This window comes from Lysobacter sp. TAF61, assembly GCF_052113485.1.
Classification (GTDB): domain Bacteria; phylum Pseudomonadota; class Gammaproteobacteria; order Xanthomonadales; family Xanthomonadaceae; genus Lysobacter_J.
Genome location: NZ_JBFRDH010000002.1, coordinates 565,753 through 623,206 on the forward strand (window position 1 = coordinate 565,753; position 57,454 = coordinate 623,206).

48 protein-coding genes (2 of these 48 running past the window's edge) are annotated in these 57,454 nt (G+C 68.3%); 33 read left to right on the forward strand and 15 right to left on the reverse strand.

What is annotated here, in order from left to right; translation table 11 throughout:
• The 4 genes from AB4Y64_RS06975 to AB4Y64_RS06990 all read right to left on the reverse strand — a co-directional run.
• Positions 1–1,231, reverse strand: partial view of an indolepyruvate ferredoxin oxidoreductase family protein gene (locus tag AB4Y64_RS06975; protein WP_441815706.1) — the 5' portion only. It extends 2,453 nt beyond the left edge of the window; only the first 1,231 of its 3,684 coding nucleotides appear in the window; the start codon lies at positions 1,229–1,231; its stop codon lies off the left edge, out of view.
• A gap of 210 nt (positions 1,232–1,441) precedes the next feature.
• A complete protein-coding gene (gene nagA / locus AB4Y64_RS06980) occupies positions 1,442–2,578 on the reverse strand; it encodes an N-acetylglucosamine-6-phosphate deacetylase (RefSeq protein ID WP_441815707.1) in 1,137 nt (378 codons plus the stop codon).
• Between the two features lie 4 nt (positions 2,579–2,582).
• Positions 2,583–3,617, reverse strand: coding sequence for an SIS domain-containing protein (locus AB4Y64_RS06985; RefSeq protein ID WP_441815708.1), 1,035 nt, complete (start codon positions 3,615–3,617; stop codon positions 2,583–2,585).
• Positions 3,618–3,666: 49 nt separating this feature from the next.
• On the reverse strand, positions 3,667–4,410 hold the full coding sequence (locus AB4Y64_RS06990) for a GntR family transcriptional regulator (protein WP_441815709.1): 744 nt from the start codon (positions 4,408–4,410) through the stop codon (positions 3,667–3,669).
• A 173-nt stretch (positions 4,411–4,583) separates the two neighbouring features.
• Between AB4Y64_RS06990 and zwf the strand changes: the two genes are divergently transcribed.
• The 4 genes from zwf (at position 4,584) to eda (ending at position 9,438) form a co-directional block, all read left to right on the forward strand.
• The gene (gene zwf / locus AB4Y64_RS06995; protein ID WP_441815710.1) at positions 4,584–6,059 is read left to right on the forward strand and encodes a glucose-6-phosphate dehydrogenase; all 1,476 of its coding nucleotides are present in this window, start codon (positions 4,584–4,586) and stop codon (positions 6,057–6,059) included.
• Entirely contained in the window at positions 6,043–6,837 is a 795-nt protein-coding gene (gene pgl, locus AB4Y64_RS07000; RefSeq protein ID WP_441815711.1) for a 6-phosphogluconolactonase, read from the forward strand. Before zwf ends, pgl begins: the two co-directional genes overlap by 17 nt.
• A gap of 14 nt (positions 6,838–6,851) precedes the next feature.
• Positions 6,852–8,675 carry a phosphogluconate dehydratase gene (gene edd, locus AB4Y64_RS07005; RefSeq protein WP_441815712.1) on the forward strand — a complete coding sequence of 608 codons (1,824 nt, stop codon included), beginning with the start codon at positions 6,852–6,854 and terminating at the stop codon, positions 8,673–8,675.
• A gap of 136 nt (positions 8,676–8,811) precedes the next feature.
• The gene (eda, locus tag AB4Y64_RS07010; RefSeq protein ID WP_441815713.1) at positions 8,812–9,438 is read left to right on the forward strand and encodes a bifunctional 4-hydroxy-2-oxoglutarate aldolase/2-dehydro-3-deoxy-phosphogluconate aldolase; all 627 of its coding nucleotides are present in this window, start codon (positions 8,812–8,814) and stop codon (positions 9,436–9,438) included.
• A 114-nt stretch (positions 9,439–9,552) separates the two neighbouring features.
• On the opposite strand, the gene AB4Y64_RS07015 is transcribed toward eda, so the two are convergent.
• The 4 genes from AB4Y64_RS07015 to AB4Y64_RS07030 form a co-directional block, all read right to left on the reverse strand.
• Positions 9,553–9,912: a hypothetical protein gene (locus AB4Y64_RS07015; protein ID WP_441815714.1), complete on the reverse strand. Its 360-nt coding sequence runs from the start codon at positions 9,910–9,912 to the stop codon at positions 9,553–9,555.
• Between the two features lie 272 nt (positions 9,913–10,184).
• Entirely contained in the window at positions 10,185–11,516 is a 1,332-nt protein-coding gene (locus tag AB4Y64_RS07020) for a flavohemoglobin expression-modulating QEGLA motif protein (RefSeq protein WP_441815715.1), read from the reverse strand.
• Positions 11,517–11,597: 81 nt separating this feature from the next.
• The gene (locus tag AB4Y64_RS07025; RefSeq protein WP_441815716.1) at positions 11,598–12,632 is read right to left on the reverse strand and encodes a LacI family DNA-binding transcriptional regulator; all 1,035 of its coding nucleotides are present in this window, start codon (positions 12,630–12,632) and stop codon (positions 11,598–11,600) included.
• 115 nt (positions 12,633–12,747) lie between these two features.
• Entirely contained in the window at positions 12,748–14,052 is a 1,305-nt protein-coding gene (locus AB4Y64_RS07030) for a sugar MFS transporter (RefSeq protein WP_441815717.1), read from the reverse strand.
• Between the two features lie 374 nt (positions 14,053–14,426).
• On the opposite strand from AB4Y64_RS07030, the gene AB4Y64_RS07035 reads away from it, so the two are divergent.
• The 6 genes from AB4Y64_RS07035 (at position 14,427) to AB4Y64_RS07060 (ending at position 25,062) form a co-directional block, all read left to right on the forward strand.
• Positions 14,427–15,452 carry a glucokinase gene (locus AB4Y64_RS07035; protein ID WP_441815718.1) on the forward strand — a complete coding sequence of 342 codons (1,026 nt, stop codon included), beginning with the start codon at positions 14,427–14,429 and terminating at the stop codon, positions 15,450–15,452.
• Positions 15,453–15,599: 147 nt separating this feature from the next.
• Positions 15,600–18,278 (forward strand): TonB-dependent receptor, encoded by a 2,679-nt coding sequence (locus AB4Y64_RS07040; RefSeq protein WP_441815719.1) that lies wholly within the window; start codon positions 15,600–15,602, stop codon positions 18,276–18,278.
• Between the two features lie 123 nt (positions 18,279–18,401).
• The gene (locus AB4Y64_RS07045; RefSeq protein WP_441815720.1) at positions 18,402–20,765 is read left to right on the forward strand and encodes a family 20 glycosylhydrolase; all 2,364 of its coding nucleotides are present in this window, start codon (positions 18,402–18,404) and stop codon (positions 20,763–20,765) included.
• Positions 20,766–21,000: 235 nt separating this feature from the next.
• Positions 21,001–21,609 (forward strand): tetratricopeptide repeat protein, encoded by a 609-nt coding sequence (locus AB4Y64_RS07050; RefSeq protein ID WP_441815721.1) that lies wholly within the window; start codon positions 21,001–21,003, stop codon positions 21,607–21,609.
• A 110-nt stretch (positions 21,610–21,719) separates the two neighbouring features.
• The gene (ggt, locus tag AB4Y64_RS07055) at positions 21,720–23,420 is read left to right on the forward strand and encodes a gamma-glutamyltransferase (protein WP_441815722.1); all 1,701 of its coding nucleotides are present in this window, start codon (positions 21,720–21,722) and stop codon (positions 23,418–23,420) included.
• A gap of 1 nt (position 23,421) precedes the next feature.
• Positions 23,422–25,062 carry a putative 2OG-Fe(II) oxygenase gene (locus AB4Y64_RS07060; RefSeq protein ID WP_441815723.1) on the forward strand — a complete coding sequence of 547 codons (1,641 nt, stop codon included), beginning with the start codon at positions 23,422–23,424 and terminating at the stop codon, positions 25,060–25,062.
• 26 nt (positions 25,063–25,088) lie between these two features.
• Here the strand turns inward: AB4Y64_RS07060 and AB4Y64_RS07065 are convergent, their stop codons facing one another.
• Positions 25,089–26,576: an AAA family ATPase gene (locus tag AB4Y64_RS07065; RefSeq protein ID WP_441815724.1), complete on the reverse strand. Its 1,488-nt coding sequence runs from the start codon at positions 26,574–26,576 to the stop codon at positions 25,089–25,091.
• 194 nt (positions 26,577–26,770) lie between these two features.
• Here AB4Y64_RS07065 and AB4Y64_RS07070 point away from each other — a divergent pair, with 194 nt between their 5' ends.
• The 13 genes from AB4Y64_RS07070 (at position 26,771) to AB4Y64_RS07130 (ending at position 40,863) form a co-directional block, all read left to right on the forward strand.
• Positions 26,771–27,403, forward strand: a complete 633-nt coding sequence (locus AB4Y64_RS07070) for a nucleotide-binding protein (RefSeq protein ID WP_441815725.1) — start codon at positions 26,771–26,773, stop codon at positions 27,401–27,403.
• 115 nt (positions 27,404–27,518) lie between these two features.
• Positions 27,519–27,995: a SixA phosphatase family protein gene (locus AB4Y64_RS07075; RefSeq protein ID WP_441815726.1), complete on the forward strand. Its 477-nt coding sequence runs from the start codon at positions 27,519–27,521 to the stop codon at positions 27,993–27,995.
• Positions 27,996–28,018: 23 nt separating this feature from the next.
• Positions 28,019–28,606, forward strand: a complete 588-nt coding sequence (locus tag AB4Y64_RS07080; RefSeq protein WP_441815727.1) for a YceI family protein — start codon at positions 28,019–28,021, stop codon at positions 28,604–28,606.
• Positions 28,606–30,654 (forward strand): phospholipase D family protein, encoded by a 2,049-nt coding sequence (locus AB4Y64_RS07085; RefSeq protein WP_441815728.1) that lies wholly within the window; start codon positions 28,606–28,608, stop codon positions 30,652–30,654. Before AB4Y64_RS07080 ends, AB4Y64_RS07085 begins: the two co-directional genes overlap by 1 nt.
• Positions 30,655–31,006: 352 nt before the next feature.
• The gene (locus tag AB4Y64_RS07090) at positions 31,007–31,204 is read left to right on the forward strand and encodes a hypothetical protein (RefSeq protein ID WP_441815729.1); all 198 of its coding nucleotides are present in this window, start codon (positions 31,007–31,009) and stop codon (positions 31,202–31,204) included.
• A 44-nt stretch (positions 31,205–31,248) separates the two neighbouring features.
• Positions 31,249–31,434, forward strand: coding sequence for a hypothetical protein (locus AB4Y64_RS07095; protein WP_441815730.1), 186 nt, complete (start codon positions 31,249–31,251; stop codon positions 31,432–31,434).
• A 350-nt stretch (positions 31,435–31,784) separates the two neighbouring features.
• Positions 31,785–32,144 (forward strand): hotdog fold thioesterase, encoded by a 360-nt coding sequence (locus AB4Y64_RS07100; protein ID WP_441815858.1) that lies wholly within the window; start codon positions 31,785–31,787, stop codon positions 32,142–32,144.
• Between the two features lie 295 nt (positions 32,145–32,439).
• Positions 32,440–34,827: a glycoside hydrolase family 3 N-terminal domain-containing protein gene (locus AB4Y64_RS07105; protein ID WP_441815859.1), complete on the forward strand. Its 2,388-nt coding sequence runs from the start codon at positions 32,440–32,442 to the stop codon at positions 34,825–34,827.
• Positions 34,828–35,007: 180 nt separating this feature from the next.
• Positions 35,008–35,814 (forward strand): lysophospholipid acyltransferase family protein, encoded by an 807-nt coding sequence (locus tag AB4Y64_RS07110; RefSeq protein WP_441815731.1) that lies wholly within the window; start codon positions 35,008–35,010, stop codon positions 35,812–35,814.
• A gap of 55 nt (positions 35,815–35,869) precedes the next feature.
• Entirely contained in the window at positions 35,870–36,862 is a 993-nt protein-coding gene (locus tag AB4Y64_RS07115; protein ID WP_441815732.1) for a YheT family hydrolase, read from the forward strand.
• A gap of 160 nt (positions 36,863–37,022) precedes the next feature.
• Positions 37,023–39,089: a tetratricopeptide repeat protein gene (locus AB4Y64_RS07120; RefSeq protein ID WP_441815733.1), complete on the forward strand. Its 2,067-nt coding sequence runs from the start codon at positions 37,023–37,025 to the stop codon at positions 39,087–39,089.
• Positions 39,090–39,111: 22 nt separating this feature from the next.
• The gene (locus AB4Y64_RS07125) at positions 39,112–39,738 is read left to right on the forward strand and encodes a YbhB/YbcL family Raf kinase inhibitor-like protein (RefSeq protein WP_441815734.1); all 627 of its coding nucleotides are present in this window, start codon (positions 39,112–39,114) and stop codon (positions 39,736–39,738) included.
• A 48-nt stretch (positions 39,739–39,786) separates the two neighbouring features.
• The gene (locus tag AB4Y64_RS07130) at positions 39,787–40,863 is read left to right on the forward strand and encodes a diguanylate cyclase (RefSeq protein WP_441815735.1); all 1,077 of its coding nucleotides are present in this window, start codon (positions 39,787–39,789) and stop codon (positions 40,861–40,863) included.
• Positions 40,864–40,875: 12 nt separating this feature from the next.
• Here the strand turns inward: AB4Y64_RS07130 and AB4Y64_RS07135 are convergent, their stop codons facing one another.
• Positions 40,876–41,715: a DUF4377 domain-containing protein gene (locus AB4Y64_RS07135; RefSeq protein ID WP_441815736.1), complete on the reverse strand. Its 840-nt coding sequence runs from the start codon at positions 41,713–41,715 to the stop codon at positions 40,876–40,878.
• A gap of 83 nt (positions 41,716–41,798) precedes the next feature.
• Positions 41,799–42,653: an undecaprenyl-diphosphate phosphatase gene (locus AB4Y64_RS07140; RefSeq protein WP_441815737.1), complete on the reverse strand. Its 855-nt coding sequence runs from the start codon at positions 42,651–42,653 to the stop codon at positions 41,799–41,801.
• 265 nt (positions 42,654–42,918) lie between these two features.
• Between AB4Y64_RS07140 and glnA the strand changes: the two genes are divergently transcribed.
• From glnA to AB4Y64_RS07160, 4 genes are all read left to right on the forward strand, one after another.
• Entirely contained in the window at positions 42,919–44,328 is a 1,410-nt protein-coding gene (gene glnA / locus AB4Y64_RS07145) for a type I glutamate--ammonia ligase (RefSeq protein ID WP_441815738.1), read from the forward strand.
• 236 nt (positions 44,329–44,564) lie between these two features.
• Positions 44,565–45,323, forward strand: a complete 759-nt coding sequence (locus AB4Y64_RS07150; RefSeq protein WP_441815739.1) for a TorF family putative porin — start codon at positions 44,565–44,567, stop codon at positions 45,321–45,323.
• Between the two features lie 60 nt (positions 45,324–45,383).
• Positions 45,384–45,722, forward strand: a complete 339-nt coding sequence (locus AB4Y64_RS07155; protein ID WP_441815740.1) for a P-II family nitrogen regulator — start codon at positions 45,384–45,386, stop codon at positions 45,720–45,722.
• 250 nt (positions 45,723–45,972) lie between these two features.
• Positions 45,973–47,337 (forward strand): ammonium transporter, encoded by a 1,365-nt coding sequence (locus AB4Y64_RS07160; RefSeq protein ID WP_441815860.1) that lies wholly within the window; start codon positions 45,973–45,975, stop codon positions 47,335–47,337.
• 169 nt (positions 47,338–47,506) lie between these two features.
• On the opposite strand, the gene AB4Y64_RS07165 is transcribed toward AB4Y64_RS07160, so the two are convergent.
• Positions 47,507–48,874 carry an amino acid permease gene (locus AB4Y64_RS07165; RefSeq protein WP_441815741.1) on the reverse strand — a complete coding sequence of 456 codons (1,368 nt, stop codon included), beginning with the start codon at positions 48,872–48,874 and terminating at the stop codon, positions 47,507–47,509.
• 177 nt (positions 48,875–49,051) lie between these two features.
• On the opposite strand from AB4Y64_RS07165, the gene AB4Y64_RS07170 reads away from it, so the two are divergent.
• Positions 49,052–49,933, forward strand: a complete 882-nt coding sequence (locus AB4Y64_RS07170) for an acid phosphatase (RefSeq protein ID WP_441815742.1) — start codon at positions 49,052–49,054, stop codon at positions 49,931–49,933.
• 9 nt (positions 49,934–49,942) lie between these two features.
• Complete coding sequence (locus AB4Y64_RS07175) at positions 49,943–50,947, forward strand: PIG-L family deacetylase (protein WP_441815743.1); 1,005 nt, start codon at positions 49,943–49,945, stop codon at positions 50,945–50,947.
• 24 nt (positions 50,948–50,971) lie between these two features.
• Here AB4Y64_RS07175 and AB4Y64_RS07180 read toward each other — a convergent pair whose 3' ends face one another.
• The 3 genes from AB4Y64_RS07180 to AB4Y64_RS07190 are packed head-to-tail and all read right to left on the reverse strand — an operon-like array spanning position 50,972 to position 52,927.
• Positions 50,972–51,367: a hypothetical protein gene (locus AB4Y64_RS07180; protein ID WP_441815744.1), complete on the reverse strand. Its 396-nt coding sequence runs from the start codon at positions 51,365–51,367 to the stop codon at positions 50,972–50,974.
• A complete protein-coding gene (locus AB4Y64_RS07185; RefSeq protein WP_441815745.1) occupies positions 51,357–51,983 on the reverse strand; it encodes a histidine phosphatase family protein in 627 nt (208 codons plus the stop codon). Before AB4Y64_RS07185 ends, AB4Y64_RS07180 begins: the two co-directional genes overlap by 11 nt.
• Positions 51,959–52,927 carry an ATP-grasp domain-containing protein gene (locus AB4Y64_RS07190; RefSeq protein ID WP_441815746.1) on the reverse strand — a complete coding sequence of 323 codons (969 nt, stop codon included), beginning with the start codon at positions 52,925–52,927 and terminating at the stop codon, positions 51,959–51,961. Before AB4Y64_RS07190 ends, AB4Y64_RS07185 begins: the two co-directional genes overlap by 25 nt.
• A 162-nt stretch (positions 52,928–53,089) precedes the next feature.
• Between AB4Y64_RS07190 and AB4Y64_RS07195 the strand changes: the two genes are divergently transcribed.
• The 4 genes in view from AB4Y64_RS07195 to AB4Y64_RS07210 are tightly spaced (at most 1 nt apart) and all read left to right on the forward strand, a layout consistent with a single transcriptional unit that may run on beyond the window.
• Complete coding sequence (locus AB4Y64_RS07195) at positions 53,090–54,568, forward strand: glycosyltransferase family 2 protein (RefSeq protein WP_441815747.1); 1,479 nt, start codon at positions 53,090–53,092, stop codon at positions 54,566–54,568.
• Positions 54,565–54,717, forward strand: coding sequence for a hypothetical protein (locus AB4Y64_RS07200; RefSeq protein WP_441815748.1), 153 nt, complete (start codon positions 54,565–54,567; stop codon positions 54,715–54,717). The genes AB4Y64_RS07195 and AB4Y64_RS07200 overlap by 4 nt, the downstream gene beginning before the upstream one ends.
• Positions 54,714–56,024 carry a tetratricopeptide repeat protein gene (locus tag AB4Y64_RS07205; RefSeq protein WP_441815749.1) on the forward strand — a complete coding sequence of 437 codons (1,311 nt, stop codon included), beginning with the start codon at positions 54,714–54,716 and terminating at the stop codon, positions 56,022–56,024. The genes AB4Y64_RS07200 and AB4Y64_RS07205 overlap by 4 nt, the downstream gene beginning before the upstream one ends.
• Position 56,025: 1 nt before the next feature.
• Positions 56,026–57,454: the 5' portion of a sensor histidine kinase gene (locus AB4Y64_RS07210; protein WP_441815750.1), read on the forward strand. Its footprint extends 362 nt past the window's final position; 1,429 of the gene's 1,791 nt are visible here — the first part of the coding sequence; it begins with the start codon at positions 56,026–56,028; its stop codon lies beyond the right edge, outside the window.

Here is a 57,454-nt window from a genome sequence, read left to right on the forward strand (position 1 = left end):
CGATCACGCCGGCGATGGTGGCCGGGGTCAGCTCGCCGGTCGACGGCAGGATCCACTCGCCCTGCTCGTCGTACTTGCCGACGATCGACGGACGCTGGCCGCTCCAGTTGTACATGTACTCCTTCATCTGGCGCTCGATGAAGGCGCGCTTTTCCTCGACGACGACGATGTCTTCAAGTCCTTGCGCGAAGCGGGTGATGCCGACCGGTTCCAGCGGCCAGGTCATGCCGACCTTGTAGACGCGGATGCCGAGGTCGGCGCAGGCGTTCTCGTCCAGGCCCAGGTATTCCAGCGCCTGCAGCACGTCGAGGTAGGACTTGCCGGTGGTGACGATGCCCAGGCGCGCGCGCGGCGAATCGATGACCGTGCGGTCGATGCCGTTGGCGCGGGCGAAGGCCTGCGCGGCCTTGACCGCATAGCGGTGCAGGCGCATTTCCTGGTCCATCGGCGGATCGGGCCAGCGGATGTTGAGGCCGCCGACCGGCATCTCGAAATCATCCGGGGTCACGATCTGGATCGACAGCGGGTTGACGTCGATCGACGCCGACGACTCCACCGTCTCGGCGATCGTCTTGAAGCCGACCCAGCGACCGGTGTAGCGCGACATCGCCCAGCCGATGACGCCCATGTCGAGGATGTCCTGGACGCCGGCCGGGTTGAGGATCGGCATCATCGCGCTGACGAACTCGTCTTCCGAGCCGTGCGGCAGCGTCGACGAGCGGCAGGCATGGTCGTCGGCGGCCAGCGCGAGCACGCCACCGAACTTCGAGGTGCCAGCGGCATTGGCGTGCTTGAACACGTCACCGGTGCGGTCCACGCCCGGGCCCTTGCCGTACCACATGCCATACACGCCCTCGACCTTTGCGCCGGGGAACAGGTTGGTCTGCTGCGTGCCCCAGACCATGGTCGCGCCGAGGTCCTCGTTGAGGCCCGGGGTGAACTTCACGCCGGCCGCTTCGAGGTGCTTGCGGGCGCGCCACAGCTCCAGGTCGAAGCCGCCCAGCGGGCTGCCGCGGTAGCCGGAGATGAAACCGGCGGTGTTGAGCCCGGCGGCCTGGTCGCGCAGGCGCTGCATGAGCGGCAGGCGCACCAGCGCCTGCACGCCGCTCAGATAGATGCGGCCCTGTTCGCGGCTGTACTTGTGCTCGAGCGAGTAGTCGGTATCGAGCACCGAATTGGTAAGCGCGGTGTTCGCCGAGGACGGCGAGCTGAGTTCGGCAGTGCTGGTCATGCGTGGCTCCGGCGCGCCGGGGGGCGCGGGGGTGGCTGCGGACGCCCGTAACCATGCCTCGCGACGGGTGGTCGCGACGCAAAAGTCCGAGCAAAGACTCGGAATTGTAGCAGTCAGTCCACTCTGGGCCGGGTGCCGGGCATGGCGACGCCGCGCGGGCCGCGCCGCGCCCCATTCAGGCGGTGCCGAAAGCAGAGCAAGCGGCGGGCGTCAGGCCCGGCCGTTGATCCAGGTGCCCTGCACCTGCAGGTCGTGGTCCAGCATGACCAGGTCGGCGCGGAAGCCCGGCGCGATGCGCCCCAGTTCGCCGCCCAGACCGAGGAATTCGGCCGGGTAGGTCGAGGCCATGCGGCAGGCTTCTGGTAGCGGCAGGCCCAGTCGCTCGACCGTATTGCGGACCGCAGCGGCCATGTCCAGCGCCGAGCCGGCGAGGGTGCCGTCGGCCGTGGTGCACTGGCCGTCGCGACAGGTCATGGTCACCCCGTAGAGCGCGAAGTCCTCGCGCTCGCCGCCGACGGGCGGCATCGCGTCGGTGACCAGCATCATCTTGCCGATCGGGCGCGCGGCGATCGCCACGCGCAGGGCGGCGTCGTGGACGTGGTAGCCGTCGACGATCAGGCCGCACCAGACGTCCGGGTTTTCGAGCGCGGCACCGACCGCGCCGGGCTCGCGACTGTTCAACGGCGTCATCGCATTGAACAGGTGGGTAACGCCGCGGATGCCGGCCGCGAAGCCGTCGCGCAATTGTTCGTAGGTGGCCGCGGTGTGGCCGGCGCAGACGAGCACGCGGCGGGCGGCGAGCTCGCGCAGGGTGTCGGTGCTGAAGCGCTCCGGCGCCAGGGTCAGCATCGTGCGGCCCTTGCCGAGCGAGGCGACCAGGTCGAGTTCGTCCTTGCCCGGCGTGTGGAACTTGGCCGGGTCGTGCACGCCCTTGCGCGCGGCGTTGAGATACGGGCCTTCGAGGTGGATGCCGAGGATGCCCGGCACGCCCTGGTCGATCGCGTCGCCGGTGGCGGCAATCGCGCGCGCCATCACGGCGGTGTCGTCGCTGATCAGCGTCGGCATCAGGCCGGTGGTGCCGAACTTGCGGTGCGCAGCGGCAATCGTGCGCAGGCCGTCCACCGTCGGCTCGTCGTTGAACAGCACATCGCCGCCGCCGTTGACCTGGGTGTCGATGAAGCCCGGCACCAGGTAGCCGCCAGCGAGGTCGACGATCCTGGTGTCTTTCGGCGCGGCGCCGGGCAGCACGGCGACGATGTGGCCGTCTTCCACCAGCGCGCAGACATCGGATTCGAAGCCGTGGTCGGTGAGGATGTGGCCGTTGTGGAAGGCGGTCGTGGTGGTCATGGCATCAAACCGTCTCGGTGACCTTGTTCAGATGCGGCGGCACGTCGGGGTTGTGACCGCGCGCGACCGCCAGTGCATTGACCGCCTTGTAGAAGCTCTGCACCGCCAGCAGCGGCGTGCAGGCCGGATGCGGCGAAGCCGGCATCGGCAGGGCGTCGTCGCGGTGCTCGCCCGGACGCGCCAGCCAGACCGGGGCGCCGCGCTTGTGGAATTCCTCGACCACCGCGACCGTGCCGGCGCCGGTGTCGTCGTCCTGGGCAAACGCGAGCACCGGGAAGCCGGGGCCGACGATGGCCATCGGGCCGTGCTTGACCTCGGCCGAGGAGAACGCCTCGGCGTGCAGGCCGCAGGTTTCCTTGAACTTCAGTGCGGCTTCCTGCGCGGCGCCCAGGCCAAGGCCGCGGCCGACCACGAACAGGTTGTGCGCGTCCTTGAGGCCTTCGACCAGCGGCGTCCAGTCCTGCGCCCAGGCGGCGCGCAGTGCGGCGGGCAGTTCATCGGTGGCCTTGAGCAGGGCGGCGTCGCCGCTCCAGCGGGCGGTCAGCTGCAGCAATGCGGCGAGCGAACACAGGTAGCTCTTGGTCGCCGCGACGCTGGTCTCGGGGCCGGCGCGCAGCGGGATCACGGTGTCGGCGAGCTTCGCCAGCGGCGAGTCCTCGACGTTGACGAGGGCGACGACCAGCGCCCCGGCGGCCTTGGCGATCTCGGCATTGCGGACCAGGTCCGGGCTCTTGCCCGACTGCGAGATGGCGACGAACAGGGCGCCCTCCATGTGCGGCTGGACGGCATAGACCGAACCCACCGACGGCGAGGCTGAGGCCGTGACCAGGCCGAGCGTGGTCTCGAACAGATACTTGCCGTAGGTCGCCGCGTGGTCGGAGCTGCCGCGCGCGCAGGTGACGATGAAGCGCGGCCGGTCCTGCTTCAGGCGGGCGACAAGTGCATCGATGATGCCGGCATTTGCGGCGAACTGGCCGGCAACGACGTCGGCCGTCTGCTCGGCTTCGGCGTACATCCGGGTCGCGGTGGGGGCGATCATGCGGTGGTCCTGGAAAGACGGGTAGAAGGGGGTTGAGAGCGGCCCGCGCTCATTCGCTCTGCAGCTCGGCAACGAAATCGTAAGCATCGCCGCGGTAGAACGAACGCGTGTATTCGACGACGCGGCCGTCGTCGAGGAAGGTGCGGCGCTCGATGAAGAGGCCGGGACTGCCCTCGGCCAGATTCATCAGCCGGGCCTGCTCGGCGTCGAAGGCGATCGCGCGCAGGCGCTGCAGGGCCCGGGTCGGGCGCAGGCCGAGCTTGGTGAAGGCCTCGTACAAGGAGTTCTCGACCAGGCCCGGATCGGCCAGCACGGACTGAGGAACCACCGTGCGCTCCAGCGCCAGCACCATCTCGTCGGCGATGCGCAGGCGGTAATAGCGCACGACCTGGGCGCCGGGCGACAGGTTCAGCGCCATCGCCTCGTCGGGCGTGACCTCGCCGACGCTGCGCTCGAGGAAGCGCGACTTCGGGTCGAGGCCGCGCGCGCGCAGGTCGTCGGTGAAGCTGGTGAGCTTGGAGAAGGATTTGACGATGCGCTCGGCGACGAACGTGCCCGCGCCCTGGCGCTGCATCAGCAGGCCGTCGCCGACCAGGCCGGCAATGGCCTTGCGCACCGTCACCCGCGACAGGTCGAGCAACTTGCTCAGCTCGCGTTCGCTCGGCAGCGCCTGGCCGGCCGTCAGCTCGCCGTTCTCGATTGCGTGCTGGAGGGTCCGGCGCAGGTGCTGGTAGGCCGGCGCGCGTCGCGCATCGGCCTGGCGGCTGAACTCGTTGACTAGATACTCCTGCATACGGCAAAAGATACCAGTGAGATACCAATGACGGCAACCAGCCCGGGAATACGTATTCAGTACTCGACTAAAGTCGGGGGTTTGCGGGCCTGGTATTTGACTGGTATCGTCACTGGTATGGTTCTGGTCTTGTTCTTGGTAGCAGCCCCCAATCCCTCCGCGCGGAGCGTCCCGTGAGCCCCTCCATCGCGCCGATGGCGCCTTTCGATCTGATCATCTTCGGCGGCACGGGCGACCTGGCCCTGCGCAAGCTGCTGCCGGCCCTGTTCCACCGCTATGTCGACGGCCAGATCGTCAGCGGGACCCGGATCTTCGGTCTGGCCCGCGACACCCTGGGCGACGGCGACTACCGCGACCGCGTCCGCGAGGCGCTGCAGAAGGGCCTCGCCGACGACCCGCGGTCGCCGGCCGCGCTCGAACCGTTCCTGGAGATGCTCTCCTACCGCCGCATCGACCTCAGCGCCGACACCGGCTGGCCCGAGCTGGCCAGCGAGCTGCCGGACGAATCGCGGGTGCGCGTGTTCTACCTCGCGGTCGGTCCGGACCTGTTCGGCAGCGTCGGCGCGCGCCTGCAGGCGCACGGCCTGACCGGCGAGAACACCCGCGTCGTCGTGGAAAAGCCGATCGGCCACGACCGCGCCAGCGCGGTCGCCATCAACGACGCCCTCGGCGCGGTCTTCCACGAATCGCAGATCTACCGCATCGACCATTACCTCGGTAAGGAGACGGTGCAGAACCTGATCGCGCTGCGATTCGGCAATGCCCTGTTCGAACCGCTGTGGAAGGCCGAGCACATCGACCACGTGCAGATCACCGTGGCCGAGACCGTCGGCCTGGAGCGTCGCGCCAGCTACTACGACAAGTCCGGCGCGCTGCGCGACATGGTCCAGAACCATATGTTGCAGCTGCTGTGCCTGGTGGCGATGGAACCGCCGTCGTCGCTGGCGGCCGATGCCATCCGCGACGAGAAGCTCAAGGTGCTGCGCGCGCTGCGCCCGATCGAGAACGGTGCGACCGCGCAACAGACCGTGCGCGGCCAGTACCGCGCCGGCGCGGTCGAAGGCCGGCCGGTGCCGGGCTACCTGGAAGAACTCGGCCGCAACGATTCGCGCACCGAAACCTTCGTCGCGCTCAAGGCCGAAGTGCGCAACTGGCGCTGGGCCGGCGTGCCGTTCTACCTGCGCACCGGCAAGCGCCTGTCCGACCGCATGTCGGAGATCGTGGTCACCTTCCGCCAGGTGCCGCATTCGATCTTCGGCGAGCTGGCCGAACCGATCTATCCGAACCAGCTGGTCATCCGCCTGCAGCCCGACGAGGGCGTGAAGTTGTGGCTGATGAACAAGGTGCCCGGCCCCGGTGGCCTGCGCCTGCGTCGCGTGCCGATGGACCTGAGCTTCGCCGAGACCTTCGGCGGTCGCCAGCCGGAAGCCTACGAGCGCCTGCTGATGGACGTGGTGCGCGGCAATCCGATGCTGTTCATGCGTCGCGATGAAGTCGAAGCGGCGTGGGGCTGGATCGACCCGATCCGTGCCGCCTGGGAAGCCAGCGCCGAAGCGCCCAAACCCTATACCGCCGGCAGCTGGGGCCCCAGCGCCGCAGTGGCGCTGATCGAACGCGACGGCAGGACCTGGCATGAAGATGCTGTCTGACCCGCTGTCCAGCCCGCGGCAAGCGGGCATGCAGGCCGAACGAATCCATGCGGAGCGACTGACCGTGCTGACACCGGATCCACTGCCACTGCGCGAGCACCTCTTCGATGATCGCAACCAACTGGCGCTGGCGCTGGCCAAAGCGGTCGCCGCGGATCTGCGCGGCGCCATCGCCCGACGCGGCTACGCACGCCTGGCCGTGTCCGGCGGCACCACGCCGCGCGAATTCCTGAGCGAACTGTCGAAGCAGACGCTGGACTGGGCCCACGTCACCGTGGTCCCAGTCGATGATCGCTGGGTCGCGCCCGACCACCCGCGTTCGAACGAACGCCTGTTGCGCGAGACGCTGTTCCAGGGCGCGGCCGCGCAGGCCCAGCTGTTGCCGCTGCGGCGCCCGACCGCAACGCCGGAAAGCGCCTTGCTGCCGGTGCTGACCCAGGTCGCCAACGAGGCGTTGCCGCTCGACGTGGTGGTGCTGGGCATGGGCGAAGACGGCCACGTCGCATCGCTCTTCCCGGATCTGCAGCGTCGCGACATCGGCCTGCAACCCAGCGGCCGCGCGCCGGTGCTGGCCGTGCGCAGCGCTGCCGCACCGGAGCCGCGGATCACCCTTACGTTGAGCGCGATCTTCACCGCGCCGTCGTTGTACCTGCATATCGAAGGCGCGAAGAAGCGCAACGTGCTCGACGCTGCCGCACGCGACCCACGTTCCAAGCTGCCGATCCGTTCGGTGCTGTCGGGCGCGCCGGTGGTGCCGATGTTGTTCTGGAGCCCATGAAACCGGAAACCGCAATGAGCCTGCACCCTGTAGTCGCCGAAGTAACCCAACGCATCCGCGAGCGCAGTCGCGACCGTCGAGCCGCGTACCTGGCGCGCATCGACGCCGCTGCCGGGCGCGGGCCGCATCGCGCGACGCTGTCGTGCGGCAATCTCGCCCATGGCTTCGCCGCCTGCTCGCCCAGCGACAAGGCGGCCCTGCGCAGTGGCCAGGCGCCCAACCTGGGCATCGTCAACGCCTACAACGACATGCTCTCGGCGCACCAGCCGCTGGAGCGCTTCCCGTTCCTGCTCAAGCAGGCCGCGCGCAGCGTCGGCGCCACCGCGCAGGTCGCCGGCGGCGTGCCGGCGATGTGCGATGGCGTCACCCAGGGCCGCGCCGGCATGGAGCTGTCGCTGTTCTCGCGCGAAGTGATCGCACTGTCGACCGCGGTGTCGCTGTCGCACGACATGTTCGACGCCGCGCTGTACCTGGGCGTGTGCGACAAGATCGTGCCGGGCCTGCTGATCGGTGCGCTGAGTTTCGGCCACCTGCCGGCGATCTTCGTGCCGGCCGGTCCGATGACCTCGGGCCTGCCCAACGACGAGAAGTCGCGCGTGCGCCAGCGCTACGCGGTCGGCGAAGCCACCCGCGAGGAACTGCTCGAAGCCGAAGCGCAGAGCTACCACGGTGTCGGCACCTGCACCTTCTACGGCACCGCCAACTCCAACCAGATGCTGATGGAGCTGATGGGCCTGCACCTGCCGGGTGCGAGCTTCATCAACCCCGACAATCCGCTGCGCGACGCGCTGACCGCGCAGGCCGGCCGCCGCGCGGCGGAGATCACCGCGCTTGGCGACGACTACCGTCCGGTCGGGCGCATCATCGACGAGCGAGCGATCGTCAACGGTGTCGTCGGCCTGCATGCGACCGGTGGCTCGACCAACCACCTGCTGCACCTGATCGCGATCGCTGCGGCGGCCGGCATCGAACTGCGCCTGGAAGACTTCGACGCGCTGTCGTCGGTGGTGCCATTGCTGGCGCGCGTGTATCCCAACGGCAGCGCCGACGTGAACCATTTCCACGCTGCCGGCGGCCTCGCTTTCCTGATTGGCGAACTGCTCGATGCCGGCCTCGTGCACGGCGACGTCGAGACCATCGCCGGCCCCGGCCTGGCGCGCTATCGCGTCGAGGCGAGGCTGGCGCCGGAACAGCAGGTCGAATACGTGCCGGCGACCGGACGCAGCGGCGATCCCACGGTCCTGCGTCCGGTCGCCGACCCGTTCCGCGCCGACGGCGGCCTGCGGGTGCTGCATGGCCCGCTCGGCACGGCCGCGATCAAGGTGTCGGCAGTGCCGGAAGATCGCTGGGTCATCGAAGCGCCTTGCCGGGTGTTCTCCGAGCAGGGCGAGGTCAAGCACGCCTTCGAGCGTGGCGAACTCGATCGCGACGTCGTTGTAGTCGTGCGCTTCCAGGGCCCGCGCGCGAACGGCATGCCGGAGCTGCACCAGCTCACGCCGACGCTCGCGGTGCTGCAGAAGCGCGGCCACCGTGTCGCGCTGGTGACCGACGGTCGCATGTCCGGCGCGTCCGGCCAGGTGCCGGCAGCGATCCATGTCAGTCCGGAAGCGGCCTGCGGCGGCGACATCGCGCGCCTGCGCGACGGCGACGTGGTCCGGGTCGATGCGCGCGGCGGAAAGCTTGACGTGCTGGTGCCGGCGGACGAGTGGAGGCTGCGCGAACACGCCAGCGCCGATCTGTCGTCGAGCCATGTCGGCATGGGGCGCGAGCTGTTTGCGGTGTTCCGCAATGCAGCGGCGACGGCCGATCTGGGCGGCGGCATTTTCGGCGTCGCGTGAGTACATCCGAAGTCGTCGTCCCCGCGGGGGCGGGGACCCGGCGAATTCACCGCGCGAACTCACTGCGCGACTTCAAAGACACTGGGTTCCCGCCTTCGCGGGAATGACGATGACCTTGCATCTGGAGAGATGACTGATGGGCCTGCTTGAATCCGTACTGCACGTCGCCCCGGTGATGCCGGTGGTGGTGATCGAAGACGCGCGTCATGCCGTGTCGATGGCGCGCGCGCTGGTCGCCGGTGGCATTCCCGCCATCGAGATCACGCTGCGCACGCGCGCCGCGCTCGATGCAGTGCGTGCGATCGCCAATGAAGTCGAGGGCGCCATCGTCGGCGTGGGTACCGTGCGCAAGCCGCAGGACCTGGTCGACGCACAGCAGGCCGGTGCGCGCTTCGCCGTTTCGCCGGGCTCCACGCCGGACCTGATCGCCGCGGCCAAGGACTCGCCGCTTCCGTGGCTGCCGGGCGCGGCCACCGCCAGCGAAGCGATGACGTTGTCCGAGCACGGTTTCATCTTCCAGAAATTCTTCCCGGCCGAAGCCGCCGGCGGCGCGGCGGCATTGCGCTCGCTGCACGGCCCGCTGCCCGAGATCCGCTTCTGCGCAACCGGTGGCATCGGCGCGCACAACGCCCGCGACTACCTGGCCACCCCCAACGTCGCCTGCGTAGGCGGTTCGTGGATCACGCCCTCGCGCCTGGTCGCGGCCGAGGAATGGGGTGCGATCGAAGCGCTCGCACGCGCGGCGACGCTGCTGCGCGCGTAGTACGTGCTGTAGAACCGGCGGCTGCGTGGGACAAGGAAGCCAACTGGTTGCCATCGCAGAACGGAGAAGGGAGCCCTCGGGCTCCCTTCCTGCCTCCGGCAATGGCGAACGCAGTTACTTGAGTTCGATCACCACCGTCTTGACCGCGGTCTTGCCGGAGTTGGTGGTGTCGTGCGTGACCGGCCCGCTCCATACCGCTTCACCGGGCTTGCGGGTCATCGTCTTGGTGACGCCATCGGTGACCTGCGTGGCGGTGCCGCCCGTGACGAAATAGACGACGTTGTCGCCGTGCGAATGCACCCCGGTGCTTGCGCCCGGTGGCATGTTCAGTTCGAGCACCCGCACCTTCTCGTTGTCGAGCAGGACCTTCACGTTCTTGCCGGCGGTCTTGGCCATGTCCTGGGCAGACGCCGGTGCGAACGCCAGGCACGCGAAAGCGAGCAGGCACGCGGCCGGCACGATGGTTGGTTTCATGGTGGATTCTCCGTGGCTCACGGCGAGCGCGAAGATCCGATGTCAGGGCATGTCTGCAGGCATGGACGAAACCGGAGCGGGCACTCGCAGTTCGGAATCCCGACCTCATTCGCCCTTCCGCCCCGGGGCCGGGGAGCCGGGCGGACCTTCATGTGGCGCGGCACCGTCCGTCGGTGCCTGGCCGCTGGGGTCCTCCGCATCGGGGGAGTTGCAGATCCAGCCGGCCCAGACGTTAACGCCGGGCCGTCCCGGCGCAGGCCACCGGCCGGCCACTAGACCCCGATGCCGGATGCCTCGACCGTCTCGGCCTCGACATCGACGAAGCGCTGCACGGTCAGATCGTCCAGGCGCAGGCGCTGGACCACCGACGAGAACGCCATCACCGACAGCACCCGCTGCGGGTCGCGCGCCCACGGCGGGACGTAGCGCGGCGGCACGATCAGGCCGTTGTTGCGGTAGGGCTCCAGTACCACGGTGTCGGCCACGGTCACGCGGCCGCAGAACAGCAAGGGCAGCAGTTCGCCCCGGCCTTCCTGCAGCGCCTTGCAGATGAAGGCATAGATCCGCAGCACGCCTTCCAGGTAGGCGCCGTCCTTGGTGAAGCACACCAGGCCGCGGACGTTGCCGCCGCGGAAGATGCGCGCGGTGCTGCGGTAACTCTCCACCTCGGACTGTCCGGCATCCAGGAAGCCGCGGAACACTTCGATGAAATCGGCGCCCTTGAGCGCCTGTTCCACCATGACCACGCGCAGTGCGACGCGACGCAGGCGGGCGATGTCGATCGCGCCGGTGATGATCTCGGAGAACGTCGCCAGCCCCTCCTGCGCGCGGGTGGTGCGCGGCGCCCCGCAACCCAGCGAGGTCAGGTAGGGCTGGTGCTTGCCGTTGAGCGCGGTCAGTGTGTGGATGAACGCCTCGTGCTGGATCAGCTGCTCCAGGTCGCGCTCGGAGAACATCGCCGTCGCCCGCAGGGTCACCCGCTTGCTGCCGGCCGTGGCCTTGGAGGCCAGGTTCGGATCGAGCACAACCTCGACCTTGTCGTGATTGAAGAACGGGTCGATGCGCTCGCGCAGCCGCCGCGCGAACTCCGGCGCGTCGATGTCGACCGGCACGTCGGGCAGCAGGCGGTCGTTGATCAGCTCGTCAGTGACACGCAGCAGTTCGCGCGCCATGTCGGCATTGGTCGAGTCCTGGCTGGGATACAGATAGTCCGGCCGGCCGTACAACAGCGCCGAGCAACGGGTGTACTCCGGCGTGCCGATGGCGCCGAGCATCTGCGCGGCGACGCGGTAACTCCACGCGGATTTGTACAGCCACATGCCCAGGGGATGGCCGCGGTCGATGCGCGAGAGCAGGCCATCGAGCCCCTCGATCTGCGCGTCCATCGGGTGCGGCTGCGTCGGCGGGAGCGGCAGTTCCGGGCGGCCGACCTTCCAGCCCGCCAGGAATTGCTGCTCGAGCTCCATCGGCCAGTCGATGGCCTTGAGCACGCGGATGTCGCGGCCGAGCTTGACCAGGGTGCGGTCCTGTTCGAACAGCGGAACGAGCGCCGGATCCTTCAGGGCGTCGGGTGCGGGTGGGGCAATGGGCAGGGCGGCCGACATCGAAGCTCCCCTCGCGCGAGAAACGTGGGCCGCAGCAGACTGCGCGAAGGCGCGATAAAGGCAGGTGACGGTGCCGCCCGGTCAGGCCTTCGGGCGCGGCGGCGCGGTCGAGCCGCGAACCACCAGCTCGGGGCTGAAGCCCTCGTTGGGCAGCGGCCGCGTCGGCGCGTGCTCGCGGATCTCCTGCAGCAGGCGGTGGGCGGCGTGGCGGGCGATTTCCTGCGTGGCCTGCTTGGCCGTGGTCAGTGCCGGCCAGCTCTGCTTGGAGAACGGGCTGTCCTCGAAGCCGGCGATCGACAGGTCGTAGGGCACGTTCATGCCGCTGGACTTGGCGGCCGCCAGCACGCCGGCGGCGATCTCGTCGTTGCTGCCGAAGATCGCGGTCGGCCGGTCGGCCAGTGCGAACAGGCGGCGGGCACCGCGGAAGCCATCGTCGAACGAGTAATCGCCTTCGACCACCAGTTCCGGGTCGAGGGTGATGCCGTACTCGTGCAGCGCGTCCTCGTAACCCTTGTAACGCTCCCACGAGGACCCGTGCGACTTGCCGCCCCACAGGAAACCGATCCGGCTGTGGCCCAGCTGGATCAGGTGCTCGGTGATCTCGTAGGCGGCATCGCGGTCATCGACGTAGATGCAGGCGCTGCCGTCCTGCGGGTCGGCCGCGGCGGACACGATCCGCACCAGGCGGATGCCGTGCGCGACCAGCTCGGTCACCAGCTCGTTGCGCTCCGACATCGGCGGCGCCAGCACCAGCCCGGCCAGGCGCGAGTGCTGGACCAGGTCGATCAGCTCGCCAGCGAGATTGGGCGAGGACGAGTCGCACGGATGGATCTGCAGGCCGTAGCCGGTCTCGCGGCAGACCGACAGCACGCCGTTCTGCACCGCGATCACGTAGTAGGGGTTGGGATTGTCGTAGACCAGCCCGAGCGCGTAGTTCTGCGCACTGCGAAGGCTGCGCGCCGACGGATCGGGCTGGTAGCCCAGGTCGGCAATGGCCTGCTGCACGCGGGCGCGGGTGCTGGCCTGCACGCTGGGTTCGTCGTTGATGACGCGCGAGACGGTCTTGAGCGACACCTCGGCGCGCTCGGCGACGTCTTTGATCGTGGGTCTGCGCACCGAATCCTCGCGTGGTTCCGGCGGAGTTTCGCCGGTGGAACCGCCGCGTCCGGTGACGCGGCGTAAAGACGGCTAGCCTAACGACCGCCGCCGACGATGGGAATCGCGGCGCAGCTCAACCGTGCTGCGACGCCGTTGCGCCGCCGGTGACGGCCGGCGCATGGCCAACGCTGTGGCCGCGCCGCGCGAAGTACAGGATGTACAGGTAGCACGGCACCACCAGCAGCAGGAACACCAGCTGGAAGTCGTAGTGCTGCTTGAAGTGGACGAACAACTGCGGGATCACCGCGCCACCGGCGATGCCCATGATCAGCAGCGCCGAGCCCTTCTCGGTGAGACGGCCCAGGCCCTGGATCGCCAGCGGGAAGATCGCCGGCCACATCATCGCGTTGGCAAAGCCCAGCGCGGCGACGAAGCCCACCGAGACGTAGCCGGTGGTCAGGTACGCGCCCAGCGCCAGCAGCACGCCGAGCACCGCCGACAGGCTCAGGTAGCGTTCCTGAGAGATGAAGCGCGGGATCAGGATCAGGCCGACCACGTAGCCCAGCAGCATCGAGCCGAGGGTGAAGCCGGTGAAGAACTTGGTTTCGTCCAGCGGCAGGCCGAAGGCCTGGCCGTAGGTGCCGATGGCGTCACCGGCCATGACCTCGACGCCGACGTAGACGAAGATGCACAGCGCGCCCAGCCACACGTGCGGGAACTGGAACAGGCTCTTCTTCTCGCCCGCGTCGCCTTCGGAGTTCACCTCTTCGGCGCGCACTTCCGGCAGCGGCGAGAACAGGATCGCCACCGCCAGCAGCGCGAGGAGGCCCGCCATGACCATATAAGGCGTGTGGATGCGCGCGGCGAACTCTTTGAGCACCGTTTCCTTGGTCGCCGCATCGGCGCCGGCAACCGCGCTGGCGACATCGCCCATGCCGTGCATGACCAGCGTGCCGATAACGAACGGCGCAGCCCATCCTGCGAGTTTGTTGCAGATGCCCATCACCGCGATGCGCTGCGCCGCGCCCTCGATCGGGCCGAGGATGCTGATGTACGGATTGACCGCGGTCTGCAGCACGGCCAGGCCGGCGCCGATGATGAAGATGCCGCCGACCGCGCCGCCGTAGACGCGCGCCGTCGTGTACTGGCCGAACACGGCCGCGCCGATCGCCATCAGGAACAGGCCCAGCGCCATTCCCTTCTTCATGCCGGTCTTCTTGAGGATCATCGAAGACGGCAGCGCCAGGCAGAAGTAGGAGATGTAGAACGCGCTCGGAATCAGGAACGCGAGCGTCTCGCTGACATCGAAGGCGAGCCTGGCGAACGAGATCAGCGGGCCGTTGAGCCAGGTGACAAAGCCGAAGATGAAGAACAGGGCGCCGATGATCGCGATCGAGCCGTAGTGGCTGCGCGACCCGGTGGCAGTGGTGGTGGACATGCTCAAGGTTCCCCTCCCAAGGAATGCGGTCAATGTCGCACGATGACTCGTACGACATCCGTCGGCCAACGTTGTCACAAGTCGAGCCAGTGCGCCAGACACCCTTTCCTACAAGGGTATTGGGGTTTCCCTGCCCGCAGGACGTGCTGCAGTGCAGCAAGAAATGGACCGTTCCTGCCGCCCATTCTGGGCGCTTATGACGATTTCGTAACTTTTGGTTGACAACGTTGTCAGACGCGAGCCAATCTCGGCCCGTGCCGGTGGGGAACCGGCGCCAGCGGAGGGAACATGCAGTGGGATTCGAAGGAAACGCCAAGCCAATCCTGCCCTCACGTGAGCGCGCTGCCCATGCGCGCCGTCCGCGGGTGAGCGCCGTGGCTGCCGTCGCACATCCCGATGCACGTTTCATTGCCGCCGACGTCGGCGGCACCCACACCCGCGTCGGCCTGGTCCGCGCCGGTGGCGTCGGCGAATCCCAGGTCGTGGTCCTGGCGCATCGCACCTATGTATGCGCCGACTACCCGAGCCTGGCCGCGATCCTGGCCGACTTCATTGACGGCCACATTGCCTGCGCCGGCATCGACCGCGTCGCCATCGCCAGCGCCGGCGTGGTCCTCGACGATGCCGTCATCAATTCCAACCTGCCCTGGCGCATCTCGCTGTCGCAGCTGCGCAGCGAACTTCGCCTGAGCGAACTCCAGTACATCAACGACTTCCAGGCCGCCGCGCACGCCGCGCAGTGCATGGACCCGGGCGACTCGCTGCTGCTCACCCCGGGCGTCAGCGAGGCTGCGGCCGGTCCGGTCCTGGTGGTCGGTCCCGGCACCGGCCTGGGTGCGGCGATCCGCATCCCGCACCGCGACGGCACCGTCGTGCTGCCGACCGAAGCCGGCCATACCGCGTTCGCCGCGGGCAACGCGCGCGAAGCGGCGATGCTCGACTGGGCGCGCCAACGCGGCGGCCAGGCGCACGTGCCGACCGAACGTTTCGTCTCCGGTCCCGGCCTGGTGCACCTGTATGACGCGATCTGCGCCATCGACGGCATCGAACCGGGGCTGCGCGCTCCGGCCGCGATCACCGAGGCCGCGCGCCTGGGCGACGTGACCGCGCGCGAAGCAGTCATGACTTTCTGTGCACTGCTGGGCAGCGTGATCGGCGACCTGATCACCCTCAGCAGCGCCAAGGCGGTGTTCATCGCCGGCGGCATCCTGCCGCGGCTGAAGGACTTCCTGCCGCAGAGCCAGTTCCATGCACGCCTGCTCGACAAGGGCGTGATGCATGCCGCGCTCGAGCGCGTGCCGGTGCGGCTGATCGAAAACGAGCGCCTGGGCGTGATCGGCGCGGCCAGCTGGTACCTCGAGCACGCAATCGAGCACGAATCAGGCCAGGCGGGCGAGTGAACGCACGCATGAACCAGGCACGACACAGCACAGCACAACGGCACCGGGCCGCGGCGAAAGCCGGGCACGGACCAGAAAACTGATTCCGCAACGCCGACGCAAGAAACGGTATCGCGGAGTCGCACACAGCCCGTGGGAGGGAGAGCAATGAAACTTCGCAAGTCAATGCTATCGATCAGTATCGTCGCCGCGCTCGGCTTTGCCGGCAACGCGATGGCGCAGGACGCCGCTGCAGGTCAGGCTCCGGCTTCCAGCCAGCAAGCCACCGACCTCGACGCCGTCGTCGTCACCGGTATCCGCGGCGCCCAGGAAAAGTCCCTGGACACCAAGCGCGATGCCAAGACCCACATCGAAGTGGTCACCGCTGAAGACGTCGGCAAGCTGCCGGCACACAACGTTGCCGACACCCTGCAGCGCCTGCCGGGCGTGAGCATCAGCTCGTCGAGCGCCAACGAAGGCGGCTTCGACGAAAGCGACCGCGTCAGCCTGCGCGGCACCAGCCCCAGCCTGACCCAGACCCTGGTCAACGGCCACACCATCGGCAGCGCCGACTGGTTCATCCTCAGCCAGGTCGAGACCGTGGGCCGCAGCGTCAGCTACAGCCTGCTGCCATCGGAAATCGTCAGCCAGGCGATCGTCAACAAGACCTCCGAAGCCAAGCTGGTCGAAGGCGGCAGCGCCGGTTCGGTCAACGTGATCACCCGCAAGCCGCTCGACTTCGCCAACCAGATCTCGGCCGAAGGCTCGATCGGTGCGGTCTACTCCGACCTGCCGGGCAGCACCAAGCCGCAAGTCAGCGGCCTGTTCAACTACAAGAACGACGCCAACACGTTCGGTTTCATGGCGCAGCTGTTCTACCAGGAACGCGAGCTGCGTCGCGACGGCCAGGAAATCGTCGGCGGCTTCTCGACTATCGCTCCGGATTCGGCGGCAGCCATCTCCAACCCTGATCTGGCCGGCGTGATGTACCCGAACCTGCCCGGCTCGGTCTATTTCACCCAGACCCGTGAGCGCAAGGGTGGATTGGTCGAGTTCCAGGCCAAGCCCAGTGACGACATCACCCTGGGCCTGAGCGCGTTCGTGTCCGACATGGACGCCAAGAACTACAACCGCAACTACATGCTGTGGACCGGCAACTTCGTGCCCAACCAGGCGCCGAACCCGGGCTACGTCGTGCAGAACGGCACGCTGGTCCACGCCGACTACACCGGCCAGACCGACGCCAATGGCATGCCGGTCGGCTACGGCATCTACGACATGATCTCGCGCCCGGAATCGGCCGCGAAGACCGGTTACGTCACCTTTGACGCTGCCTGGGACATCAGCGAGGACTTCTCGCTCAAGACCCAGGTCGGCACCACCAAGGGCAAGGGCGAAACCCCGACCCAGAACATCGCGGAAGTGGTGACCGGCAGCAACGGCGGCGGCTGGACCGTCAACGGCGGCAGCAACCCGGTCGACTGGTACCTCAACGATCCGTCGGGCCCGACCACCAACGGCTTCGGCACCTGGGGCATCCAGTACTACGACGTGCAGGACAAGGAAGACTGGTTCTCGGCCGATGCCTCCTGGTTCGTCCACGGCGGCGCGCTGTCGTCGGTCGACTTCGGCGTGCGCTACGCCGAACACACCCGTGAGGTCAACAGCCCGTACGGCTCCGATCCGGGCAACATCGCCGGCGCGCTGGCCAATGGTGATGTCGGTTACTACCCGGGCGACTTCGGCAACGATCTCGGCGGCAACTTCCCGAGCAACATCTGGTACTTCACCCAGGGTGCGCTCGAGCAGGCCGTCAAGAACAACTCCACCGTCCGCAACGACGGCGCTCGCCACAACTACGGCAGCGAGTTCAACATCAACGAAGAGAACACGGCCGTCTACGCGCAGGCCAACTTCGAAGGTGACAACTGGAGCGGCAACGCCGGTCTGCGCTACGTCGACATCCGCCAGGACATCCAGTACTTCCGCGCCCTGGCCGGCACGGCGATCACTCCGGACGTGAGCAGCCTGTTCGGCGACTTCGCCCGCGTGCGCGACATCAACACGCACGACAAGGTCCTGCCGAGCGCGAACTTCAAGTACACCTTCAACGAAGACTGGGTGCTGCGCCTGGCCGCTTCGCAGACGATGACCCTGCCGGACTACTCCGCGCTGGCCGGTGCGGTCTCGCTGTCGAACCTGACCCACACGGGCACGGCCGGCAACTCGGACCTGGAACCGATCATCTCGACCAACTTCGACGCTTCGCTGGAGTGGTACTTCGCTGATCGCGCCCTGCTGGCGGCCAGCGTGTTCTCGATGGACCTGGACAACTACGTCAAGTACGGCACGGTCACCCGTCCGTTCGTGAACGACCAGACCGGCAACATCGAAGACTACGAAGTCACCATCCCGATCAACAGCGACGGCAAGGTCAAGGGCGTGGAGCTGACCTACGAACAGCCGATCGGCGAGTTCTTCGGCATCTCCGCCAACTACACCTACGCCGATGGCGAGGCCGATGGCGGCGACCCGCTGGTGGGCACCTCGAAGAACAACTACAACCTGTCGGCGTACTTCGAGAACGACGTCTTCAACGCCCGCCTGGCCTACACCTACCGTTCGTCGTTCTACCACGGCATGCTGCGCGCCAATCAGTACTTCCAGGATGACCTGGGCACGCTGGCGGCGTCGGTCGGCTACAAGGCGACGGACTGGTTCTCGGTCACGCTCGATGCGATGAACCTCAACAACCCGACCCTGAAGTACTACGTCGCCGACGGCCACCCGCAGGCGTTCTACAACAACGGTCGCCAGTACTATCTGAACTTCCGCTTCAAGTATTGATGCAGGTTCCCGCAAGGGAACCGTTCCAAGCAGCGGGCCCGGTCATTCCGGGCCCGCTTGCTTTGCGACAGTCACCGGCGGCGTCCATCCGTCCGCGCCGCCCGCAGATGAGAAGAGGGATCGATGAAACTGCACACCGTTCTGACCGCAGTAGCCGGCGTGACGATGGCCATCGGGCTGTCGGCATGCAACCGCCAGGCCGCGCCTGACGCCAGCGTCACCCCTGCCGGCAGTGCGCCCCCCCTGACTGCGGCCGCCGCCACGCCGGTCATCCCGCGCCCGGCCAAGGTCGAACCGGGCCAGGGCCGCTTCGTCCTCGATCCCGATGCCCGCATCGCGGTGGTTGGCGGCGACGCCGAGGCCGGCCGCATCGCCAACGATTTCGCCGCCCGCCTGTTGAAGTCGCGTGGCTTCGCTCCTGCCGTCGGCACCGACGCCGCGGCAAAGATCACCTTCACCGTCGACCCCAGGGCCGCACTGCCGGGCGACGAGGCCTATGTCCTCGACATCACCGCGCAGGGCGTGAAGCTGACGGCGCGCGCCCCGGCCGGCCTGTTCTATGGCGCGGTCACGCTGTGGCAGCTGGCCACCGCCGACGGCAGCCAGGGCACCACCGCCATTGCCGCGCAGCGCATCGAGGATGCCCCGCGCTTCGCCTGGCGCGGCCTGATGCTCGACGTCGCCCGCCACTTCCGCAGCACCGACGAGGTCAAGGCGCTGCTCGACCAGATGGCGCTGCACAAGCTCAACACCTTCCACTGGCATCTCACCGACGACCAGGGCTGGCGCATCGAGATCAAGCAATACCCGAAGCTGACCCAAGTCGGCGGCTGCCGCATCCCGGCCGGCGCCGCCGGTCGCGACGCCAAGGGTGAGCCCAGGCCCTATTGCGGCTTCTACACCCAGGACCAGATCCGCGACGTGGTGAAGTACGCCGCCGACCGCTACATCACCATCGTTCCGGAGGTCGACCTCCCGGGACACGCGCAGGCCGCAATCGCCGCCTACCCGCAGCTGGGCTCGACCGGCAAGGCGCCGCCGGTGTCGCCGGACTGGGGCGTGCACACCTGGCTGTTCAACGTCGACGACGGCACTTTCACCTTCCTGGAGAACGTCCTGGGTGAAGTGATGACGCTGTTCCCCGGCAAGTACATCCACCTGGGCGGCGACGAAGCGGCCAAGGACCAGTGGCAGCAGTCCGCGGCCGTGCAGGCCAAGCTGAAAGAACTCGGCCTCAAGGACGAGATGCAGCTGCAGAGCTGGTTCATGGGACGGCTGGGTCGCTACATCGAAACGCACGATCGCCGCCTGATCGGCTGGGACGAGATCCTCGAAGGCGGGCCGCCGGCCGATGCCACGGTGATGTCGTGGCGCGGCACCGACGGCGCGATCGAAGCCGCGCGCGCCGGCCATGACGTGGTGCTGGCGCCGTCGCCGGATCTGTATCTCGACCATGTCCAGAGCGATGCCGCCGACGAGACGCCTGGCCGCCTGGACGTGTTCACGCTCAAGGACTACTACAACTACAACGTGATTCCGGCGCAGCTCGACCCCGAGCAGGCCCGCCACGTGCTCGGCGCGCAGGCCAACCTGTGGACCGAACACCAGCGCACCAACCAGCGCATGCAGCACGCCATGTTCCCGCGCGCGGCAGCGCTGGCCGAGAACGTCTGGACGCCGACCGCGCGCCACGACTGGGACGATTTCCTGCAGCGCATGGCGCCGGACATGGCCCGCTACCGCGCGGCAGGTTTCGACGCCGCCGACAGCGCCTTTGCCGTCCGCTTCGCCGCCGCGCCGGCCGGCGAGGGCAAGGACAAGGGAAAGGGCACGCTGACGCTCTCCAACCAGAGTGGTTTCGGCCAGATCCGCTACACCACCGACGGCAGCGAGCCGACGGCGAATTCGCCGGCCTACGGCGAACCGCTGAGCCTCGCACTGCCCGCGACCATCAGCGCCAACGCATTTGCCGACGGTCTCGCTCTCGCTGCGCCGCGCACGTTCGCCCTGGACCTGCGCAGCCTGCGCGCGCGCGACAGCAACGCGCTGGAATCGTGCAAGAAGGGCCTGACGCTGCGCATGGAGGACGACGCACCCGCCGCGGGCGAGGGCAGCGAGCGCGCCCTGCTGACGGCCGACGTGTTCGACCCGTGCTGGACCTACAAGGCCGCCAGCCTCGATGGCATCACCCGCCTGGAGGTCCGTGTCGGCCAGCTGCCTCACAACTTCCAGCTGTGGAAGGACGCCAGCCAGGTGGTGACGCGTCCGGCCAGGGTCCCCGGCGGAGCGCTCGAGGTGCGGCTGGACGGTTGCGAAGGCGCGCCCGCGGCAACCCTGCCGCTGGCGCCCGCGCGCAAGTCCGATGGCCTGACCACGTTGCAGGCGACGCTGCCGGCGACCGCTGGCAAGCACGACCTGTGCTTCACCTTCGCCTCGGGCGAATACAACCCGATGTGGGTTCTCGACGAGGTCGTGCTGCTGCCCTGACGCGGTGGCCGCAAGCGCCGCCCCGGCCGTGACGGCTTGCCGTCGCGACCGGCCGGGGTCGGGCCCGCCCACCGTGAGGCCGTTCCGCGGGTCGTTCCGCCTTTGCTCCCCTGGCATGCCGGGGGGGCGAAAAAATCGTGCGGATCGTTCCTGCGGATCGTGACGCAGCGCGCCAATTGCGGGTTACGATTGGCTCGTTACAGGGGACCCCACCATGCTTGCTCGAAGCCTACTCATGACGGCCTTGTTGGCCGCCACCGGCGCCGCGTCGGCGCAATCGTTGCCCAAGCCCGCGGAGTTCTACTTCGCCGCCGATGCCAACACCGTCAAGCCGGTGGTGGTGGTACGCGAGACCGGCGAAGTGGCGATGGAAAAACTCGCCCGCGCCGCCGAACGCAATCCGCACGCCAAGGCCGAGGTCGCACAGCTTGCGCACCTGGCGATGGAGGCCGGCCGCGCCGACCTCGGGCGCCAGCTGTATGCACGCGCGCTCGGCCAGATCGACCGCACCGACGGCATGTGGCGCTCGGTCGTATGGAACTACGGCTGGGATCTCTACCGCGCGGGCGACAGCGACGGCGCCTTCGCCCAGTGGCGCACGCTGCTGGAAGCGCGCAGTGTGACGGCGAGCTGGATTCCGCCGACGTTCGCGATGACGCTGTGGTCGCTGGGCCGCAAGGACGAAGCCGTGCAGTGGTACGCCGCGGCGGTGCGCACCGAGCCGCAGCTGTGGAACACCGCCAGCCAGTTCGCCCGCCTGTTGCCGGACTGGCGCGACGACGAGCGCTCGACGCTGACCGAAGTGCAGGCAGCCTGGGCGGCCAATCCGCCAGCCTGGCCCTGATGAGTTGAACTGCGTCCGTTCGCCCGCGTATTCATGACCGGGCGAACCGACACGGTACCGGCAACCGCATCCCGCGCTAGGATGCGGCTTTCCCGCGCGGATCACCGGCAATGCGTCTGCTGTTCACCGCTGTCCTCCTGAGCCTTCCCCTTTCCGCCATGTGCGCCGATCGCATCACCGGCAAGCCCTTCGCCACCCGCAGCGAGGTCTATGCGCCGCATGCGATCGCGGCCACTTCGCATCCGCTGGCCACGCAGATCGCGCTGGACGTGATGAAGGGCGGCGGCAGCGCCGTCGACGCGGCGATTGCCGCCAATGCCGCGCTCGGCCTGATGGAGCCCACTGGCAGCGGCGTCGGTGGCGACCTGTTCGCGATCGTCTGGGATCCCAAGACGAAGAAGCTCTACGGCTACAACGGCTCGGGCCGTTCGCCCAAGTCGCTGACGCTGGCCGAATTCCAGCGCCGTGGCCTGACCGACATTCCGCCACACGGCCCGCTGCCGGTGACGGTGCCGGGCGCGGTCGATGCCTGGTTCGCGCTGCACGGCCGCTTCGGTCGCAAGCCCATGGCCGACGATCTCGCTCCGGCGATCCGCTACGCACGCGAAGGCCATCCGGTGCACGAAGTGATCGCCTACTACTGGGATCGCAGTGTGCCGACGCTGTCGAAGTGGCCGGGCTTCAGCGAGCAGTTCACCGTCGACGGAAAGCGCGGGCCCACCACGGGCGAGATGTGGCGCAATCCGAACCTGGCCAATACCCTGGAGAAGATCGCCCAGGGCGGTCGCGATGCGTTCTACAAGGGCGACATCGCCCACACCATCGACGCCTACTTCAAGGCCAACGGCGGTTTCCTCAGCTACGAGGACATGGCCTCGCACCAGGGTGAGTGGGTCGATCCGGTCAGCACCAACTACCGTGGCTACGACGTCTGGGAACTGCCGCCGAACGGCCAGGGCATCGCCGCGCTGCAGATCCTCAACCTGCTCGAGCCGTACGACATGAAGTCCTACGGCTTCGGCAGCCCCGAGCACGTGCACCTGTTCGCCGAGGCCAAGAAGCTCGCCTTCGCCGACCGCGCGCGCTGGTACGCCGACCCGGACTTCGCAAAGTCGCCGGTGAAGCAGCTGATCTCCAAGGACTACGCCGCGCAGCGCCGCAAGCTGATCTCGATGGACAAGGCGCTCAAGGAAGTGCAGCCGGCCACGCCGAAGGAACTCGACGAAGGCGACACCATCTACATGACCGTGGCCGACGCCGACGGCATGATGGTCTCGCTGATCCAGTCCAACTACCGCGGCATGGGCAGCGGCATGGCGCCGCCGGGGCTGGGCTTCATCTTCCAGGATCGCGGCGAGCAGTTCGTGCTGAAGGAAGGCCACCCCAATTCGTTCCAGCCGGGCAAGCGTCCGTTCCACACCATCATCCCGGCGTTCGTGACCAAGGGCGGCAAGCCATGGTTGAGCTTCGGTGTGATGGGCGGCGCGATGCAGCCGCAGGGCCACGTGCAGATCCTGCTCAACCTGATCGACTTCGGCATGAACCTGCAGGAAGCCGGCGACGCGCCGCGCATCCAGCACGACGGCAGCACCGAGCCGGCCGGGCAGGCGACGGTGATGAGCGACGGCGGCGAGCTCGACCTGGAAACCGGCTACTCCTACGAGACCGTGCGCGCGCTGATGCGCAAGGGCCACTCGGTGCGCTTCGCCGACGGCCCGTATGGCGGCTACCAGGCGATCATGGTCAATCCCAACGGCGGCTACGTCGGCGCCAGTGAATCGCGCAAGGACGGCCAGGCGGCAGGTTACTGAGATGAGCAGCGTTGAGGTGCCGGCGCTGCTGCGTCGCGCCTGGGCCGCGTTGCAGCAGGGCCAGCCCGTGCCAGCGCGTGCCGACTGCGAGGCGGCATTGCAGCTTGCACCGGAGTCGTTCGACGCCTGGCGCCTGTACGCCATCGTGCTGCAGGCGCAGGGCGATGGCGGCGGTGGCCGCGGCGCGCTCGAACGCGCCTGGGCGCTGCGGCCCGGCGATGCCGGCACCGCACTCGACCTGGGCACGCTGCTGCTGCAGGCCGGCGATGGCGCGGCCGCGCTGCCAATGCTGGCGACGGCGATGCGCGCGCTGCCGCAGGAGCCCCGGGCCGCGTTCCGCTATGGCACCGCGGCCTACGTGGGCGGCGATTTTCGCGCCGCGGCGAGCGGTTTCGAAGCGGCGGCGCGGCTGGATCCGCAATGGACCCAGGCCTGGAACAACCTCGCCGCCGCGCACGGCCGCCTGCAGGACTACCCCGCGGCGATTGCGGCCGCACGCAATGCATTGCGCCTGGAGCCCGGCGCCGCCAGCGCGCACCAGGCCCTGGCGGCGCTGCTGTCGAACCTGTTCGACCGCACCGCCCTGGAAGAAGGCCTGCGCTGTGCACAACGTGCATTGCAGCTGCAGCCCGGTTTCGCCGAAGCCCACCGCAACGCCGCAATCGTGCTGCGCAAGCTGGGCGAACCGGCGCGCGCCGAAGCGCACGCCCGGCAGGCATTGCAACTGGCGCCGCGCGACGTCGACACGGTCGACACCCTCGGCGAGCAGTTGCTGCTCAATGGCGACACCACCGCGGCAGTGGCCACCTACGCCCAGGCCCTCGCCGCCGGCGTGAGCTCGCCAGTGCTGCAACGCCAGCACGGCATCGCCCTGCTACAGGACGGACAGCCCGAGAGCGCCAGCCAGGCATTGTTGAAGGTGCTGCAGGAGCAACCCGACGATCAGCGTGCGATCGCCCACCTCGGCGTTGCCATGGCCGCGCAGGGCCGGGCCGAAGCGGCCGGGCAGTGGCTGGGCCTGCATCGGCACGTGCACGCGATCGAGCTGCTGCCGCCCGAGGCCTATATCGATCACACCGCATTCCATGCCGCGCTCGCCGCCGACATCCGCCGCCACAGCCAGCAACGCTGGGAGCCGGCCGGACTGGCGGCGCGCAATGCCTACCTCAGCGGCGACCTGCTGGCCGACCGCACCACCGCGATCACCGGCTTCGAGCAGCGGCTGCGTTCGGCGATCGATGCCTTCCTGCAGCGCTGCCGCGCGCAGGCCGCCACGGCCGGCGCCGACGCCGATGTCTTCCTGCGCAACGTGCCGAACCAGTACCGGCTGCACGTCTGGGCGACCCAGGCCGCCGAGCGCGGCTATATCGATACCCACATCCACGAAGACTCGTGGCTCTCGGGCGCCTACTACGTCGAGCTGCCACCGGCGATCCGCGCCGACGACGCCGGCCATGCCGGCTGGATCGAGTTCGGCCGCCCGTTCGCCAGCCTGCCGCAGTGGCCGGAGGCCGAGCTGCGCCAGGTCTGCCCGCGAGCGGGCACGCTGCTGCTGTTCCCGTCCTACATGTTCCATCGGACCCTGCCTTACACCGGCAGCGGTGAACGCATCAGCATTTCCTTCGACCTCGCCGCGGTCTGAGTCCAGCAGCGCGCTCCTGGCAGCGCTCAGTCCGCCGGTACCGTCCGCCCGTTGGCCCACTCGCGCAGCGCCTGCACCTGCTCGGCCATCAACACCGACAACGGCCGCGTCTGCTTGAGTTCGCCGCGCAGGGTGAAGTCGTTCAGCGGCGCCTTGGCCGCGTGCGCGGCGTACAGGGCGGCGACGATCGCCTGCTCGATCTCGGCACCGGAGAAGCCGTCACTGGCTGCAACCAGCGATGCCATGTCGAAACTGGAAGGGTCCAGCGCGCGCCGGCGCAGGTGCAGGGCGAACAGCTGTTCGCGCGCGCTGGCGTCGGGCAGGTCGATGAAGAAGATCTCGTCGAAGCGGCCCTTGCGCAGCAGTTCCGGCGGCAGCGCATCGATCTGGTTGGCCGTTGCGACCAGGAACACGCGCGACTTGCGCTCGGCCATCCAGGTCAGCAGGTAGCCCAGCACGCGTCGCGACACGCCACCGTCGCTGTCGCCGCCATCACCGGCCAGGCCCTTCTCGATCTCGTCGATCCACAGCACGCACGGCTCGAGCTGCTCGGCCGACGACAGCGCCGCGCGCAGGTTCTTCTCGGTCTCGCCATGGAACTTGTCGTAAAGCGTGCCGAAGTCCAGGCGCACCAGCGGCACGCCGAAACCGGCCGCGACCGCCTTGGCCAGCATCGACTTGCCGCAACCCTGCACGCCCAGCAGCAGCACGCCCTTGGGCGGGTCCAGGCCGGGCGGGGCATCGCCGCTGGTGAACACACCGCGGCGCTGCTCGATCCAGCGCTTGAAGCGACGCGCACCGGCGACATCGTCCATGCGCGCGCTGTCGTACTCGTAATGGAGGTGGCCGCTGCGGTTGAGCAGCTCGAACTTGAGTTTTGCCAGCTGCGGCAGGTCGGCCGGGCCGAGTGCGCCGTCGTCGTGGATCAGGTGCCGGGTGATGCGGCGCGCATCGATCGGATCGAGCCCGCGCAGGTTGCGCACGATCTGCTGCACCGTCCCGGCATCGACCTCGACCCGGCGCCCGCCGTGTTCGCGTGCGTAGGACTCCGCTTCTTCGCGCACCAGCTTGAGCAGCGCGTTGGCATCGGGCAGGCGCGGGGTGAAGCGCACGGCCAGCGCATCGAGTTCCGGCGGCAACTCGACCTTGTGGCCGACCAGCACCAGCACGTGTGGCTGGCAGTCGCGGCGCTGGATGATGTCGCGCAGCAGGCGCTGGGTGCTGGCGTAACCGAGGTAGGGATGGATGTCGAGCAGCACGTAGATGCCGCGCTGGGTGGCATCGCGGATCGCATGCAAGGTCGTGGACGCATCGGGCGCGACCTCCGGCGGATCCTCCTTGTCCAGGTCGATCCGGCGCAGTCCCTCGGTGATCGACCAGCGGTGCAGGGCACGCCACACCTGCATCAGCGCCTGGCGGAACAGTTCGACCACGCGCGCCTCGTCGCGGGTCTCGATGACGATCAGGGGGGTGTTGGCGCGGATCAGCGCGGTCAGGTCCTGCAGCTCGCTCATTACGTGTGGCTTTCCGGGCATCCGTGTCTGTGGTTGATGATAGCCGTTGCCCAGTCATCCCCCCGCTGGCAGCAGGCTGTCTCGCAACGGCCCGGCTGATCACCCTCGGTCCGCCCGGCTGAGCCGCCCGTCGCTGCGATGGTCGCGCCCCGGGCCCCGGTGTACGCTGCGGCTTCCATCCAGAGGGAGTTCGCATGAAGACCGTGCTGGTGGCCAGTTCCAAGGGGGGCGTCGGCAAGACCACGATCGCCACCCATCTCGCCGCGCAATCGGCCATCGAAGGTCTGCGCACCGCGCTGGTCGATGCCGACCCGCAGGAGTCCTCCACCCGCTGGGCGCAACGGCGCGCGCTGCTCGAAAGCGCCGTGCTGCCGCTCGACGGCACCCGCCGCAAGGCCTGGCGCAAGCAGTTGCCCGACGACACCCAGCGGCTGGTGATCGACGCACCTGCCGGCGCGATGGCCGACGATCTCGACAGCTTCCTCGACCAGGCCGACGCGATCCTGGTCCCGGTGCAGCCGTCGGCGCTGGACATCGACGCGACCGTGCCGTTCCTCGATTCGCTGGCCAGGCACCCGCGCGTGCGCAAGGGCCAGCTGCGCGTCGGCCTGGTCGGCAACAAGATCAAGCCGTGGACCAATGCCTCGCAGCAGGCGCTGGAACTGCTCGGCGCCTGGCCGTACCCGGTGGTGGCGCAGTTGCGCGACAGCCAGGCCTATGTGGTCCTGACCGGACTGGGCAAAAGCCTTTTCGACTACCACTCCGCCCAGGTGCGCGACCACCAGGACGACTGGCAGCCCCTGTTGAAGTGGTTGAAGAAAGCGTGAGGGCGTTGTCGCTCTGTGCGACATCAATCAGCGCGGCGTCACGCCGGTCGAGGATAATGCCCGCACGATCTCCCTCCGATTCCCCGGTCCAGACGCGAAAAAGGTAGTGACGCGAATGCGTGAATTGATCCTGCTGCGCCATGCCCACGCCGAACCTGCCGGTAACGGCCAGGCCGACCTGGACCGTCCCCTGTCGGCCGAAGGGCTGGCCGAGGCCGAAGCCGCCGGCCGCTGGCTGGCGACCAACAAGCTGGTGCCCGACTGCGTCCTGTGCTCGCCCTCGCGGCGAACCCGCGAAACCCTCGAAGCGGTACTGGGCGCCATCGGCTACGTCGACCAGCGCATCGAGCCGTCGATCTACGAGGCGACCCCGGGCACGCTGATCGCCCTGGCCGACTCCCACGGCGAGTCCGAGCGGCTGATGGTGGTGGGGCACAACCCGGGCCTGGAACGCCTGGCCGCATTGCTCCACAGCGGCCAGTCCGGCGACTACCGCGGCATGCCGCCCGGTGGCATTGCCGTGCTGAGCGTTCCGGCCGACACCAGCCTGGAACCGGGGGTAGCCCAGCTCAGCGCCTTCTGGTGGCCGTGACGTCGAGTTCGCGATGCGCCCTGGTGGCGCTGTTGTCGTGCGTGCTGACGGGTTGGCCGGCGCTGGCCTACCAGGCATCGCCGTCGGCGGCGCCCGTCGCCGCGGGCGTTTCGACCACGCAGGCCTTCGACGGCCGCTTCACCCGTTTCGGCTTCGAACTGCGCACGCGCTGGGGGCAGAAGGTCGTCGGCATGTTCCCGCAGTACGACGGCGAAGTGACGAAGCTGGCCGACGGCCGCTACGTCGTGCGCATCGTCCTGCGCACCGGGGCCGTCACCGTTGCCGGCTCCGAGCGCTACACCGCGATGGCGCGTGGCGACAGTTTCTTCGACTCGGCCCACTACCCCAGCGTGCAGTTCGAGTCCGATCCGCACCCCGAATTGCTGATCCGCGCCGGCGGCCGCCTGCGTGGGCGGCTGACCATGCACGGTGTCAGCCGCATCGAGTCGTTCTACCTGTCGCCGGCCACCTGTGACCTGCCCGGCAAGGACTGCGATGTGGTCGCCAGCGGCAGCATCAACCGCTCCGACTACGGCCTGGACGGCTGGCAACTGGCGCTGACCGACCGCGTTCGCTTCAACATGCGCGTGCGCCTGGTCGAGGAACGGTGATGTCCAGGTTCGTGCGGTTGGCAGCGGTGGTATTCGCGCTGGCAGTGTCCGGCTGCGCTTCGCTGTCCAACGCCCAGCGCGACCGCGCCAGCGCGATCGCGGCCGCGGCGCGACCGACCCGGGTCGACTGCACCCGCGAGGACGCCTGCGCGCAATCCTCGCCACTGCGCCAGCTGGCGTCGCGCGCATTCGCCGAATCCACCCCGCAGGCTCCGCGCCATTACGCGCTGATCATCGACGTCGGCCCGGATGCCCTGCTGGCGCGCATCAACCTGATCCGCAGCGCCACCACCGCCATCGACCTGCAGACCTATATCTTCGACGAAGACGATGCCGGCCGGCTGGTGATGGACGAACTGCTTGCCGCCGCGCGCCGCGGCGTGCGCGTGCGCGTGCTGATCGACCAGTTGTCCGCGCTCAAGCATGTCGACACGCTGGCCGCGCTGGCGGCCGCGCACGTCAACTTCGAGCTGCGCCTGTACAGCCCGGTGCTCGGCCGCGCCCAGACCAGCTACCCGCAGTACGCGCTGGCCGCGGCGTGCTGCTGGAACAAGCTCAACCAGCGCATGCACACCAAGCTGCTGCTGGTCGACGGCGCGGTCGGCATCACCGGCGGGCGCAACTACCAGGACGACTATTACGACTGGGACGACGAGTACAACTTCCGCGACCGGGATCTGCTCGTGGCCGGACCGGTCGCGCACGTGATGGGCGAGGACTTCTCGCTGTTCTGGAATGATCGCCGCAGCGTGCCGGTCGAACGCCTCAACGACGTTGGCGATCGCCTGCTCCGCGGCGGCGTGCCGGCGCTGCCGCACATCCAGTACGAACGGCCGCAGCGCGCGCAGGCGATGCAGCGCGATGCCGCCGATGCCAGCCTGGTCGAACAACGGCTGGCGCAGCGCGCCTTGCCGGTCGGCGACGTGCGTTACATCTCCGACACCCCGGAAAAGCACCGCAGCAACGGCGCCGCCCAGCAGGCGGTGGCATCGGGCTCGCTGCGTGAGCTGATCGAGTCGGCGCGCACGGAAGTGCTGCTGCAGACCCCTTACCTGGTGCTGTCGGATTCCGCGCAGGAAATGTTCCGCCAGCTGCACAAGCGTCCGCCGGGCGAGCGCCCGCGGGTGATCGTGTCGACCAACAGCCTGGCCGCGACCGACGCCTTCATCGCCTACGCGCTGTCGTACAAGTACAAGCGGCGCTACCTGCGCGAGTTCGGCTTCAACATCTTCGAGTACAAGCCGTTCCCGCGCGATGCGCCGATCGATGTCGCCACCACCGGCGCCACATTGCCGGCCTTCGACAACGCCGGCAGCGGGATCGACGACGACGATCCGGACATCGATCCATCCGCCCTCGAGCCCGAGCGCGCGCTGACGGGCGAGGGCATCGAGCCGGAAACGACGCAGCGCGGCTCGGCCACGCCACAGGAAACCCATCGCGAGCTGCGCGAGCGTTACGACCGCCGCAGCGCCGTCGAGCGCGAGCAGTACCGGCGCGCGCTGTCGCGCGAGTACACCGCGCTGCGCTATGGCTCGCGCAAGGCCAACCAGCCGGTGCCGCTCGAGCGTGCCGGCGTGCGCATCGGCATGCATGCCAAGTCGATGGTCATCGACGAGAAGATCGGCGTGGTCGGTACGCACAACTTCGATCCGCGCGGCGATCACTACAACACCGAAAGCGCGGTGGTGATCGAGGATGCGGCATTCGCCCAGGCGCTGGCGCAGAGCATCCGCCGCGACATGGAGCCGGGCAACTCGTGGGTGATCGCGCGTCGCGACAAGCCGCCGGTGTTCTCGGGCCTGGACTACTCGCTGGGCAAGATGTTCGAGGCGATGCCGATCTTCGACCTGTGGCCGATGCGCTACGCCACCAGTTACGAATTCGCCCCCGGCCCGCATTGCCCGCAACCGATGCTGCCGAGCGATCCGGGCTTCCGCGCCTGCTACGAGCCGGTCGGTGACTTCCCGGAAGTGGCGCTGGGCCTGAAAGGCATCACCACGCGGATCTTCACCGCGTTCGGCGCCGGGCTCGCACCGATCCTCTGAGGCCGGTTTCGCCGCCTCCATGCCCGCTTCTCGCGCCGGTTTCGCGCACTGGCCGCTTCGCCCCCCAGGCGTGGCGCCCCGTTCAGTGTGCTGACCGTGACGCTCGTCACTGTCCCCGTTGGCCCGGATCGGGCCCCTCCAGCCCGGCAGCCGCGCCCCGGGCCCGGACCCCTGCCATCAGTCATGGCAACGGTTCGCTCCAAATAGCTATCTATATCAGCAAGTTCCGAATGTGGTCCCGCTTCACCAGGTAGGTCTTAGGTGGGGTGACTTCTGGCCCATGGCGGAATAGATCTGGTGTTGTAGTCTACCAACACACCAAGTCACTCCCCCGCTGACACAGGACACCGCCATGAACGCCATCCGCCTCTCCAGCCTGTTTGCCAAGTCGGTAGCCCCGGCCCGCCTGACCGCCAACCTGCTTACCGCCGCCCCGGCCCGCCAGCATCGCGAACGCGATTTCGGCATCGGCTACGGCAACAGCAGCGGCTACGCCAGCAACCGCCGCTACACCTCCGAATGGGGCCCGACGCGCTTCCGTTGCGCCTGACCGCACCTCGCCACACCGCACCACCTCTTCGCCAGGATCACGCCATGAACGCCTTCACCCGCACCCCGACCGTCCCCGCCACTGCCACGCGCTCGAACGTTGTTCCGATGCCGCAGCGCCATGTTCACCGCGAGCGCGACTTTGGCGTCGGCTACGGCAACAGCAGCGGCTACGCCAGCAACCGTCGCTATGCCCAGGACTGGATGCAGCCGCGCTTCCGTTGCGCGTGATTGGCCCGGACGTGATCGCAACGAATGAAAAAAACGGATGACGCACCCCATCGCGCTGTAGCACCACCGGCAACACCGCAACACACAACGGTACTTCCCGCTTCCCCCTGGCCCGGGGCCGGCACGTCGGACTCTCTCCGTGGCGACGTGCCGTCCACCGGGCCCATTTTTTCCTCCGCGGGCGCACGCCTCGCGACTGTCGCCTGAGCTACCGCAACGGCTGGCTGCCACTGCCCCCGCTGGGCTAATGTGGCGCAATGAGCGACGACACTTCCCCCGCACCGCAGCGCTCGCCTTTCCGCGGCGTTCCCGACCTGGCCGAACTCAACGCGCTGTCCAAGGGCACCGCGATGGAACCGCTGGGCATCGTCTTCACCCAGATCGGCAACGACTTCGTGCGCGGCACGATGCCGGTCGACCAGCGCACCCGCCAGCCGTACGGACTGCTGCACGGCGGCGCCTCGGTCCTGCTCGCCGAAACGCTGGGCAGCAGTGCCGGCAACCTGTGCGTCGGCGACGACGAAGTCTGCGTCGGCATCGAGATCAACGCCAACCACCTGCGCGCCGCCCGCGATGGCATCGTCACCGGCACCGCGCGCCCGATCCACATCGGCGCCCGCACCCAGGTCTGGGACATCCGCATCGAAGACGAACGCGGCCGCCTGGTCTGCATCTCACGCCTGACCCTGGCCGTGGTCGCCCGCACCTAGCTGCAGCGCCCACTCCCCCCGCCAGCACACCCCGCTAGACCAAGGGTTGATTGACGCAGCAGGCACGAGGGCCGCAGTCTTGCCCCGCCAGCGAAAGCGCCTGGTGTGGGGATCACGGAGACGGCCCTTGGACACTGCAGCAACCGCGGCGTGCCCGCGCACGAAGCGAATCTGGCTCTGCCTGCTGGCCGCGGGACTGGCGACAGGCGCCGGCGCCGTCATTGCCGCCGACGACAGCGCCATCCATCCCGAGCGCTGGCCGAAGGTGGCGCGCGCGTTGCCAGTGGACCGCGCGATGGAGCGCCGCATCGACAAACTGCTGGCGTCGATGACGCTGGAAGAAAAAGTCGGCCAGATCGTCCAGGGCGACATCGCCAGCCTCACGCCTGACGACGTCCGCAAGTACCGCCTCGGGTCCGTGCTCGCCGGTGGCAACTCCGATCCGGGAGGCAAGTACAACGCCGCCCCCGCAGAGTGGCTCGCGCTGTCCGATGCCTTCTACGAAGCCTCGATGGACACCAGCGGCGGCGGCAAGGCCATTCCCATCCTGTTCGGCATCGACGCCGTGCACGGACAGAGCAACGTCGTCGGCGCCACCGTGTTTCCGCACAATATCGCCCTTGGCGCTGCCCGCGACCCCGAGCTGATCCGCCAGATCGGCCGCATCACCGCCATCGAGACCCGCGTCACCGGCATGGAGTGGGCGTTCGCACCCACCGTGGCCGTGCCGCAGGACGACCGATGGGGGCGCTCGTACGAAGGCTATTCCGAACAGCCGCAAGTCGTCGCCGCGTACTCTGCCGCGATGGTCGAAGGCCTGCAGGGCAAGCCCGGCACGCCGGGCTTCCTCGACGGCCAGCATGTGATCTCCTCGGTCAAGCACTACCTCGGCGACGGCGGCACCGCCGACGGCAAGGACCAGGGCGACAACCAGTCCAGCGAGGATGTGCTGCGCGACGTCCACGGCGCCGGCTATCCCACCGCGATAGCGATCGGCGCGCAGGCGGTGATGACTTCCTTCAGCAGCTGGCACGGCACCAAGCTCGCCGCCGACAAACCCCTGATCACCGACGTCCTCAAAGGGCGGATGAACTTCGACGGTTTCGTCGTCACCGACTGGAACGCCCACGGCCAGGTCCCGGGCTGCAGCAACGACCGCTGCCCCGAAGTGATCGCCGCCGGCATCGACATGGTGATGGCGCCCGATACCTGGAAAGGCATCTACGAAAGCACGCTGGCGGCGGCCCAGTCCGGCGAGCTGCCGCGCGCGCGCCTGGACGATGCCGTGCGCCGCGTGTTGCGGGTGAAGTACCGCCTCGGCCTGTTCGACGCCGGCAAGCCGTCGCAGCGGCCGCTCGGCGGCAAGTTCGAACTGCTTGGCGCGCCCGGACACCGGGCGGTCGCGCGCCAGGCCGTGCGCGAATCGCTGGTGCTGCTGAAGAACGACCACCGCGTGCTGCCGCTCGATCCCAAACGCGACCTGCTCGTGGCCGGCGACGGCGCCAACGACATGGGCAAGCAGAGCGGCGGCTGGACACTCAACTGGCAGGGCGTGGGCAGCACGCGAGCGGACTTCCCCAACGGCGAGACGATCTGGGAAGGCATCGACAAAGCCGTGCGCAGCGCCGGTGGCCACGCCGAACTGGCCATCGACGGCCGCTACACGCGCAAGCCCGGCGCCGCGATCGTCGTCTTCGGCGAGGATCCGTATGCCGAATTCCAGGGCGACATTCCAACGCTCTGGTACAAGCCGGGCGACGATCGCGACCTGCAACTGATCCAGCGCCTGAAGGCCGAAGGCATCCCGGTCGTGGCGGTGTTCCTCAGCGGCCGGCCGTTGTGGATGAACCGCGAGATCAACGCCGCCGACGCGTTCGTCGCCGCCTGGCTGCCCGGCAGCGAAGGCGGCGGCATCGCCGACGTGCTGCTGCGCGGCGCCGACGGCAAGCTCGCCCACGACTTCAAGGGCAAGCTCGGCTTCTCGTGGCCGCGCCGCGCCGACCAGTACGCCAACAACGTTGGCCAGCCGGACTATTCACCGCAGTTCGCCTTCGGCTTCGGCCTGACCTATGGCGATGACGGCACCCTGGCGGCATTGCCGGAAGAGCCGGGCGTTTCCGCGGCGATGGGGCGGCCGGGCGTGTACTACGCCCGCGGCGTGCTGACGCCTGGCATCGTGATGCGGCTGCAGGGCGCCAAGGGCGCGGCGGTCGACGTCGCCGCCTTGCCGGCCGCGTCGCCCGACGGCAGCGTGCGCGTGCGCGCAATCGACCACCTGGCCCAGGAAGATGCCCGCCGCGTCGAATGGACCGGTAGCGGCGAGGCCACCGTGTCGCTGCATTCCGACGCCGCCAAGGACCTCACCCGCGAAACCAACGGCGATGTGATGCTGGTGCTGACGGTACGCGCCGATGCGCCGGGCGATGTGTCCGTCGGCGTGGGTTGCGGCCCGGGCTGCGGCGCGCAGCTGCCGCTGGCCGAGTCGCTGGCCAGCCTCGAACCCGCGCGCTGGACCACGCTCGGCATCCCGCTGAAGTGCTTCGCCGCGGCCGGCGCGGACACCTCGAAGCTCGACACCCTGATCAGCCTGCGGGCGAAGGGCAAGGCGCAGCTGTCGCTGTCGAAGGTGGCATTGGGCGCGCAGGGCGACGCCGAGAAGGTGATGGCGTGCGCGCTGAAATGATCGCGCTGGAATGTTCGCGTTGAAATGACCTGACGCGATTGCCGCAGGGGCGGGGTTGCTGGCGACCCCGTCCCGCGATGCGGTCGACCGGCCGTGGCGGCCATTCACCCCCGCAACATCCATCGACGTATGGCGAAACAGTTCTGGCCGCAGCGACATCGCTTCGGTATCGTGCCATCAATGAATGCGCCGTCCCCCCATGCCGGCGCGACGGCGCCGACCGCGGCGCCCGCCGCGCGCGCCCTCCGTTATCTCATCCGCGTGCCGCTGCTGGTGTGGCACATCCTCGTCGACCTGCCGCTGGTGCTGCTGCTTGGCACACCGCTGACAGCAGGCGTGCGCGTCGGCAACGAGAACCTGGCCCATCGCGCGATCCGCGCCTGGTCTGCCGGCCTGATGTGGATCTTCGGCTTCCGCCTGCGCCGCTACGGCGAACCTCTGCCCGGCGCGGCGATGTTCGTCGCCAACCATGTCAGCTGGATCGACATCGAGACCCTGCACAGCCAGCGCATGATGGGCTTCGTCGCCAAGCGCGAGATCGAGGGCTGGCCGGTGGTGGGCTGGCTGGCTTCGCGCGGCGAGACCATCTTCCATTCGCGCGGCAGCACCGAATCGCTCGGCGGCGTCCTGCACGAGATGCTGGCGCGACTGCGCGGCGGCCGTTCGGTTGGCGTGTTCCCAGAGGGCGGCACTCGCGGCGGTCGTGAGATCGGCCCGTTCCATGCCCGCATCTTCCTGGCCGCGGTCGAAGCCGGAGTCCCCGTGCAGCCGGTCGCGCTGCGCTACGGCGAGGGCGGCCAGGCCCAGCAGGTAGTCGCGTTCCAGCCCGGCGAGAGCTTCCTGGGCAACTTCGTGCGCCTGCTCGGCGAGCCGACGCGGCTGGCCGAAGTGCATTTCCTCGAACCGATCGCGCCTGGCCAGGCCGACGGACGCCGCCGTCTTGCCGATCTGGCCCGATCGCGCATTGTCGAGGCCATGACGAGTTGAAGAGTACGTTGGGTTTAGTGGGCGCACTCGAATTCGTACCGCTATGGTCCCAGGCATGCTGACCGCCGCCGATTACCAACCACCCCGCTGGTTGCGCAACGCGCACGTACAGTCCGCGCTCGGTTCCAGTGTGCTGCGTCGCCGCCATGGCGAACGCAGCCTGGCCGAGTTGGGCGCAGTGAGCAGCGAACACCTGATCGACGCCGGCGACGCCCGCCTGCACGGCCTGCACAGCGTCATGCCCGATCGCGAGTCGCGCGGCCTGGTGCTGCTGCTGCACGGCTGGGAGGGCAGCGTCGATTCCAGCTACATGCGCCTGACCGCGGTGCAGCTGCTGAAGGCCGGATTCGAAGTGTTCCGCCTCAACTTCCGCGACCACGGCAACACCCATCACCTCAACGAAGGGCTGTTCCATTCCAACCGCATCGACGAAGTCGTGCGCGCGGCGGTGGAAGTGGCGCGCCGTTTCCCGGGCCGGCCGATGGCCGTGGCCGGCTATTCGCTCGGCGGCAACTTCGCCCTGCGCCTGGCGCTGCGCGCGCCGGACGCCGGCCTGGCGCTGACCCACGTGGCGGCGGTATGCCCGGTGCTCGATCCGGCCCGCACGATGGAGCAGATGGAGCAGGGCCTGCCGTTGTACCTGTGGTACTTCGAGCGCAAATGGCGCGGCTCGCTGGCGCGCAAGCGCGAGCTGTTCCCGCAGGTGCATGCCTTCGACGATGAGGTCCTGGGCTTGCGCATGCGACCGCTGACGCAGTGGATGGTCGAGCGCCACACCGACTTCGGCACCCTCGAGCGCTATTTCGACGGGTATTCGATCGCCGGCGACCGCCTGACCGCGCTGCAGGTCCCGGCCAGCATCCTCATGGCGCAGGACGACCCGGTGATTCCGGTGGCGGGATTCCACGCCCTGACCCTGCCGCGCAGCGCGGCGCTGGAAATCGCACCCTGGGGCGGCCATTGCGGCTTCCTCGAAGGCGCCACCCTCGACGGCTTTGCCGAACGCTGGATCGCCCAGCGCATGCTCGACGCGGCCGACAGCGCCTGAAGGACCGGGCCTGGCCGGCCCCCGGCCCCCGAAATCGCGCCGCCGCGCCCCGGCGCGGCTCAAGTCCCCGCCGCAACTGCCGATAAACCCCTGTTGGCAGGCCGGGCATGGCGCCTGCTGCCGCTACAATCGCGCTTTCGCCTGAATCATCGAGCAGTCCATGTACGAACCGATCATTGACGCACTGCGCCGCGGCGTGGCCAGCGAAGCGCTCAGCGCCGCGCGCGACGCCATCGCCGCGCAACCGCAGGACGCCACCGCGCACCGCCTGCTCGCCGCTGCACTGCGCCTGGACGGCGACCGCGAAGGCGCGCTTGCCGCCATTGGCCAGGCCATCGAGCTGGCGCCTGACGACGCCAACCTGCACCTGGAGCGCGCCGGCCTGCTGCTGACCGAACGCCAGCTCGACGAAGCCCAGGCTGCGCTGGCCCGCGCCACCGGACTGGATCCGAACCAGTTCCCGGCCTACATCATCCAGGCCCACCTGGCGATCGGCCGCGCCGACCTGAACGAGGCCGAGCGCCTGATCCGCACCGCAGCGCGCATCGCCCCCGAGCACCCGCACGTGGCCGCGGTCGAAGGCACCCTGGCGCTGCGCCGCGGCGAACCCGACCGCGCCCTGGCGATCCTCAGCGGCGCCGCCGAGCGCGCCCCGGGCGACGCCCAGCTGCGCCATGCGCTCGCCTTCGCCTACCTCGGCAAGGGCCATTACGCTTTCGCCGAGCAGGCCTTCCGCAGCCTGCTCGAGGGCGATCCGGGTTCGCGCCCGCTGCGCCTGATGGTCGCCAACCTGATGCGCCTGCAATCGCGTCCGGGCGAGGCTGCCGACGAACTGGCGCCGCTGCTCGACGGCGAGACCGGCACGCCGGGCATGCATCGCCTGGTCGGTGAGCTGGAACTGGATGCCGGCCGCAACGAACGCGCGCTGCCGCGCCTGCGCCAGGCCTTCCTCGCCCAGCCGCTGGACCGCCGCGGCATCCTGCCGCTGATCGAAGCCTGGCGCCGCCTGGAGCTGCTCGATGAAGCCCGCACCACGATCGACTCGGTCCTGCTCGAGCACCCGCAGGCGCCCGACCTGTGGCGCGCGCGCCTGCTGTTCGAGGAATTCGCCAGCGACGCGGCACGCGAAGTGATCGCGCGCTGGCGCGAGGCGATGCCCGACTTCGTGCCGGCGCTGGAAGCACAGACCACCCTGCACGACCAGGCCGGCGAGCCGGAACTGGCCTACGCCACCGCGCAGCGCATCACCGAACTGCAGCCGGGCCACACCATGGCCGAGCTGCGCATCATCGACCAGCTGCTGCGCAGCGACCCCGACGCCGCGGTCCTGCGCGTGGAAGGCCTGCTTGCACAGGCGCCGGACCCGAACGTGAAGCGCAGCCTGCGCCAGCTGCTGGGCCGTTGCTTCGACGCCGCCGGCCAGCCCGATGCCGCCGCCGCGACCTGGGCCGAGCTGCACGCCGAGGTTGTCGGCGAGCGCCTGCCGCTGCCGCAGCCGAGCGCGCCGATCACGCAGTGGCCGGAACTGGCGCCGCTGCCGGATCCGGCCCCGGGCGTGCTGCTGCTGTGGGGCGCGCCGGGCTCGCTGGTCGAATACATCGCCGCGACCATCAAGCACTCCGCCGCGCCTTTGCTGGTGGACCGCTTCGGCGCGCAGCCGCCGACCGATCCGCTGCAGCGCTACGACACCGTGTCGGGCCTGCTCAACGGCTCGCTCGATCCGGCCTACCTGGTCAGCCTGTGGCGCGCCGGTCTGCCCGCGCGCGGCATCCACGATGGCAATGCCTTCGACTGGCTGCTGTGGTGGGACAACGCGCTGCTGCTGGGCCTGCGCCCGCAGCTGCCCGAGGCGGTGCTGATGGTGGCCGTGCGCGACCCGCGCGACATGCTGCTGGACTGGCTCGCCTTCGGTGGCCCGGTGCCGCTGGCGTTGGCCTCGCCGCTGGAAGGCGCGCGCTGGATGGCCAGGACGATGGAGCAGATCGCCGAGCTCAGCGAGCATGACCTGTTCCCGCATCGCCTGATCCGCATGGACGACGCCAACCCCGCCGGCATCGCCCAGGCGATCGCCGATGCGCTGGGTGCGAATGTGGCCGTCGCTCCGCAGCAGATGCTCGGCCCGCCCCACTTCCCCGCCGGTCACTGGCGCGACTTCCGCGACGCCCTGGCCGAGGAGTTCGCGGTGCTGACGCCGGTTGCGCAGCGCCTGGGCTATCGGGCGGAATGAACTGAAGCAAGGAGGACGATCCATGCACATCCGCAGCGACAGCTTCGAACACCGCCAGCGCCTGCCGGCCGAATTCGCCGCCGGCCAGGCCACGGCCGACGGTTTTGGTTTTGCGCCCAACCGCAATCCGCACCTGGCCTGGGGCGATGCCCCGGCGGGGACGAAGTCGTTCGTGCTGTTGTGCATCGATCCGGACGTGCCGACGGTGGCGGAGATGGTCGGCAAGCCCGGCGTGCTGATCCCGTCCGGGCAACCGCGGTGCGACTTCGTGCACTGGGCGATGGTCGACATTGGCGCCGGCGTCAGCCAGATCGTCGCCGGCAGCTGCAGCGACGGTGTCGTGCCGCACGGCAAGACCCGTCCGTCCGGACCGGCCGGCGCGCGCCAGGGCCTGAACGACTACACCGGCTGGTTCGCCGACGACGCCTCCATGGCGGGCGACTGGTACGGCTTCGACGGGCCGTTCCCGCCGCCGAACGATCTGCGCCTGCACCGTTACTTCTTCCGTCTGTTCGCCCTCGACATCGATCACCTGACCGTGCCGGACCGCTTCACCGCCGCGCAGGTGTTCGAGGCCATGCACGGCCACGTCCTGGACGAAGTCTCGATCTACGCAACGTATTCGCTCAATCCACAGGTCAAGGACTGATCGACCTGCCCGCCTGCGCGGGCAGACATCGCACCAGGGGGGGTTGCGATGCAGTACCAGGCAAAACTGGAATCGCTCGTCGAGGCCGTGCAGCAGCTGTCGCTGGCGCGCGACCTCGACAGCGTCGCCGCGATCGTGCGCGGCACCGCCCGCACCCTGGCCGGCTCTGACGGCGCGTCGCTGGTCCTGCGCGACGCCGGGCAGTGCTACTACTTCGACGAAGATGCGATCTCGCCGCTGTGGAAAGGCCAGCGCTTCCCGCTGAACCAGTGCATCAGCGGCTGGTGCATGCTCAACCGCACCGCGGTGGCGATCGAGGACATCTACGCCGATGATCGCATCCCGCACGCAGCGTACCGGCCAACGTTCGTCCGCAGCCTGCTGATGACGCCGATCCGCACGCTCGAGCCGATCGGCGCGATCGGCAGCTACTGGGCGGAGCACCACACGCCCAGCGCCGACGAGACCCACCTGCTGCAGACGCTGGCCAACGCAACATCGGTGGCGCTGGAGAACATCCAGATGCACGCCGATCTCGAACAGCGCGTGCTCGACCGCACCGAGGAGCTGGCGCGCACCAACCAGCTGCTGCGCGAGGAGATGGCCGAGCGTGAACGCGCCGAGCACGAAGTGCGCCTGCTGTCGCTGACCGACGAGCTGACCGGTCTGCACAATCGCCGCGGTTTCCAGCTGCTGGCGACGCAGGAACTGGAAGTGGTGCGGCGCCTGCAGCAGCCGTGTCGCCTGATCTTCATCGACCTCGACGGCCTCAAGCCGGTCAATGATCGCCACGGCCACGCCGCCGGCGACATCATGATCCGCCAGGCCGCCGAACTGCTGCGCGTGGTGTTCAGCGAAGCCGACGTGCTGGCACGCTGGGGTGGCGACGAGTTCGCCGTGCTCGCGCTCGACGCCATCGACGCGGCCAGCGTGCGCCGGCGGGTCGAGGTCGGCGCGGCACAGCTGGCGGCGATGCACGCCAACCAGCCCTATACGTTGTCGCTGAGCGTCGGCGTGATCGACCCGGCCGACACACCGGGTGCCAGCCTCGCCGAACTGCTGGTGCAGGCCGACGCGGCCATGTACGCGATCAAGGCCGGCAAGGCATCCCGCGTGCCGGCCTGATCTGCGCGCCAGTTACTTCTTGCTGGTCGCCACGTTCTCCGACTCGACCACCATGTCGAGCACGTAGGCGATCGATGAACCATCTGCCGGCGGGTTCTTGATCGTGTAGCGCTTCACGCGCACCACGTTGCGCACGCCATCGGTGTGCTCGTAGCCCTCGATGTCCTCGTACAGCGGCTGCCACTGGCCGGGCGTGCCGGTCTTGAGGCCATGATCGTCGTAGTGCAGCTCGCGTACCTGCAGGCACTGCTTGTTCGGGATCAGCGGATGGCTGCACGGCTTGGCCTGCGCGGCCACTTCCAGGAACGCCGTCTCGCCCGGGCCGCCGTAACGGGTTTCGGCCGTGGCCTCGCCGCGGAACGTCAGCACCTCGCCATCGGCGGAGGTCAGCGTCAGCTGCGACTGGCCGTCATTGCGCAGCGCGACCGTCTGCGCCGCTTCCAGGCGCTTGCCGATGGCCTGGTCCAGCGCCATCAGTTTCGGGTCGGTGCAGGCCATCAGCGTCGCGGCCATGCGTGCCACCTGCAGGCGGTCGCCGGTGAGCGTGTAGCCGCCGCCCATGCGGTTGCAGGCATTGCTCACGCTGACGCGGCCGTCGCGGAAGTCGAGTTGCAGCGGCTTGTCGGCGCGGGCGAACAGCGCCTCGATGGCCTGTCCCTTGGCGTCGACGGCTTTCTCGAGCCGCCAGTGCTGGCTGCCCAGCAGCGTCGCATCGATCGCGCTGACAGGCTCGGCCGGTGCCGCCACGACCGACGTCGGCGCAGCAGGTGGCGTCGCTGCTTCCGGCGGAGCCGGCGCCTTGGCGCAGGCGACGAGGGCCAGGGGAAGGGCGAGCATCACGAATCGTTTCATTGCGGTCTCCATTGCGGGTGCCAATGGGAACGCAACACGGCCTAAAACGGGGTGAAGGCGCACCGGCGCAAACCGGTGCCGGTTCAGCTTCCCGACGGCACCAGCAGGAGCAGCGTCGCGCCAAGCACGAGGCGATAGACCGCGAACGCGGTGAAGCGATGGCTCTGGATGTAGTGCAGCAGCCACTTCACCGCCACGAACGCGGTGATCGCCGAGGCGACGAATGCCACCGCCAGCGCGGTCCAGTCCTCATGCGCGGCTTCGCCATTGCCCAGCACGTGCAGCAACTCGTAACCGGTCGCCGCGAACATGGTCGGGATGCCCACCAGGAAGGCGAACTCGGTGGCCGCCGCACGCGAGGTGGTGCCGGCCAGCAGCGCGACGAAGATCGTCGCCGCCGAACGCGAGGTGCCCGGGAACACGCCGGCGACGACCTGGGCGATGCCGACCAGGATCGCCACCGTCCAGGTGATCGCGGCGCGCTCGCCGAGCTTCTCGGCGCGTTTGGCGGCGAAGTACTCGGCCGCCATCATCCACACGCCGCCGAGGATCAGCGCCCAGGCGATCGGAGTCACGTGGTCGGGCAGTTCGAAGCCCAGCTTCTTGACCACCAGGCCGAGCACTGCGGTCACGCCGAATGCCACGGCAAGCTTGAAGGCGTAGTCGCGGGCCTGTGCCGGCGTCAGCGCCGTGCCGGCCGGGCTGTGCCCGGCGCCGGCGCCGCGGCCGATGAAGCCCATCGCCAGGTCCCACAGCCGCTGCCGGTAGATCAGCACCACCGCGAGGATCGCGCCGGCCTGGATCGAGATGTTGAACAGATCGCTGCGGTGCCCGAGCCAGCGTTCGGCGATGAGCAGATGGCCGGTGCTGGAGATCGGCAGGAATTCGGTGATGCCTTCGATGATGCCGAGCAGCAGCGCGGCGAACAGGTCAGTCATGCAATGGGCCGTCAGGAAAACTGGGGTGGGAAAGGACGCGCGACGCGGCAGCATACCGGATGGGGCTCATGCACCCGGTTGAGGCAAGTCGCACTCGAAACCGCACCATGTTGGTGCGGTGGTACTGGCTGGACCCTGTCGAGTTCTTGAAAATCAACGACTTGCAGATCATGAAACATTGGCACGTTCATTGCTTTGATATAGACAAGTGCGGCCGACGCGGCCGAGTTTTTCCCAAGTAGCCATCCCCTGTCCCGGAGTACCCATGTCGCTCGAACACGTAGAAAAGCTGATCAAGGACCACAAGGTCGAATTCGTTGACCTGCGCTTCGTCGACATGCGCGGCGTGCAGCATCACGTCACCTTCCCCAAGTCGATCGTCGAGCCGGGCCTGTTCGAGGACGGCAAGATGTTCGACGGTTCCTCGATCAGCGGCTGGAAGGGCATCAACGAGTCCGACATGGTCCTGCTGCCGGACGCCAGCACCGCGTTCCTGGATCCGTTCACCGCCGATCCGACCCTGGTCCTGACCTGCGACATCCTCGACCCGGCGACCATGCAGGCCTACTCGCGCGATCCGCGCGGCGTCGCCAAGCGCGCCGAGGCCTTCCTCAAGTCCAGCGGCATCGCCGACCAGGCCTTCTTCGGCCCGGAGCCGGAATTCTTCATCTTCGACTCGGTCCGCTTCGCCAATGAAATGGGCCACACCTTCTTCCACATCGACTCGGAAGAAGCGCACTGGAACTCCGGCCGCGAATACGACGGTGGCAACACCGGCTACCGTCCCATGGTGAAGGGCGGCTACTTCCCGGTGGCACCGCTCGACTCGCTGCACGACCTGCGCGCCGAGATGTGCAAGACGCTGGAACTGGTCGGCATGGAAGTGGAAGTGCACCACCACGAAGTGGCCAACGCCGGCCAGTGCGAGATCGGCACCAAGTTCAACTCGCTGGTGAAGAAGGCCGACGAGCTGATGACGATGAAGTACGTCATCAAGAACGTCGCCCACCGCAACGGCAAGACCGCGACCTTCATGCCCAAGCCGATCGTTGGCGACAACGGCAGCGGCATGCACGTGCACCAGTCGCTGGCCAAGGGCGGCGTCAACCTGTTCACCGGCGACGGCTACGGCGGCCTGTCGCAGATGGCGCTGTGGTACATCGGCGGCATCTTCAAGCACGCCCGCGCGCTGAACGCCTTCACCAACTCGGGCACCAACAGCTACAAGCGCCTGGTGCCGGGCTACGAGGCCCCGGTGATGCTGGCCTACTCGGCCCGTAATCGTTCCGCCAGCTGCCGCATTCCGTTCGTGGCCAACCCGAAGGCACGCCGCATCGAGATCCGTTTCCCGGATCCGATCCAGTCGGGCTACCTGACCTTCGCCGCGCTGATGATGGCCGGCCTGGACGGCATCAAGAACCAGATCGACCCGGGCGCTCCGAGCGACAAGGACCTGTACGACCTGCCGCCGGAAGAAGAGAAGAACATCCCGACCGTGTGCCACAGCCTCGACCAGGCGCTGGAAGCACTCGACAAGGATCGCGACTTCCTCAAGGCCGGCGGCGTGTTCACCGACGACTTCATCGACGGCTACATCGCGCTGAAGATGCAGGAAGTGACCAAGTTCCGCGCGGCCACGCACCCGCTCGAATACCAGATGTACTACACCGTCTGACGCCCGACTCCCTCCCCCGCGAATGCAGGGGAGGGTTGGGGAGGGGCGCTCTTCGAGCCCCCTTCCAGCCAGCCACCGCTTCAACCAATCCATGAGGTAACCCAGATCGACGGGCTGCGCCCGCCGCAAGGCGAAGTGCGTCCCGGTGATGGCGCGGGAAACGACACCAACGTCCGCGTTGCAAGAGCACGAAGCAATGACCGGGGAGGGGCCACCGCTTATGAGGAGCCTGCGTCATGTCGTCTCGAACCACTGCAAGCAAGACCTGCGCTGCAACCATCGTCTCCATCGCGCTCGTCGGCATGGGAATGGCAAGCGCACACGCCGGCACGTCCGGCTCACTGGCATTGACCAGTGACTATCTCTTCCGCGGCATCTCGCAGAACAACCAGGAACCGGCCCTGCAGGGTGGCATCGAGTATGCCGCCGACAGTGGCTTCTACGTCGGCAGCTGGGGCAGCAATGTCAGCTGGCTATCCGACACGAACGTCTTCCCTGATTCGATCTCCAACAGCGTAGAGCTCGACTTCTACGGCGGCTATCGCGGCAAGATCGGCGAGTCCGTCGGCTTCGACGTCGGTGCGCTCTATTACTGGTATCCCGGCGACTACCCCTCGGGCTTCAACAGCCCCGACACCGGCGAGCTCTATTTCGGCATCAGCGCCGGAATCTTCGCCGCCAAGTACTCCTATGCCCTCACCGATCTGTTCGGCTACGCCGATTCGGATGGCAGCGGCTATCTCGACGCCGCGGTGAACTGGGAGTTCGTCCCGACGTGGACGCTCAACGCCCACGCCGGCAAGCAGTGGATCGAGAACAACGAGGACTTCGAATACGTCGACTGGAAGCTCGGCGTCACCAAGTCTTTCGACGGCGGCTTCGCCATTGCCCTTGCCTATCTCGACACCGATGCCGAAGAGGCGCTGTACACCAACCGCTACGGCAATTTCCTCGGCGAGGACACGGTGGTGCTGACCCTGACCAAGACCTTCTGAGGCGGGCGCATCCGAGATGAACCATCACAGACGAGCCATCCAGACCCACGGAGCTGCGAGATGAAACTGATCACCGCGATCATCCGGCCGTTCAAGCTCGACGAGGTGCGCGAAGCGCTCACCGAAGTCGGCGTGTCCGGCATCACCGTCACCGAAGTAAAGGGTTTCGGGCGACAAAAAGGTCACACCGAGCTCTATCGCGGCGCCGAGTACGTCGTCGACTTCCTGCCCAAGCTCAAGGTCGAATGCGCGGTTGCCGAATCGATCCTCGATGCGGCCCTTGAAGCCCTGCAGAACGCCGCGCGCACCGGAAAGGTAGGTGACGGGAAGATCTTTGTTCAAGCCCTCGAGCACACGGTGCGCATCCGCACCGGCGAGCTCGATGACGATGCGTTGTGAGGTGGCGGCCATGAACCCGACGCTCACGCAGGAACCAGCGGCGCCGTCATCCCCGCGCAGGCGGGCCCCCGACGACTCTGCTTCGCCCATCACCGCCATCGAGAGGAATGTCGACGTGACAAGTTCAACGACACTGGGGTCCCGCCTTCGCGGGAATGACGGGAGTGGAGGGCCCGCGTCTTCTTCCACCGAACGCAGCCGGATGGTCGACGCCTTCCGCCATCCGCGTCTGCTTGCTGCGTTCGCCGCAATGGCGATGCCCGGCATCGCGTTCGCCCAGGATGCCGCCGCGGCTGCCGCGCCGGTCGCCAACAAGGGCGACGTCGGCTGGTTGCTGGTCTGCTCGGCACTGGTGATCTTCATGACCCTGCCCGGGCTCGCGCTGTTCTACGGCGGCCTGGTACGCAGCAAGAACGTCCTGTCGGTGCTGATGCAGTGCCTGCTGGTGTTCTCGCTGGTGGCGGTGCTGTGGGCGCTGTACGGCTACTCGCTGGCTTTCACCAGCGGCAATGCCTTCATCGGCGGCTGGGACCGGCTGTTTGCCAAGGGCCTGGATGCCACGGCAATGGGCGCGACGTTCACCAAGGGGGTCTATATCCCCGAGCTGGTGTTCTTCGTGTTCCAGGGCGCGTTCGCCTGCATCACCTGCGCACTGATCGTCGGCGCGTTTGCCGAACGCATCAAGTTCGCCGGGGTGATGCTGTTCACCGTGCTGTGGTTCACCTTCGCCTACACGCCGATGGCGCACATGGTCTGGTTTTTCCCGGGGCCGGATGCGTTCACCAGCAATGATGCCGTCCCGGGCGTGCTCGCCCAGTCCGGCTTCCTGTTCGCCAAGGGCGCGCTCGACTTCGCCGGTGGCACGGTGGTGCACATCAACGCGGCCGTTGCCGGACTGGTGGGTGCCTATGTCGTTGGCAAGCGCGTGGGTTACGGGCGCGAGGCGATCAAGCCGCACAACCTGACCCAGACCATGGTCGGCGCGTCGATCCTGTGGGTGGGCTGGTTCGGCTTCAACGCCGGTTCCGCGCTCGAAGCGAACGCGGTTGCGGCGCAGGCCTTCGTCAACACCTTCCTTGCCACCGCCGCTGCGGTGCTGGGCTGGACGGTGCTGGAGTGGGTCAGCAAGGGCAAGCCCTCGATGCTTGGTGCGGCGTCGGGTGCGGTGGCGGGCCTGGTGGCAATCACGCCGGCGGCCGGCTTCGTCGGCATCTGCGGCGCGATGATCATCGGCGCGCTCGCCGGTGCGGTGTGCCTGTGGGGCGTGACCGGGCTCAAGCGCCTGCTCGGCGCCGACGACGCGCTCGACGTGTTCGGCGTGCACGGCATCGGCGGCATCCTCGGTGCGCTGCTCACCGGCGTGTTCGCATCACCGGCGCTGGGTGGTTCGGGCATCTGGGATTACGTCACCGAGACCGCGTTGCCGGAGTACTCGATCGCCTCGCAGGTCTGGATCCAGCTGCAGGGCGTGCTGGTGACGGTGGTGCTTTCGGGCGTGGTCGCCCTGGCGAGCTTCCTGATCGTGAAGTACACGGTCGGCCTGCGCGTCAGCGAAGAGTCCGAACGCGAAGGCCTCGACATCACCTCGCACGGTGAGTCGGCGTACGAGAACTGATGCAGACGACGCCCCTCTCCCGCAATGGAGAGGGGCAACATCAAAGTCCGGAGCACAAGCGCTCCCACCGACAAGGTCCGGAGCACCGGCCCTCCCCTTCAAGGGGAGGGTTGGGAGGGGATGGGTGCCCGAGCTACGACAAGAAGTCGACTGCCAAGCCGCCCGCCACTCACCCCCGCCGCCGCCGCGCAATCTCGCTGACCGCCGCAATCCCCAGCGTCAGCCCCAGCATCGACAGGAACTGGATCCGCGTGTCGCTGCCCGACAGCAGCAACAGGAAGATGAGCCCCAGGATCGCCAGCGCGATCACCGTCAGGTACGGGAATCCACGCATCCGGAACGGCAACGGCGTCCCCGCGCGATCGGCGCGACGGCGCAGGATGAGTTGCGACAGCAATGAGATCGTCCACACCAGCAGGCAGGTCGAGCCGACCACGTTGAGCAGCACCGGCAGCACCTTGCCCGGGTAGCGCAGTTCCATGCCGGTGGCGATGAAGCCGAACACCACGCACGACAGCACGGCGGCGACCGGCACGTGGCGGGCATTGACCCGCGCCAGCCAGCGCGGCGCCTCGGCGCGTTCGGCCAGCGAATGGATCATGCGCGAGGCGCCGTAGAGGTTGGCGTTGAGCGCAGACAGCAGGGCGATCACCGCGATCAGCGTGATGGCGGTTGCCGCGCCGGGAATCCGCGCTGCCTCCAGCACCGCCGCGAACGGCGACGACAACGCCGCGCTCGTCCACGGCACCACCGCGATGATCACGCTCAGCGAACCGATGTAGAACACCAGGATGCGCCAGGCGACAGTGCGGATCGCGCGGGCGATGCTGCGCTCCGGGTCCTGCGTCTCGGCGGCGGCGACGGCAACGATCTCGGTGCCGCCGAAGGCGAACACCACCACCAGCAGCGCCGCGCCGATGCCGGCCAGGCCCTTGGGAGCAAAGCCGCCGTGGTCGACGAAGTTCGACAGGCCCGGCGATGCCACGTCCGGCAGCAGCCCCAGCAGCAGCGCGATGCCGATCAGGATGAAGGCGACGATCGCCACCACCTTGAGGATCGCGAACCAGAACTCGAACTCGCCGAAGTTCTTCACGCCCATCAGGTTGATGGCGGTGAAGAACAGCATGAAGGTCAGTGACGCCAGCGGCACCGACAGCGATGGCCACACCGTAGAGAGCAGTCCGGCGGCGCCGACCGACTCGGCGGCGATCACGATCACCAGCTGCGCCCACCACAACCAGCCCACGGTCGCGCCGGCGGTGGCGCCCATGGCATCGGCCGCATACACCGAGAACGCGCCGCTGGCCGGCTTGGCCGCGGCCATTTCGCCCAGGGCATTCATGACGATGATGACCAGCGCGCCGGCGGCCAGGTACGACACCAGCACTGCCGGTCCCGCCGCCTGCACGCCGACACCCGATCCCAGGAACAGGCCGGCGCCGATCGCGCTGCCCAGTCCCATCATGATCAGCTGACGGGGTTTGAGCGCGTGGCTGAGTCGGGTCGGCGCGGTTGCAGGAGCGGCGGGTGCGGGCATCAACGGGTCCGGGCAGCGGTCGGGCCGCCACAATAGCGTGTCCGGCTGCCGCCGCATTGGCGGACTCTGCTCGCCGCGGGAACCGTCGCTGGCGCCGTCGCGACGCGGCGCGGCCTCTCACGGCCCTTTCACCGGCCCGCACCGATGGTTTGCCGACACCGTCGACAGGACACGGACATGAGCCAACCCGGCACCCTTTCCGCAGCATCGTTCACTGCCCTCGTGCTGCTCGCTGGCTGTGCAAGCCAGTCGCCCAAGGCGACCAACGAAGCGCCGGCTGCCGCGGCTACCGCCCCCGTACCCGCCCCCGTACCCGTACCCGAAATCCGCCCCGGCATCCCCGCCGGCTACCTGCACAAGGAGCAGTACCTCAACAGTCTTGCGCTGGTGCCCAAGCCGCCGGCGGCCGGTTCGGCCGCGTTCGCCCACGACCAGGCCGTGCGCGAGGAAGCCATCACCCTGCGTGGCACGCCGCGCTGGCAGCAGGCGGTCAGCGATGCCGACCTGCATTTCCCCCACGCCGCCGGCACGTTCGAGTGCGCGCTTGGCATCCCGGTGTCGCAACAGGCGACGCCGCGCCTGTACATGCTGCTCCAGCGCAGCATGGTCGACGCTGGCCTTTCGACCTACGGCGCCAAGAACGAATACAACCGGACGCGTCCGTTCGTGCTCGCAAAGGAAGCCAGCTGCACGCCGGACGACGAAGCCGCGCTGCGCAAGGATGGCTCGTATCCCTCGGGTCACACGACGATCGGCTGGGCATGGGCGCTGATCCTCACCGAGCTGGCCCCCGATCGCGCCGACGCCGTGATCGCGCGCGGGCGCACGTTCGGCGAAAGCCGCCTGGTCTGCAACGTGCACTGGCAGAGCGACATCCTCGAAGGTCGCTTCATGGGAGCGGCGACCGTTGCCAGGCTGCACGCCGATCCGACGTTCGAGGCCGACATGGCGGCAGCGAAGGCCGAGATTGCCGCCGCGCGGAGCCAGGGGCTGACCCCGGGCCGAGACTGCGCGGCCGAATCGACCGCGCTGCAGCGCAAGCTCGAGCGCGTGCTGTAGGCCCCGCACATGTCCCCCAACCCGCCGCTCCAGGTGCTGGTGGTGGAAGACAGCCCCGAGTACGCCCTGATCGTGCGGCAATGGCTCGAGGAGGGCGACCTGGCGCAGGTGACACTTGCCGGGGACGCCGCGCAGGGCAGGGCGGCGCTGCCCGCCCGCGACTGGGACCTGGTCATCACCGATGTGGAGATGCCCGGCGCCAGCGGGCTGGAGCTGATCCAGGAGGTCAAGGCGGCGCACAAATGGACCTGCGTGCTGGTGATGACCGGCGTGGTCAGCGCCGAGTACGCGCGCACCGCCGTGCAGAACCATGCCGACGGCATGCTGTTCAAGCCCTTCGCCAAGGAAGTGTTCCTGGAGCAGGTGCACAAGCTGGCCCAGCTCACGCGCCGGCGCCGCAAGCAGGAGCGCCGCTCGGTGCTGGCCGTGGGCGCGCATCCCGACGATGTCGAGATTGGTTGCGGCGGCACCTTGTCGATGCACGTGGCCAGGCAGGACGAGGTGACGATCCTTACCCTGAGTCACGGTTCACAGGGCGGCGACGCGAGGATCCGCGCGCGCGAGGCGCACGCTGCAGCCGAGCTGCTGCAGGCGCGCCTGATCCTGGCCGAACTCAACGACACGATGGTGCCCGAGGGCGGCGCCAGCATCGAGCTGATCGAACAGGCGATCGCCGACATCCAGCCGACCCACATCTACACGCATTCCCAGTACGACACCCACCAGGACCACCGCAATACCTACCGCGCGAGCATGGTCGCCGCGCGCTCGGTCGGCAACGTCTTCTGCTACCAGACGCCGTCCGCCACGGTCGAATTCCGTCCCGGGCAGTTCATCGACATCAGCGACCATTTGCAGCGCAAGCTCCAGGCCATCGAGGCCTATTCCAGCCAGACGGCGCTGCGTGCCTACCTTGCGCCGGACCTGATCGTGGCAACTGCGCGCTATTGGGGGCGATTCGCCGGTTATGTCATGGCCGAACCGCTGGAAGTGGTCCGGCAGCGGGGGCCGTGAACTCGCCGGAGAGGTTCGCGCCAGTCAGGACGGATCGTCGTCAGGACGCATCTTCGTCAGCGGATCGTCGTCGCCCGCTCGGTCGGCAGCGTGCGCGGCCTCGTGCACGAGCGACTCAATGCGGTCGACCAACGCCAGCGAGCGCGCCTCGCGTTCGGCGGTCTGCGGCGCGTGCCACATCGAAAACACCTGCCCGCACTGGTCCTGCAGGTCGCCGCTGGCCAGCAGGGCCAACGTCGGCGTCAGGCGATGCAGGTGGCGTCGCACGTCGGTTTCGTCGTTGGCCAGCACGCGTTGCCTGAGTTGCTGCAGCAGCGGTGGCGCGGATGCCGCGAAAGCCTCGACCACCAGCGGCACCAGCGCGGCATCACCCAGCAGGCGCGCCGCCGACGCCAGATCAAGATCGCCATCAGCGTCCACCGATCACCTCGCCCGGCGGCGGTAGCGTCACGGTAATGATCTCGCCGTTGCGCACCGGCTTGGAGACCTCGGCCTGGCGGAACTTGAGCATGGCCTCGCGTGACCCGGAAAAGCCATCGCGAAGACCGAGCGTGAAGGCGCGAAGGAACTGGCCGTGGCCGAACGTCACCACGCGTCCGGACTGTTGCCACAGCCGCTCGTGGAAGGCGCGCAAGCGCGCGACGAACTGCGCGAACGACTCCGCGCCTTCGCCATCGACGTGCCCGGGGTCGGCGCGTTGCCAGTACTCGGCGATCATCGGCTTGCGTTCGGCGAAGCTGGTGCGGTTCGCCCGCGCCGGCGCCAGATAGGAGAACTCCTGGATCGGCCACGTCTCCACGACCGTCCCCGGATAGGCCTCGATCAGCGGCAGCGCCGTATCCAGGGTGCGGCGGTATGGCGACACCACGATCAGGTCCGGCGCGTTCGGGATTGACGTGGCCACCTTGCGTGCCTGGTGCTCGCCCAGTTCGGTCAGGCGGATGTCGGCGTGATTGTCCGTGACCTGGCCGGCATTGGCCGTGGTTTGCGCATGTCGGATGAGCTGGACGCTCAGCGGCGGCACAGCGCTTGCCATTCCGACGGGTCCAGATACTTCTCCGTCCAATAGCGGACCATGAACACTTCCGTGAATGGCATCGGCCCGGCCGGCAGCGGCCTGCCCTGCAGATCGTCCATCAGCAGGCGCGGGATGTCGACGCCCGCGGCGCCGGTCAACGGCAGGCTGCCGGGAAACCTCGGGTTGATCTCCAGCAACTTGTAATGGCCATCGACGGCCTGCTTGAACTGGACATTGGCGACGTAGCGGATGCCGACGGTGCGCGCGATGTTTGCCGCGGCCTCCATCAGCTCGGGCATGTGCAGCGTGCGCGCGGTGATGGCGATGCCCGAGTCGGTGCGGATCCTTTCCCGCGGCACGGCCGCCACCAGCTCGCCGTGCTGGCTCACATAGACATCGACCGAGAACTCCGGGCCAGGCAACAGCTCCTGCACCAGATACGTATCGTCCAGCGGCAGGTCGGCCAGGTCCTGCGCGCTCTCGATCAGGGCAATGCCACGCGAGCCCGAGCCTGCACGCGGTTTGGCGAAACACGGAAAGCGGGTGATGGTGGGCAACGTCTCTGCCGAAAGCTGCACGCAGGACGGAACGAAGGGGTTCCCGGACAGGTGCGACAGCAGCGCCCATTTGTCGCGGCAGCGGTGCAGGACCTGCGCGGGCGACAGCGGCACGCGCGTGCCGATCGCGGCAAACGCAGCCGTGGCCTCGGCCACCGGGGCGAGTTCGGCATCGACGGTGGAGATCAGCACCTCCACCGAGTGCGCACGGCACAGCTCGAGCAGGGCGGGAACCAGTTCAGGCGATTCGCCCCGCGGAATCAGGAACCGCTGCTGCGCGGGCACCAGGTACAGACCCGGTGAATCGGGGTCCATGTCGGCGAGCAGCAGTTCATGCTCGGCGGCCAGCGATTTCCAGACGCTGACCGCTGCAGGTCCGCCCGCACCGGTGACCAACACGCGCATGGCATTTCTATCCGGGAGCTGGTGCGGGGAAACGCTATCCGCTTCGTTGTGATGGTTGCCTTCACAGCCGAGATGTTCGCAGGCAGCACCGAGGCGTTGTGGTAAACAGGCGCCACGGTCATCGCCGGACGCGTGCCCGCAGGCGATCCGGAGGCTACGCGCATGCAGGAATCCTGGGTATGGATGTGTGTGGTCGCCGTCTTCCTCGGCACGGCGCCGCAGCTGGCGGCGTTCATCCAGTTCCTGCTGGTGGGCGTGCACGGCGTGCGCAACCACTACGCGCGCTGCGCACCCGTGAGGCGACGTGTCGCCGTGCTGATCCCGGCCTGGAACGAAGGCCTGGTGATCGACAACACCATCGAGCACATGATGTCGCTGGACTACCCGCGTGATGCGTTGCGTGTCTACGTCATCGACGACGCCAGCACCGACCAGACCCCGCAGGTGGCCCGCGAGGCGGCCCTGCGCTATCCCGGCACGGTCTTCCACCTGCGTCGGGAGAAGGGCGGGCAGGGCAAGGCGCACACGCTCAACTACGGCCTGGCGCACGTGCTCGACGACGACTGGATGGAGGCGGTGCTGATCACCGACGCCGACGTGGTCTTCTCCCGCGACGCGTTGACGAAGATGGTGCGCCACCTGGCCGATCCCGAGGTGGGTGCGGTCACGGCGTACATCAAGGAAGGCAGCGCGCCGGGCGGGTTCGTTTCGCGCTCGATCGCTTTCGAGTACATCACCGCCCAGGCGGCCTCGCGCCGTGCGCAGAACGTGATGGGCGTGATGGCCTGCGTCGCCGGCGGCGCGCAACTGCACTCACGCGAGAACCTCATCGCTATCGGTGGCGCAATCGACACCTCGACACTGGCCGAGGACACCTACACCACGTTTCTGACCGAACTGCGCGGAAGGCGCGCGCTGTTCGACGGCAACGCGATCGTATGGGCCGAAGAGCCCGATGCGCTGTCGAGCCTGTGGAAGCAGCGCCTGCGCTGGGCGCGCGGCAACCTGCAACTGACCTGGGCCTTCCGCCATGCCTGGTTCCGCCCGTTCTCGCACCGCGGCATCGGCGGCTGGATGTTCGGGCTGATCTGGTTCGCCACCGTGCTCACACCGATCCTGATGCTGCTGGCCATGGCTGCATGCCTGACCCTGTTGCTGTTGCACCACGGCTGGGCATGGCGCGCGTTCCACCTGCTGTGGCTGATCAACGCATTCGTCTATCTGTTCGTGCTGCTGTTCTCGTGCCTCATCGATCCGTTCACCGCCAGGCGCGCCTGGCTGGAAGGGATCCTGTTTCCCGGTCTTGTGTCGCTCGGCCTGATGGCGTTGTCGATCTTCCCGGATCGGCCGTACTACCTGATCAATTCGTTCCCGACGCTGCACCAGGCCTGGGACTGGCGCGCCGCTGTCGTGGTGCTCCTGTATGCCTGGGTCGGCGGTTGCATGGTCGCCGGCTGGGGCCTGTACCGGCTCGAGCGCGCCGGTGCACCGCCCTGGCTGGTGCGTCCGCTGCTGGCGGTGGTGGGTTATGGCCCGGTGCTGTGCGCGGTTTCGTTCGCCGCCTATGTCGCCGAGTTGCGCGGCGCCGAGCGCAGCTGGGACAAGACCGTGAAGATCGGCCGGGTGAGGCAACTGGAATGAGCGCCCCCGACTCCACCGCAGCCGCTGCCCGCTTCCGCGCCGACCTGCAGGCCGACATCCGGCGCGAGCGGCAGCTGCTGTACGCGGAGATCGTCATCCTCGTCCTGCTGGCGGGGCTGGTCCTGCTGCGCTATTGGATCGGACAATGAAGGCCGCGATCGTGCCGCCGCCGCTGCTCGCCGCACTGCTCGCCGCACTGGGCGCTGCACCGCTCGCCGCTGCCGCGCAGTGCGATCTGGACCGTGCACAGCGCCTGATGGCGCAGCAGCCGCCACCGACGGCGCAGATCGACGCGCTGCTGCTCCAGTGCCGCGACGTCGCCGCCGCCGACTACCGCGTCGACCTGCTGACCGGTGTGCGTGCGCGCGACGAGGGGCGCCTGGGCGATGCCGCCGCCGCCCTGTCCCGCGCCCACCAGCAGGCGCCGGGTGAGCCGGCGCCAACGCTGGAGTTGGCCGTCACCTACGAATTCCAGCAACGTCCCGACAAGGCACGCACCCTCTACGAGCAGGTACTGCGGGCCGATCCGTTGTCGCGCGCGGCACGACTGGGACTCGCCCGGGTCGCGCGCCAGCAGTTCCGCCCCGACGAGGCCGAAGCGATCTATCGGCAATTGCTGGCCACCAGCCCCGACGACCGCGAGGCGCAAACGGGGCTGGCGATGGTGGCGTTGCAACAGCGCCGTTACGACCTGGCCCGCGAGCGCCTGCAACCGCTGCAGGCGGCCTGGCCCGACGATCCGGAGGTGCAGGCCGGGCTGGCCCAGCTTGCGCAGGGCTGGCGCTATCGACTCGACCTGATGGCCGGTCGCGACGATCTGTTCACGGGAGACTCCAACCGCCTGCTCGCCGACCTGGAGATCGCAATGAACGCGCGCGACGTCTTCCGCGCGACGTACGTCAACAACGATCGCGAACTGGTTTCGCTCGACCCCAGGGACCGCGCCGTGTTGCCGCTCAATTCCGGTCGCCTCAGCTGGCTCCGGCGGGTTCCGGGCCAGTACTTCTGGGAAGTCGCCTACGAGTACCGGCAACACGACAGCGTGGAGGACGAACAACGCGTCGAGCTCAACGTCGGCCACGAACTCGGCGGCCGCGTGCAGGGCTTTGCCGGCGTGCGCCAGCAATTCGGCGCCACGCCCGCGCACGACAGGCTCTGGCACCTGGGCCTGAGCGTGCCGACGTCGACCTGGACCTACGCCACGCTGGTCGCGTATCACGGCGATCCGACCTTCGGAACGAACACGACGGCCTACATCGCGGACCTCACCTACGAGCGCGAACGCCTGCAGTTGACCGCCGGCGTCGGCTACGGCACGGACCCGGACAACTTCATCTCGCACGTACGTGGCGTGTGGCCATTGCCGCATCGCCAGGCCATCACCTTCGGCATCGAACACCGCACGCTGGGAAACGAAACCGAGCTGATCGCGGGTTGGCGGCTGGAGTGGCAATAGCATGACGACCGGGGCGCCTCCCCTGCGCGAGTCACGCCTGCGCCGCTGGACGAGCCGGATCGATCCGGCCGTGCTGATGCTGCTCATCGGCCCGCTGATGATCTGCTTCGCCTGGATCGTCACCCTCGGACAGATCACCAAGGACCGCAACCGCGCGCTGGCCGAGGGCTACCGCGAGGCCAATGGACTCAGCCGCTCCTTCGCCGAACAGACCCAGCACCGCCTCGACGATCTCGACCGGATGGTGCGCGTGGTCCGGCAGGCCTATGTCGCCGACGATGCCGACCTCGACATCATCGAGCTGCTCAGAAGCGCCGGGTATGTCAGGCCGCATCGGGTCCAGCTGGGCGTGGTCGATGCCGCCAACCGGACCATGGTGGGCGAAGTTCCGGTGGACAAGTCATGGCTGTCGAAGGTGTTGCCTTCGGGCATGCCGGTGGTCGACCGGCCACGGGTGTCGACGCCGCTGCCGGCGCATGCGGGGCATCCGGACACGCTGGTGTTCACCCGGCCGGTGAGGCTGCCGGATGGTTCGTTCTCCGGCGCCGCCATTGCCAGCATCCGCCCGGACCAGATCCTCAGCAACCTGCGCAAACTCAACGTCGGTCCGATGTCACGTCAGTTCGGGACGGTCGAGCTCGGTCCCCGGGACATCGCCGCCATCCTCGGCCTGGACGGACGCGTGCGCGCGGTGCTGGTCGGCGGCGCACCCATCCCGATGTCGCGGTGGCCCAAGGGTCCGGTCATCTACCGCCTCAAGGACGGCACCATCCAGCAGGTCTCGCAACCGGAAGTCGATGCCGTCCCGCGGCTGTGGTCGGGCGGTTACCTCGGCGACTACCAGCTGATCATCGTGGTCGGCATCTCCCGCCACGACGCGTTGCGCGAGTTCCATCGGCATCGGCGGATCTACCTGATCGGCAGTTCGGCGTTCACGCTGGGCGTGGGCATGCTCACCCTTCTCGCGGCCGTGCTCGCCAGGCGCGAGCGGCGGACACTGCAGCGCCTGGCCAGGAGCGAACGGCAAGCCAACCAGCTCAAGTCCGAATTCCTTGCCAAGATCTCGCACGACCTGCGCACGCCGCTCAACGGCATCCTCGGCTTCTCGGAGCTGGTCAAGACCACTTCCGGCGAAGCCGAACAGCGCCAGTACGGTCAATACATCCACGACAGCGCCGGCTATCTGCTCGACCTGGTCAACATGATCCTGGACCTGACCAAGCTGCGGCACGGCAAGCTGCATCTGCAGTTGCGTGAAGTCGATCTGCGCCAGACCGCGATGAGCGTGTCCAGGACGCACGCGATCGTCGCCGAAGGCAAGGGACTCGAGTATCGCCTCAACGTCGCCGCCGACTTCCCCGAGGTGGTGACCTGCGACGGCGTGCGCATCCGCGAAGTCATGAACAACCTGCTGCACAACGCCGTCAAGT

Coding starts and splice junctions, on each gene's coding strand:
- AB4Y64_RS07045 (WP_441815720.1), top strand. CDS start 18,402: ATGAAACTGCACACCGTTCTGACCGCAGTAGCCGGCGTGACGATGGCC.
- AB4Y64_RS07185 (WP_441815745.1), bottom strand. CDS start 51,983: ATGGCAAGCGCTGTGCCGCCGCTGAGCGTCCAGCTCATCCGACATGCG.
- AB4Y64_RS07070 (WP_441815725.1), top strand. CDS start 26,771: ATGAAGACCGTGCTGGTGGCCAGTTCCAAGGGGGGCGTCGGCAAGACC.
- AB4Y64_RS06990 (WP_441815709.1), bottom strand. CDS start 4,410: ATGCAGGAGTATCTAGTCAACGAGTTCAGCCGCCAGGCCGATGCGCGA.
- AB4Y64_RS07030 (WP_441815717.1), bottom strand. CDS start 14,052: ATGTCCACCACCACTGCCACCGGGTCGCGCAGCCACTACGGCTCGATC.
- AB4Y64_RS07040 (WP_441815719.1), top strand. CDS start 15,600: ATGAAACTTCGCAAGTCAATGCTATCGATCAGTATCGTCGCCGCGCTC.
- AB4Y64_RS07015 (WP_441815714.1), bottom strand. CDS start 9,912: ATGAAACCAACCATCGTGCCGGCCGCGTGCCTGCTCGCTTTCGCGTGC.
- AB4Y64_RS07155 (WP_441815740.1), top strand. CDS start 45,384: ATGAAACTGATCACCGCGATCATCCGGCCGTTCAAGCTCGACGAGGTG.
- AB4Y64_RS07050 (WP_441815721.1), top strand. CDS start 21,001: ATGACGGCCTTGTTGGCCGCCACCGGCGCCGCGTCGGCGCAATCGTTG.
- pgl (WP_441815711.1), top strand. CDS start 6,043: ATGAAGATGCTGTCTGACCCGCTGTCCAGCCCGCGGCAAGCGGGCATG.
- nagA (WP_441815707.1), bottom strand. CDS start 2,578: ATGACCACCACGACCGCCTTCCACAACGGCCACATCCTCACCGACCAC.
- AB4Y64_RS07125 (WP_441815734.1), top strand. CDS start 39,112: ATGCACATCCGCAGCGACAGCTTCGAACACCGCCAGCGCCTGCCGGCC.
- AB4Y64_RS07170 (WP_441815742.1), top strand. CDS start 49,052: ATGAGCCAACCCGGCACCCTTTCCGCAGCATCGTTCACTGCCCTCGTG.
- edd (WP_441815712.1), top strand. CDS start 6,852: ATGAGCCTGCACCCTGTAGTCGCCGAAGTAACCCAACGCATCCGCGAG.
- AB4Y64_RS07085 (WP_441815728.1), top strand. CDS start 28,606: ATGTCCAGGTTCGTGCGGTTGGCAGCGGTGGTATTCGCGCTGGCAGTG.
- AB4Y64_RS07165 (WP_441815741.1), bottom strand. CDS start 48,874: ATGCCCGCACCCGCCGCTCCTGCAACCGCGCCGACCCGACTCAGCCAC.
- AB4Y64_RS07175 (WP_441815743.1), top strand. CDS start 49,943: ATGTCCCCCAACCCGCCGCTCCAGGTGCTGGTGGTGGAAGACAGCCCC.
- AB4Y64_RS07150 (WP_441815739.1), top strand. CDS start 44,565: ATGTCGTCTCGAACCACTGCAAGCAAGACCTGCGCTGCAACCATCGTC.
- AB4Y64_RS07120 (WP_441815733.1), top strand. CDS start 37,023: ATGTACGAACCGATCATTGACGCACTGCGCCGCGGCGTGGCCAGCGAA.
- AB4Y64_RS07135 (WP_441815736.1), bottom strand. CDS start 41,715: ATGAAACGATTCGTGATGCTCGCCCTTCCCCTGGCCCTCGTCGCCTGC.
- AB4Y64_RS07115 (WP_441815732.1), top strand. CDS start 35,870: ATGCTGACCGCCGCCGATTACCAACCACCCCGCTGGTTGCGCAACGCG.
- AB4Y64_RS07100 (WP_441815858.1), top strand. CDS start 31,785: ATGGAACCGCTGGGCATCGTCTTCACCCAGATCGGCAACGACTTCGTG.
- eda (WP_441815713.1), top strand. CDS start 8,812: ATGGGCCTGCTTGAATCCGTACTGCACGTCGCCCCGGTGATGCCGGTG.
- AB4Y64_RS07075 (WP_441815726.1), top strand. CDS start 27,519: ATGCGTGAATTGATCCTGCTGCGCCATGCCCACGCCGAACCTGCCGGT.
- AB4Y64_RS07205 (WP_441815749.1), top strand. CDS start 54,714: ATGAAGGCCGCGATCGTGCCGCCGCCGCTGCTCGCCGCACTGCTCGCC.
- AB4Y64_RS07195 (WP_441815747.1), top strand. CDS start 53,090: ATGCAGGAATCCTGGGTATGGATGTGTGTGGTCGCCGTCTTCCTCGGC.
- AB4Y64_RS07110 (WP_441815731.1), top strand. CDS start 35,008: ATGAATGCGCCGTCCCCCCATGCCGGCGCGACGGCGCCGACCGCGGCG.
- AB4Y64_RS07190 (WP_441815746.1), bottom strand. CDS start 52,927: ATGCGCGTGTTGGTCACCGGTGCGGGCGGACCTGCAGCGGTCAGCGTC.
- AB4Y64_RS07065 (WP_441815724.1), bottom strand. CDS start 26,576: ATGAGCGAGCTGCAGGACCTGACCGCGCTGATCCGCGCCAACACCCCC.
- AB4Y64_RS07160 (WP_441815860.1), top strand. CDS start 45,973: ATGGCGATGCCCGGCATCGCGTTCGCCCAGGATGCCGCCGCGGCTGCC.
- AB4Y64_RS07090 (WP_441815729.1), top strand. CDS start 31,007: ATGAACGCCATCCGCCTCTCCAGCCTGTTTGCCAAGTCGGTAGCCCCG.
- AB4Y64_RS07200 (WP_441815748.1), top strand. CDS start 54,565: ATGAGCGCCCCCGACTCCACCGCAGCCGCTGCCCGCTTCCGCGCCGAC.
- AB4Y64_RS06985 (WP_441815708.1), bottom strand. CDS start 3,617: ATGATCGCCCCCACCGCGACCCGGATGTACGCCGAAGCCGAGCAGACG.
- glnA (WP_441815738.1), top strand. CDS start 42,919: ATGTCGCTCGAACACGTAGAAAAGCTGATCAAGGACCACAAGGTCGAA.
- ggt (WP_441815722.1), top strand. CDS start 21,720: ATGCGTCTGCTGTTCACCGCTGTCCTCCTGAGCCTTCCCCTTTCCGCC.
- AB4Y64_RS07020 (WP_441815715.1), bottom strand. CDS start 11,516: ATGTCGGCCGCCCTGCCCATTGCCCCACCCGCACCCGACGCCCTGAAG.
- AB4Y64_RS07060 (WP_441815723.1), top strand. CDS start 23,422: ATGAGCAGCGTTGAGGTGCCGGCGCTGCTGCGTCGCGCCTGGGCCGCG.
- AB4Y64_RS07140 (WP_441815737.1), bottom strand. CDS start 42,653: ATGACTGACCTGTTCGCCGCGCTGCTGCTCGGCATCATCGAAGGCATC.
- AB4Y64_RS07095 (WP_441815730.1), top strand. CDS start 31,249: ATGAACGCCTTCACCCGCACCCCGACCGTCCCCGCCACTGCCACGCGC.
- AB4Y64_RS07105 (WP_441815859.1), top strand. CDS start 32,440: ATGGAGCGCCGCATCGACAAACTGCTGGCGTCGATGACGCTGGAAGAA.
- AB4Y64_RS07130 (WP_441815735.1), top strand. CDS start 39,787: ATGCAGTACCAGGCAAAACTGGAATCGCTCGTCGAGGCCGTGCAGCAG.